51 protein-coding genes (2 of these 51 only partly in view) are annotated in these 56,645 nt (G+C 66.0%); 25 read left to right on the plus strand and 26 right to left on the minus strand.

Annotation, left to right across the window (positions count from 1 at the left end; translation table 11 throughout):
* The 7 genes from AC4OR5_RS06865 to psdR all read right to left on the minus strand — a co-directional run.
* Positions 1-74, minus strand: partial view of an ABC transporter ATP-binding protein gene (locus AC4OR5_RS06865; protein WP_003094451.1) — the 5' end (the start) only. Its footprint begins 901 nt before the window's first position; the window shows 74 of its 975 coding nt (coding positions 1-74); the start codon lies at positions 72-74; its stop codon lies off the left edge, out of view.
* Between the two features lie 52 nt (positions 75-126).
* Complete coding sequence (locus AC4OR5_RS06870) at positions 127-1,038, minus strand: ABC transporter permease subunit (protein WP_003105451.1); 912 nt, start codon at positions 1,036-1,038, stop codon at positions 127-129.
* 11 nt (positions 1,039-1,049) lie between these two features.
* A complete protein-coding gene (locus tag AC4OR5_RS06875) occupies positions 1,050-2,060 on the minus strand; it encodes an ABC transporter permease subunit (RefSeq protein WP_003105448.1) in 1,011 nt (336 codons plus the stop codon).
* 67 nt (positions 2,061-2,127) lie between these two features.
* Entirely contained in the window at positions 2,128-3,729 is a 1,602-nt protein-coding gene (locus AC4OR5_RS06880; protein WP_058161092.1) for an ABC transporter substrate-binding protein, read from the minus strand.
* A 49-nt stretch (positions 3,730-3,778) separates the two neighbouring features.
* Positions 3,779-5,233 (minus strand): OprD family outer membrane porin, encoded by a 1,455-nt coding sequence (locus AC4OR5_RS06885; RefSeq protein ID WP_079992456.1) that lies wholly within the window; start codon positions 5,231-5,233, stop codon positions 3,779-3,781.
* A 224-nt stretch (positions 5,234-5,457) separates the two neighbouring features.
* On the minus strand, positions 5,458-7,059 hold the full coding sequence (locus tag AC4OR5_RS06890) for an ABC transporter substrate-binding protein (protein WP_058161095.1): 1,602 nt from the start codon (positions 7,057-7,059) through the stop codon (positions 5,458-5,460).
* 265 nt (positions 7,060-7,324) lie between these two features.
* On the minus strand, positions 7,325-7,888 hold the full coding sequence (gene psdR, locus AC4OR5_RS06895) for a transcriptional regulator PsdR (RefSeq protein ID WP_003094433.1): 564 nt from the start codon (positions 7,886-7,888) through the stop codon (positions 7,325-7,327).
* 168 nt (positions 7,889-8,056) lie between these two features.
* On the opposite strand from psdR, the gene mdpA reads away from it, so the two are divergent.
* Positions 8,057-9,274 carry a metallopeptidase MdpA gene (mdpA, locus tag AC4OR5_RS06900; protein ID WP_023875900.1) on the plus strand — a complete coding sequence of 406 codons (1,218 nt, stop codon included), beginning with the start codon at positions 8,057-8,059 and terminating at the stop codon, positions 9,272-9,274.
* Between the two features lie 67 nt (positions 9,275-9,341).
* Here the strand turns inward: mdpA and AC4OR5_RS06905 are convergent, their stop codons facing one another.
* From AC4OR5_RS06905 to AC4OR5_RS06915, 3 genes are all read right to left on the minus strand, one after another.
* Complete coding sequence (locus AC4OR5_RS06905) at positions 9,342-10,940, minus strand: ABC transporter substrate-binding protein (protein ID WP_023098049.1); 1,599 nt, start codon at positions 10,938-10,940, stop codon at positions 9,342-9,344.
* 93 nt (positions 10,941-11,033) lie between these two features.
* On the minus strand, positions 11,034-12,647 hold the full coding sequence (locus AC4OR5_RS06910) for an ABC transporter substrate-binding protein (RefSeq protein WP_024947241.1): 1,614 nt from the start codon (positions 12,645-12,647) through the stop codon (positions 11,034-11,036).
* Positions 12,648-12,899: 252 nt separating this feature from the next.
* Positions 12,900-13,610 carry an SIMPL domain-containing protein gene (locus AC4OR5_RS06915; RefSeq protein ID WP_003094423.1) on the minus strand — a complete coding sequence of 237 codons (711 nt, stop codon included), beginning with the start codon at positions 13,608-13,610 and terminating at the stop codon, positions 12,900-12,902.
* Positions 13,611-13,886: 276 nt separating this feature from the next.
* Here AC4OR5_RS06915 and AC4OR5_RS06920 point away from each other — a divergent pair, with 276 nt between their 5' ends.
* The 8 genes from AC4OR5_RS06920 (at position 13,887) to AC4OR5_RS06955 (ending at position 26,174) form a co-directional block, all read left to right on the plus strand.
* The gene (locus AC4OR5_RS06920; RefSeq protein WP_003094421.1) at positions 13,887-15,155 is read left to right on the plus strand and encodes an ATP-binding protein; all 1,269 of its coding nucleotides are present in this window, start codon (positions 13,887-13,889) and stop codon (positions 15,153-15,155) included.
* A gap of 25 nt (positions 15,156-15,180) precedes the next feature.
* Positions 15,181-15,741, plus strand: coding sequence for a response regulator transcription factor (locus AC4OR5_RS06925; protein WP_003094419.1), 561 nt, complete (start codon positions 15,181-15,183; stop codon positions 15,739-15,741).
* Positions 15,742-15,902: 161 nt separating this feature from the next.
* Complete coding sequence (locus AC4OR5_RS06930) at positions 15,903-16,712, plus strand: YfaP family protein (protein WP_003094417.1); 810 nt, start codon at positions 15,903-15,905, stop codon at positions 16,710-16,712.
* A 38-nt stretch (positions 16,713-16,750) separates the two neighbouring features.
* On the plus strand, positions 16,751-18,520 hold the full coding sequence (locus AC4OR5_RS06935) for a DUF2138 domain-containing protein (protein ID WP_004352865.1): 1,770 nt from the start codon (positions 16,751-16,753) through the stop codon (positions 18,518-18,520).
* Positions 18,517-19,155 carry a DUF1175 domain-containing protein gene (locus AC4OR5_RS06940; RefSeq protein WP_003141328.1) on the plus strand — a complete coding sequence of 213 codons (639 nt, stop codon included), beginning with the start codon at positions 18,517-18,519 and terminating at the stop codon, positions 19,153-19,155. Before AC4OR5_RS06935 ends, AC4OR5_RS06940 begins: the two co-directional genes overlap by 4 nt.
* A 26-nt stretch (positions 19,156-19,181) precedes the next feature.
* Positions 19,182-23,732, plus strand: a complete 4,551-nt coding sequence (gene magD / locus AC4OR5_RS06945; protein ID WP_058161097.1) for an alpha-2-macroglobulin MagD — start codon at positions 19,182-19,184, stop codon at positions 23,730-23,732.
* Positions 23,729-25,378: a YfaQ family protein gene (locus AC4OR5_RS06950; protein WP_079992457.1), complete on the plus strand. Its 1,650-nt coding sequence runs from the start codon at positions 23,729-23,731 to the stop codon at positions 25,376-25,378. Before magD ends, AC4OR5_RS06950 begins: the two co-directional genes overlap by 4 nt.
* A 4-nt stretch (positions 25,379-25,382) precedes the next feature.
* Positions 25,383-26,174, plus strand: coding sequence for a YfaP family protein (locus AC4OR5_RS06955; RefSeq protein WP_003112868.1), 792 nt, complete (start codon positions 25,383-25,385; stop codon positions 26,172-26,174).
* 114 nt (positions 26,175-26,288) lie between these two features.
* On the opposite strand, the gene AC4OR5_RS06960 is transcribed toward AC4OR5_RS06955, so the two are convergent.
* The 5 genes from AC4OR5_RS06960 to gatC all read right to left on the minus strand — a co-directional run bounded on the left by AC4OR5_RS06960 (position 26,289) and on the right by gatC (position 30,452).
* The gene (locus AC4OR5_RS06960; RefSeq protein ID WP_003094405.1) at positions 26,289-26,675 is read right to left on the minus strand and encodes a carboxymuconolactone decarboxylase family protein; all 387 of its coding nucleotides are present in this window, start codon (positions 26,673-26,675) and stop codon (positions 26,289-26,291) included.
* A gap of 31 nt (positions 26,676-26,706) precedes the next feature.
* The gene (locus AC4OR5_RS06965; protein WP_058161100.1) at positions 26,707-27,084 is read right to left on the minus strand and encodes a septal ring lytic transglycosylase RlpA family protein; all 378 of its coding nucleotides are present in this window, start codon (positions 27,082-27,084) and stop codon (positions 26,707-26,709) included.
* A 58-nt stretch (positions 27,085-27,142) separates the two neighbouring features.
* Positions 27,143-28,603: an Asp-tRNA(Asn)/Glu-tRNA(Gln) amidotransferase subunit GatB gene (gatB, locus tag AC4OR5_RS06970; RefSeq protein ID WP_071536084.1), complete on the minus strand. Its 1,461-nt coding sequence runs from the start codon at positions 28,601-28,603 to the stop codon at positions 27,143-27,145.
* A gap of 91 nt (positions 28,604-28,694) precedes the next feature.
* Entirely contained in the window at positions 28,695-30,149 is a 1,455-nt protein-coding gene (gene gatA / locus AC4OR5_RS06975; protein WP_003094399.1) for an Asp-tRNA(Asn)/Glu-tRNA(Gln) amidotransferase subunit GatA, read from the minus strand.
* A gap of 15 nt (positions 30,150-30,164) precedes the next feature.
* Positions 30,165-30,452 carry an Asp-tRNA(Asn)/Glu-tRNA(Gln) amidotransferase subunit GatC gene (gene gatC / locus AC4OR5_RS06980; RefSeq protein WP_003094397.1) on the minus strand — a complete coding sequence of 96 codons (288 nt, stop codon included), beginning with the start codon at positions 30,450-30,452 and terminating at the stop codon, positions 30,165-30,167.
* Between the two features lie 239 nt (positions 30,453-30,691).
* Here gatC and mreB point away from each other — a divergent pair, with 239 nt between their 5' ends.
* The 8 genes from mreB (at position 30,692) to tldD (ending at position 41,669) form a co-directional block, all read left to right on the plus strand.
* Positions 30,692-31,729, plus strand: coding sequence for a rod shape-determining protein MreB (gene mreB, locus AC4OR5_RS06985; protein WP_003094393.1), 1,038 nt, complete (start codon positions 30,692-30,694; stop codon positions 31,727-31,729).
* 31 nt (positions 31,730-31,760) lie between these two features.
* Positions 31,761-32,801, plus strand: a complete 1,041-nt coding sequence (gene mreC / locus AC4OR5_RS06990; RefSeq protein ID WP_071533941.1) for a rod shape-determining protein MreC — start codon at positions 31,761-31,763, stop codon at positions 32,799-32,801.
* Positions 32,801-33,295, plus strand: a complete 495-nt coding sequence (gene mreD / locus AC4OR5_RS06995) for a rod shape-determining protein MreD (protein WP_003094389.1) — start codon at positions 32,801-32,803, stop codon at positions 33,293-33,295. The genes mreC and mreD overlap by 1 nt, the downstream gene beginning before the upstream one ends.
* 89 nt (positions 33,296-33,384) lie before the next feature.
* Positions 33,385-33,990 (plus strand): Maf family protein, encoded by a 606-nt coding sequence (locus AC4OR5_RS07000; protein WP_023107821.1) that lies wholly within the window; start codon positions 33,385-33,387, stop codon positions 33,988-33,990.
* Between the two features lie 33 nt (positions 33,991-34,023).
* A complete protein-coding gene (gene rng / locus AC4OR5_RS07005) occupies positions 34,024-35,481 on the plus strand; it encodes a ribonuclease G (protein ID WP_003094386.1) in 1,458 nt (485 codons plus the stop codon).
* Positions 35,482-35,495: 14 nt separating this feature from the next.
* On the plus strand, positions 35,496-39,326 hold the full coding sequence (locus AC4OR5_RS07010; protein ID WP_058161158.1) for a YhdP family protein: 3,831 nt from the start codon (positions 35,496-35,498) through the stop codon (positions 39,324-39,326).
* A gap of 49 nt (positions 39,327-39,375) precedes the next feature.
* Positions 39,376-40,224 (plus strand): carbon-nitrogen hydrolase family protein, encoded by an 849-nt coding sequence (locus AC4OR5_RS07015; RefSeq protein WP_003141315.1) that lies wholly within the window; start codon positions 39,376-39,378, stop codon positions 40,222-40,224.
* A 2-nt stretch (positions 40,225-40,226) separates the two neighbouring features.
* Positions 40,227-41,669: a metalloprotease TldD gene (tldD, locus tag AC4OR5_RS07020; RefSeq protein WP_003134783.1), complete on the plus strand. Its 1,443-nt coding sequence runs from the start codon at positions 40,227-40,229 to the stop codon at positions 41,667-41,669.
* 30 nt (positions 41,670-41,699) lie between these two features.
* Here tldD and yjgA read toward each other — a convergent pair whose 3' ends face one another.
* Positions 41,700-42,224: a ribosome biogenesis factor YjgA gene (gene yjgA, locus AC4OR5_RS07025; protein WP_003094378.1), complete on the minus strand. Its 525-nt coding sequence runs from the start codon at positions 42,222-42,224 to the stop codon at positions 41,700-41,702.
* Positions 42,225-42,322: 98 nt separating this feature from the next.
* On the opposite strand from yjgA, the gene pmbA reads away from it, so the two are divergent.
* The 6 genes from pmbA (at position 42,323) to AC4OR5_RS07055 (ending at position 47,636) form a co-directional block, all read left to right on the plus strand.
* On the plus strand, positions 42,323-43,672 hold the full coding sequence (gene pmbA, locus AC4OR5_RS07030; protein ID WP_003110024.1) for a metalloprotease PmbA: 1,350 nt from the start codon (positions 42,323-42,325) through the stop codon (positions 43,670-43,672).
* Positions 43,673-43,819: 147 nt separating this feature from the next.
* On the plus strand, positions 43,820-44,215 hold the full coding sequence (locus AC4OR5_RS07035) for a hypothetical protein (protein ID WP_003094374.1): 396 nt from the start codon (positions 43,820-43,822) through the stop codon (positions 44,213-44,215).
* A complete protein-coding gene (fumC, locus tag AC4OR5_RS07040; protein ID WP_058161102.1) occupies positions 44,208-45,584 on the plus strand; it encodes a class II fumarate hydratase FumC in 1,377 nt (458 codons plus the stop codon). The genes AC4OR5_RS07035 and fumC overlap by 8 nt, the downstream gene beginning before the upstream one ends.
* Positions 45,585-45,611: 27 nt before the next feature.
* Complete coding sequence (locus AC4OR5_RS07045; protein ID WP_034026605.1) at positions 45,612-46,061, plus strand: DUF2753 family protein; 450 nt, start codon at positions 45,612-45,614, stop codon at positions 46,059-46,061.
* 12 nt (positions 46,062-46,073) lie between these two features.
* Entirely contained in the window at positions 46,074-46,685 is a 612-nt protein-coding gene (locus AC4OR5_RS07050) for a superoxide dismutase (RefSeq protein WP_003098862.1), read from the plus strand.
* An 18-nt stretch (positions 46,686-46,703) separates the two neighbouring features.
* On the plus strand, positions 46,704-47,636 hold the full coding sequence (locus AC4OR5_RS07055) for a ZIP family metal transporter (protein WP_003120918.1): 933 nt from the start codon (positions 46,704-46,706) through the stop codon (positions 47,634-47,636).
* Between the two features lie 96 nt (positions 47,637-47,732).
* Here the strand turns inward: AC4OR5_RS07055 and AC4OR5_RS07060 are convergent, their stop codons facing one another.
* The 10 genes from AC4OR5_RS07060 to kdsD form a co-directional block, all read right to left on the minus strand.
* On the minus strand, positions 47,733-48,005 hold the full coding sequence (locus tag AC4OR5_RS07060) for an HPr family phosphocarrier protein (protein ID WP_003094362.1): 273 nt from the start codon (positions 48,003-48,005) through the stop codon (positions 47,733-47,735).
* A gap of 29 nt (positions 48,006-48,034) precedes the next feature.
* Positions 48,035-48,895 (minus strand): RNase adapter RapZ, encoded by an 861-nt coding sequence (gene rapZ, locus AC4OR5_RS07065; protein ID WP_003094361.1) that lies wholly within the window; start codon positions 48,893-48,895, stop codon positions 48,035-48,037.
* Position 48,896: 1 nt separating this feature from the next.
* On the minus strand, positions 48,897-49,361 hold the full coding sequence (ptsN, locus tag AC4OR5_RS07070) for a PTS IIA-like nitrogen regulatory protein PtsN (RefSeq protein WP_003098853.1): 465 nt from the start codon (positions 49,359-49,361) through the stop codon (positions 48,897-48,899).
* 13 nt (positions 49,362-49,374) lie between these two features.
* The gene (gene hpf / locus AC4OR5_RS07075) at positions 49,375-49,683 is read right to left on the minus strand and encodes a ribosome hibernation-promoting factor, HPF/YfiA family (protein WP_003094359.1); all 309 of its coding nucleotides are present in this window, start codon (positions 49,681-49,683) and stop codon (positions 49,375-49,377) included.
* Positions 49,684-49,760: 77 nt separating this feature from the next.
* Positions 49,761-51,254, minus strand: a complete 1,494-nt coding sequence (locus tag AC4OR5_RS07080; protein ID WP_023130255.1) for an RNA polymerase factor sigma-54 — start codon at positions 51,252-51,254, stop codon at positions 49,761-49,763.
* A gap of 225 nt (positions 51,255-51,479) precedes the next feature.
* Positions 51,480-52,205 (minus strand): LPS export ABC transporter ATP-binding protein, encoded by a 726-nt coding sequence (gene lptB, locus AC4OR5_RS07085; protein WP_003094355.1) that lies wholly within the window; start codon positions 52,203-52,205, stop codon positions 51,480-51,482.
* Positions 52,205-52,732 (minus strand): lipopolysaccharide transport periplasmic protein LptA, encoded by a 528-nt coding sequence (gene lptA, locus AC4OR5_RS07090; protein WP_003120916.1) that lies wholly within the window; start codon positions 52,730-52,732, stop codon positions 52,205-52,207. The genes lptB and lptA overlap by 1 nt, the downstream gene beginning before the upstream one ends.
* Positions 52,719-53,291, minus strand: coding sequence for an LPS export ABC transporter periplasmic protein LptC (gene lptC / locus AC4OR5_RS07095; protein WP_003094353.1), 573 nt, complete (start codon positions 53,289-53,291; stop codon positions 52,719-52,721). The genes lptA and lptC overlap by 14 nt, the downstream gene beginning before the upstream one ends.
* An 8-nt stretch (positions 53,292-53,299) precedes the next feature.
* A complete protein-coding gene (locus AC4OR5_RS07100; protein WP_003094350.1) occupies positions 53,300-53,839 on the minus strand; it encodes a KdsC family phosphatase in 540 nt (179 codons plus the stop codon).
* Positions 53,839-54,819, minus strand: a complete 981-nt coding sequence (kdsD, locus tag AC4OR5_RS07105; RefSeq protein ID WP_003094347.1) for an arabinose-5-phosphate isomerase KdsD — start codon at positions 54,817-54,819, stop codon at positions 53,839-53,841. The genes AC4OR5_RS07100 and kdsD overlap by 1 nt, the downstream gene beginning before the upstream one ends.
* Positions 54,820-55,232: 413 nt before the next feature.
* Between kdsD and AC4OR5_RS07110 the strand changes: the two genes are divergently transcribed.
* Both AC4OR5_RS07110 and mlaE read left to right on the plus strand, forming a co-directional pair.
* On the plus strand, positions 55,233-56,042 hold the full coding sequence (locus AC4OR5_RS07110; protein WP_003094343.1) for an ATP-binding cassette domain-containing protein: 810 nt from the start codon (positions 55,233-55,235) through the stop codon (positions 56,040-56,042).
* A protein-coding gene (gene mlaE, locus AC4OR5_RS07115; RefSeq protein WP_003094341.1) for a lipid asymmetry maintenance ABC transporter permease subunit MlaE crosses the window boundary here: on the plus strand, positions 56,042-56,645 show its 5' portion. The gene runs 194 nt beyond the window's last position; 604 of the gene's 798 nt are visible here — the first part of the coding sequence; it begins with the start codon at positions 56,042-56,044; its stop codon lies off the right edge, out of view. The genes AC4OR5_RS07110 and mlaE overlap by 1 nt, the downstream gene beginning before the upstream one ends.

Below are 56,645 nucleotides of genomic sequence, written 5' to 3' on the forward strand. Positions count from 1 at the left end.
AGGCCGTCGACCACGGGCACGGCGGTGGTGTCGCCGAAGCGTACGCTGAGGTTCTTGATATCGAGGAGGCTCATGCGGCGGTCTCCTGTGGCGCGGATACGGATGCGCTGTTCATGGTTGTGCTCCTCATGCCGCGTTCTTCAGTTTCGGATCGAGGGCGTCGCGCAGGCCGTCGCCCATCAGGTTGATCGCCAGTACGCTGAGCAGGATGGTCAGGCCGGGCAGGCTGACCACCCACCAGGCGCGCTCGATGTAGTCGCGGGCGGAGGCGAGCATGGTGCCCCACTCGGGGGTCGGCGGTTGCACGCCGAGGCCGAGGAAGCCGAGGGCGGCGGCGTCGAGGATCGCCGAAGAGAAGCTCAGGGTGGCCTGGACGATCAGCGGCGCCATGCAGTTCGGCAGCACGCAGACGAACATCAGTCGCAGGGTGCCAGCGCCGGCCAGGCGCGAGGCGGTGACGTAGTCGCGGTTTAGCTCGGTCATCACCGCGGCGCGGGTCAGGCGTACGTAGGCCGGCAGCGAGACGATGGCGATGGCGATCACGGTGTTGATCAGGCCCGGGCCGAGGATCGCCACGATGGCCACCGCCAGCAGCAGCGACGGCAGCGCCAGCATGATGTCCATCAGGCGCATGATCAGCGGCCCGGCACGGTTCGGCGAGAAGCCGGCGAGCAGGCCGAGGAGGATGCCGGGGATCAGCGAGATCACCACCGAGGACAGGCCGATCAGCAGCGACAGGCGGGCGCCGTGGATCAGCCGCGAGAGCAGGTCGCGGCCCAGCTCGTCGGTGCCGAGCAGGAAGCGCGCCTGGCCGCCTTCCAGCCAGGATGGCGGGGTCAGCAGGAAGTCGCGGAACTGCTCGCTCGGATCGTAGGGGGCGACCCAGGGGGCGAACAGCGCGCAGAACACGATCAGCAGCATGAACAGCAGGCCGCCGAGGGCGCCCTTGTTGTGCGCGAAGGCCTGCCAGAATTCCTTCAGCGGGGACGGGTAGACCAGGCTCGGGTCGCTGGCGGGAGCGTTGTGCATGGCGTTCATCGGCTGGCTCCTCAGCGTTGGTGGCGAATGCGCGGGTTGGCCAGGCCGTAGAGGATGTCCACGACGAAATTGACCAGGATGACCAGGGTGGCGACCAGCAGGATGCCGTTCTGCACCACCGGGTAGTCGCGACGGCTGATGGCGTCGATCAGCCACTTGCCGATGCCCGGCCAGGAGAAGATGGTTTCGGTCAGCACCGCGCCGGCGAGCAGCGTGCCGACCTGCAGGCCGAATACCGTCAGCACCGGAATCAGCGCGTTGCGCAGGGCGTGCACGAAGACCACCCGGGCCGGCGACAGGCCCTTGGCGCGGGCGGTGCGCACATAGTCTTCGCGCAGCACCTCGAGCATCGCCGAGCGGGTCATGCGGGCGATCACCGCCAGCGGGATGGTGCCCAGCACGATGGCCGGCAGGATCAGGTGGCGCACGGCATCGAGGAACGAGCCCTGTTCGTCGGAAAGCAGGGTGTCGATCAGCATGAAGCCGGTCTTCGGCTCGATGTCGTAGAGCAGGTCGAGACGGCCGGACACCGGCGTCCAGCCCAGCGACACGGAGAACAGCATGATCAGGATCAGGCCCCACCAGAAGATCGGCATCGAATAGCCGGCGAGGGACACCGTCATCACCCCGTGGTCGAACAACGAACCGCGTTTCAGGGCGGCAATCACCCCGGCCAGCAGGCCGAAGGTGCCGGCGAAGAGCATGGCGGCCAGGGACAGTTCCAGGGTCGCCGGGAACAGGGTGAGGAATTCGTGCCAGACGCCTTCGCGGGTGGTCAGCGATTCGCCGAGATTGCCCTGTGCCAGATTGCCCACGTAGTCCAGGTACTGCTGGTACAAGGGCTTGTCCAGGCCCAGGCGGTGCAGGGCCTCGGCATGCATCTGCGGATCGACGCGACGTTCGCCCATCATCACTTCCACCGGGTCGCCGGGAATCAGGCGGATCAGCGCGAAGGTGAGCAGCGTCACGCCGAAGAAGGTGGGGATCAGCAACCCCAATCGTCGTGCAATGAAACTAAGCATGTTGGCGGGTAACTCCTCATCGCGGACCGTGCGCCCCGCTGGCGGCAGGGCTGTGGTCCTTGTTCTTCTACGGCTTCACCGAGGTGGTGGCGAAGTTGTTGTTGCTCAACGGATTGATCACGTAGCCCTGCACCGTGTTCCGCCGGACGTTGAACAGCTTCGGGTAGGCCAGCGGTATCCATGGGGCCTGTTCGTGGAATACCACCTGGGCCTGCTCGTACAGTTTCGCCCGCTCGGCCGGATCGCTCACCTCGCGGGCCTTGCGCATCAGCGCCTCGAAGTCCTTGTCGCACCAGCGCGCCTGGTTTTCACCCGACTCGGCGGCGGCGCAGCTCAGGTTCGGGCTGAGGAAGTTGTCCGGGTCGCCGTTGTCGCCGGCCCAGCCAAGCAGCGACAGGTCGTGCTCGCCGGCCTTCGAACGCTTGAGCAGCTCGCCCCATTCCAGGGAACGGATGGTCAGCTGAATGCCGGCCTTGGCCAGGTCTGCTTGCAGCATCTGTGCCGCCAGGGCGGGGTTGGGGATGGTAGGCGAGGTGCCGTTGCGAATGAACAGGGTGATCCTGAGATTTTCCGCACCGGCTTCCTTGAGCAGCGCCCTGGCGCGTTCGGGATCGTGCGGCCAGTCCTGGATCGAATGGTTGTAGCCGAGCAGGGTCGGGGGATAGGGACCGACCGCCGGACTGGCCGCGCCGGGGCCGAACACCGCGTCGAGCATGGCCTTCTTGTCCAGAGCGAGGTTGATCGCCTGGCGCACGCGCGGGTCGTCGAGCGGCTTGTGCTGGGTGTTGATGGCAATGTAGGTGGTCAGCAGGGCATCGATCTCGTCCACCGCCAGGTTCGGGTCCTGCTTCAGGCGCGGCACGTCCTCCGGTTTCGGGTACAGCGAGACCTGGCACTCGCCGGCACGGACCTTCTGCATGCGCACGTTGGGATCGAGGGTAATGGCGAACACCAGGTTGTCGATCGGCGGCTTGCCGGCGTAGTAGTCCGGGTTCGCCGTGTAGCGGACCTGGGCGTCCTTGGCGTAGCGCTTGAAGACGAACGGCCCGGTGCCGATCGGCTGGTTGTTCAGCTGGCCCAGCTTGCCGGCGGCGAGCAACTGGTCGCCGTACTCGGCGGAATAGATGGACGCGAAGGGCATCGCCATATCGCGCAGGAACGGCGCTTCGGGACGGTTGAGGACGAAGCGCACGGTGAGCTCGTCGACCTTTTCCACCGACTTGATCAGCTCGCCCATGCCCATCGCGTCGAAGTAGGCGTAGCCGCGCAGCGCCGAGGCATGCCAGGGATGCTTCGGATCGAGGGCGCGCTGGAAGGTCCACAGCACATCATCGGCATTCAGGCTCCGGGTCGGCTTGAAGTAGTCGGTGGTATGGAATTTCACGCCGGGGCGCAGGTGGAAGGTATAGCTCAGTCCGTCGGCACTGACGTCCCAGCGCTCGGCCAGCCCCGGGATCACCTCGGTGGTGCCGGGGCGGAAGGCGAGCAGGCGGTTGAACACGGTTTCCGCGGAGGCGTCGGCGGTCACCGCGCCGGTGTACTGGACGATGTCGAAGCCTTCCGGGCTGGCCTCGGTGCAGACCACCAGGTTCTTCGCCTGGGCCGCGCCGGCGGCGCATAGCGCCAGGGCCAGGGCCAGGGGCAGGTGTCGGAGCAACGGATGGAGCATGGGGTCCTCCTCGTGGGCCCCGTCGCCGGGGCCGCCGGTTGTCGCAGGTTTACAGCAGGTTGAAGGGGAAGGTGCTGACCAGGCGCAGTTCGTTGACGCTGCCGTCGACCTGGTTCTGGCTGGCCTTGTGCATCATGTAGGTGAGCTTGAAGGTGCTGTCCTTGATCGGCCCGTTCTGCACCTTGTAGGCCGCCATCAGGCCCAGCTCGTGGTGCTTCTCGCCGTCCTGGGCGCGCACCTCGGCGTAGTTGCCGTAGGCACCGTTGCGATCGCCGTCGTAGTGGGTGCCGTCGATGTCCCAGCCCTTCACGTACCACACGCCGGTGCTCAGGCCGGGGACCCCGTAGTAGCTCCAGTCGGTCTCGTAGCGGACCTGCGCGGACTTCTCGTTGGGGCTGTTGTAGTCGGCCAGCATCGAGTTGGCCAGGAAGATCGCCGAGGTCTCGTGCACGTAGTCGAAGTATTCGTTGCCGTCGACCTGCTGGTAGGCCAGGGTCAGGGCGTGGGCGCGATGGCCGAGGGTGAAGGCCAGGCTCCAGGTGTCGTTGTCGATGTAGCCGGCCTCGCGCGCGCCGGTGTCGCCGGTGTGGTAGCCGTTGAAGGCGGTGCGCAGGGCGATGCCGTTCTCGAGGTCGCCGATGTCGTGGGTCACGCCCAGGTAGTACTGGTTCCAGACGTCCTGGAAATGCGAGCCATAGAGGGAGATCTCCAGCCCGTCGAGCGGCTTGTAGTTGCCGCCCAGGTAGTTCAGGCGGTCGCCCTTGACCTGGCGGGTGCCGTACTCGGTGGTCATGTCCTCGTCGCCGGAACCGGTTCGCGGGCTGACCTTGCGGAAGCTGCCGGCCTGCAGGCTGAGGTTGTCCAGCTCCTCGCTGGTCACGGCGAAGCCGGTGAAGCTGGAGGGCAGGGCACGGTTGTCGATATAGCTGAACACCGGAGTGTTGACCAGGAAGCGACCGGCCTTGAATTCGGTGTTCGAGGCGCGCAGGCGGATATTGGCGACGCCCAGCTTGGACCATTCGCCGATCGCCTCGCCATCGCTGTTCGCCAGGGTCCGGTTGCCGCCGCCGCCGATGCGGCCCTTGCCGCGCTCCAGGGCGATCTCGTTGAAGGCTGCGACGTCGAAGCCGAAGCCGATGCTGCCCTGGGTGTAGCCCGAGCTGTACTTGAGCACCGTGCCCTGGACCCAGGCGTTGCGCTGGTGGATGCGCTGGGAGCCGCCGCCGGCCTTGGGAATGCGGAAGGTGAAGCTGTCCTTCATGTTTTCCCGGGAATAGAAGTTGCGAGTGGTCAGGATCAGGCTCTGCCCCTCGAACAGCCCGCTGGCGCCGGCCTGGCCCTTGATCGGTTTCTCCACGCTGGGGATGCTCTGCACCTGGGCGGCGTAGCTGGGATTGTCCGGGGTCGGCGGGGTTTCCTGCTCGTCCGCCGCCCAGCCTGGCGCGGCCGATGCCATCAAGGCCAGTCCCAGCGTCGCGCCGGTCACTCGTTGGTATCTCATCACCTGATTGCTCCCTTTATTGTTGTCATGGCACCTGTTTTACCCACCAGGTTTGCGCCGGTTTCGCCCGCGCCTGGGCGCGGCGGTCGAATACGGCGAGGCGAGCGCTCCTGGCGGAACGCGCGCAGCGCCGTTCTGGAACACGGGCAGGAAAAGCAAAGAAATGAAGTACGGGTCGTGCCGTTCTTCTGCGCCCCGGTCGTTTCACGACCGGGGCGGCGTCGGCATCAGGGCTGGTTGGTTACGCCATAGAAGGCGTTCCGCGAGAAGGGGCTGATCTTGAAGTCATGCACCGACTTGTTCATCGGCTGGTACACGGTGGAGTGGGCGATCGGGGTGATCGGCACCTGCTCCTTGAGGATGTGCTGGGCCTGCTTGTACAGCTCGCTGCGCTTGTCCTGGTCGGAGACCCACTTGGCAGCCTTGACCAGCTTGTCGTAGGCCGCGTCGCACCATTTCGATACGTTGTTGCCGTTGATCGAGTCGCAGCCGTAGAGGGTCGCCAGCCAGTTGTCCGGATCGCCGTTGTCGCCGGTCCAGCCGAACAGCATGGCGTCATGCTCGCCGGCATGGGCGCGCTTGATGTACTCGCCCCATTCGTAGCTGACGATCCTGGCCTTGATGCCGATCTTCGCCCAGTCGGCCTGGATCATCTCCGCCATCAGCTTGGCGTTGGGGTTGTAGGGACGCTGCACCGGCATCGCCCACAGGGTGATCTCGGTGCCCTCGGCGACGCCGGCCTTCTTCAGCAGTTCCCGGGCCTTGGCCGGATCGAACGGGGCGTCCTTGATGGTTTCGTCATAGGACCACTGGGTCGGCGGCATGCCGTTCACCGCCAGTTGCCCGGCACCCTGGTAGACGGCGTCGATGATGGCCTGCTTGTTCACCGCCATGTCCAGCGCCTGGCGTACTTCGAGCTGGTCGAACGGCTTGTGGGTGACGTTGTAGGCGATGTAGCCGAGGTTGAAGCCTGGCTGCGAGGGCACCTTCAGGTTCGCCGCTTCCTGCAGGGCCTTGAGATCGGCGGGGCGTGGGTTGAGGGTGATCTGGCACTCGCCGGCCTTGAGCTTCTGCGCGCGCACCGCGGCGTCGGTGTTGATCGAGAAGATCAGGTTGTCGATCTTCACGTCTTCGGGTTTCCAGTAGTCCTTGTTGCCCTTGAAGCGGATCTGCGCATCCTTCTGGTAGCGGCTCAGGATGAAAGGCCCGGTGCCGATCGGCTTCTGGTTGATCTGCTGTGGCTTGCCGGCCTCGAGCAACTGCCCGGCGTACTCGGCGGACTGGATCGAGGCGACGTCCATCGCCAGGTTCTGGATGAAGGCGGCGTCGACCTCGTTGAGGGTGAACTTCACCCTGTGCTCGTCGAGCTTCTCGACCCTGGCGATGTTCTTGTCCAGGCCCATGTCGGTGAAGTAGGGAAACTCGGTGGGGTAGGCCTTGCGGAACGGATGATTCTTGTCGAGCATGCGCTGGAAGGTGAACAGCACATCGTCGGCGTTGAATTCGCGGGTCGGCTTGAAGTAGTCGGTGCTGTGGAACTTCACACCCTTGCGCAGGTGGAAGGTGTAGGTCTTGCCGTCGTCGCCGATGTCCCAGCTTTCCGCCAGGGCCGGGATCGCCCGGGTGCCGCCGCGCTCGAACTGGACGAGGCGGTTGAACAGGGTGACCGAGGTCGCGTCGTAGTCGGTGCCGGTGGTGTACTGGGCGGGATCGAAGCCGGCCGGGCTGCCCTCCGAGCAGAACACCAGGTTGCTGGCGGCGTGGGAGAACGGGGAACCGAGGATCAGACCGGCTGCCAGCCAGGCCCGAAGGGGAAGGATCTTACGCATGCAAACCTCATTTTTTCTTTTTCTAAGGGCATCGTCTGAGGATCGGCCTTATGGGCCATGGCAACTCTCGCCTTTCCATGGATGGCGGGTGACAGCCATGGACCCTGTGCGGCGACAGCGATCGTCCGTTTGTTGTTGGTCGACGATTCGCTGATGCCGAAATTAAGTCATGCTGAAATTGTGGTCAACGAAAATTAAGCACGACTAACATTTCTCTTGCGAAAACGTTTGCCTGACAGGAGGGGAAGGTACGCTGCGGACTGGCTCAGGGCGTCGGATGGTCGTCGAACAGGCCCATGGTGGTGATGGTCAGGACCTCCGCCACATCGCTGCCGACGTTGGCCAGGCAATGGGTCTTGGTCGCGTCGAAGTGCACCGAGTCGCCGGCGCCGAGGGGGTACTGGCGACCCTCGATGGTGTAGACGATCTGCCCGGACAGGACGTAGGAGAACTCGGCGCCCTCATGGGAGATCAGCTCCGACTGGTAGCCCACCGGCATGTTCATCTTGACCGCATTGATCAGGTTGCCGGGGAAGGAGCTGGACAGGCGTTCGTAGGCCAGCGGCTGGCCCTCGATGGTGTAGCGTACCCGCTCGCCTTCGTGGGAGTCGGGCTGGGGTTGTGCCGGTTGGTCGAACAGGGCATTGAGCGGGATATTCAGCGACTTGGCGATGTTGGCCAGGGAAGAGATCGATACACCGGTGAGGTTGCGCTCCGCCTGGGAGAGGAAGCTCGCGGTGAGACCGGATTCGCTGGCGACTTGGTGCAGGGTCTTCTTGGCGGCGCGGCGATAGCGACGCAGGCGTTCGCCGATGCGGTCTACGGTCATTGGGGAGACTCTTGTTGAAAGGCGCAGTATACCCAGCGCGGGGCGTCAATAAAGTCTGACAGATGAACTACCCGAACCCCTATTTTTTAAGTGTGACTGAAAATTTGTTTTGACCTGAATTTAAGCTCGACTTAAATTTCAGCCCGGTCCAGACGAGGAGAACAACAAATGACCGTGGGTGTTGGCGGGAGTACCCCTGCGCAGGCGCTGGAGCGTCTGCGGAACATGATGGACGGCGCGCAGCCGATCGGCCTGGCGTCTTACCGTGCGCGAATCGCCGCGGCCCAGGCGTGGATGGGCGAGCATGGCATCGCCGCGGCGTACCTGCATGCAGGCAGCAACCTGCGTTACTTCAGCGGCGTGCAATGGCACCCCAGTGAACGCCTGGTGGGTGCGCTGCTGCCCGCCGAGGGCGCCCTCGAATACCTTGCGCCGGCCTTCGAGGAAGGGACGGTGCGCGACTTCCAGGTGGTCGACGGCGCCATCCACACCTGGGAGGAACACCAGGATCCCTACCGCCTGCTGCTCGATCGCCTGGAGGCGCTCGGCGTGGGTGAGCGCAGCCCGGTCGCACTGTGTCCGAGCCTGCCGTTCGGCATGTTCGAGCGCTTGCGCCAACTGGCGCCGGGCAGGAACTTCGTCAGCGCCGCACCGCTGATCGACCAGGGACGGATGCGCAAGTCGGCCGAGGAGCTGGCGCTGATGCAGCGGGCCAAGGACATGACCCTGGAAGTGCAGAAGGCCGCGGCGAGCATTCTCCGTGAAGGCATCAGCACCACCGAAGTCGCCGAGTTCATCCACCAGGCGCACCGCAAGGTGGGCGCGCCCGGTTCGACCTTCTGCATCGTCCTGTTCGGTGCCGCCAGTGCCTTCCCGCATGGGGTGAAGCATGCGCAGGTGCTGAAGGATGGCGACATGGTGCTGATCGATACCGGCTGCCAGGTGCACGGCTACCAGTCGGATATCACCCGTAGCTATGTGTTCGGCACGCCCAGCGCACGCCAGCGCGAATTCTGGGGGATGGAGCGCGACGCCCAACTGGCGGCCTTCGAGGCCGCGCGTCTGGGCCAGCCCTGCGAGGCGGTGGACGCCGCCGCGCGGCGTTCGCTGGAGGCCAACGGCCTGGGGCCGGACTACCGCCTGCCTGGCCTGCCGCACCGCACCGGGCATGGCATCGGCATGGACGTCCACGAAGGCCCGTACCTGGTGCGTGGCGATCGCACGCCGCTGGATGTCGGCATGTGCTTCAGCAACGAACCGATGATCTGCGTGCCCGGCGAGTTCGGCATTCGCCTGGAGGATCACTTCTACATGACGGAGGAAGGACCGCGCTGGTTCACCCAACCGAGCCCGTCCATCGACGATCCCTTCGGCCTCGGCGGCTGAGCCGGCCGAACGATAACGCCGCACGCGGGAAGGCAAGGGCCAGGGCTTCCCGCGTGCGGCGCAGCGATCAGTCCAGCTTCACCCGCGAAAAGTCCCGCGCCGACATCGGGCTCATGCGGTAGCCGCTGACGTTCTTGCGTTGCGCGTCGAACATCAACGGATGCGCCAGCGGCAACCAGGGCATCTGCTCGTGGAAGATCCGCTGCGCTTCCTTGTACAACGCTACCCGTTGGCTCTCGTCGTTGCTCATGCGCGCCTTGCGGATGGCTTCGTCGAAGCCCTTGTCGCACCAGCGCGCGCGATTTTCCCCGGACTCCACCGAGGCGCAGCCGAGGTTGTGGGTGAGGAAGTTGTCCGGGTCGCCGTTATCGCCGATCCAGCTGTAGAGCATCATGTCGTGTTCGCCGGCCTTGGTACGCTTGACCATCTCGCCCCACTCGAACTGGCGGATGTTCACCCGGATGCCGATGGCGGCCAGGTCGGACTGGATCAGTTGCGCCACTCGCGCCGGGTTGCCGCCGGGGCCGCTGCCAGTGCTGATGTAGAGGTTCAGGGGTGTGTCCGGGGCGACGCCGGCTTCCTTCAGCAGGGCCTTGGCCCGTTCGGGGTCGTAGGGCCAGTCGCGGATGCTGTCGTCGTAGCCGAGCAGCATCGGCGGGTAGGGGCCGATGGCCGGGCGGGCCTGGTCGCCGAAGACGATCTTCAGGTAGGACGACTTGTTGAAGCCCATGGCGATCGCCCGGCGCACGCGCGGGTCGTCGAACGGTTCGTGCCGGGTGTTGATCGCGGCGTGTGAGGTGATCATCGCCGCTTCTTCCAGCACCGTCAGTTGCGGGTCCTGGCGCAACGCGGCGACGTCTTCCGGCTTGGGCGTCAGGGCGATCTGGCATTCGTTGCGACGCAGGCGCTGCACGCGCACGTTGGGATCGAGGGTGATCGCCAGCACCAGGTGGTCGATGGCCGGCTTGCCCTTCCAGTAGTCGGGGTTGGCCGCGTAGCGCACCTGGGCATCCTTGCGGTAGCGGGTGAAGACGAACGGGCCGGTGCCGATCGGCTTGCTGTTGAGTTCGTCGCCCTTGTCCCTGGCGATCAGTTGGCCGGCATATTCGGCGGAGAGGATCGAGCCGAACGGCATGGCCAGGTCGGCGAGGAACGGCGCCTCCGGGTGCTTGAGGACGAAGCGCACCTGGTGCTCGTCGATCTTCTCGATGCGCTCGATGATGTCGCGCAGTTGCATGGCGTCGGCGTAGGGGTAGCCGCTGGGCGAAAGGTCGTGGGCGGGGTGCTGCGGATCGAGCATGCGCTGGAAGCTGAACAGCACGTCGTCGGCGTTGAATTCGCGGCTTGGCTTGAAGTACTCGGTGCTGTGGAATTTCACGCCCTGGCGCAGGCGGAAGGTGTAGACGAGGCCGTCAGCGGAGACGTCCCAGCTTTCCGCCAGGGCCGGGATCACCGTGGCGCTGCCCGGAGCGAACGCGGCCAGCGCGTTGTACAGCGGATGGGCTGAGGCGTCGAAGGTGTAGCCGGAGGTATAGCGGGCCGGATCGAACCCTTCCGGCGCCGCTTCGGTGCACACCGCCAGGGTCTTCGGCTGGGCCTGGATGGCGGCGCTGGCGGCGAAGGCGAGTAGCAGCAGGCTGTAGCGCAGGGCAGAGCGTGGTCGCATGGATGACTCCTCTGGAGCGGGACGGCCGGGTCGGCCGCCCTGGGGAGAGGCGCCGCCTCGCTCGTGGCGGGGCGGCGCGGCTGGCAGGCGAAGCTACTTGCCGACGCTGACCTCGTAGAACGAGTTCAGGCCGAAGGGACTGATCCTGAAGTCGTGTACCGTCTTGCGCATCGGCTGGTACACGGTGGAGTGGGCGATCGGGGTGATCGGCACTTGTTCCTTGAGGATGTGCTGGGCCTGCTTGTACAGCTCGGTGCGCTTGCCCTGGTCGGTGGTGCGCTTGGCATCCTTGACCAGCTTGTCGTAGCCGGCGTCGCACCATTTGGAGAAGTTGTTGCCGTCCACCGCGTCGCAGCCGTAGAGGGTGCCGAGCCAGTTGTCCGGGTCGCCGTTGTCGCCGCTCCAGCCGATCAGCATGGCGTCATGCTCGCCGCCCTTGGCGCGCTTGATGTATTCGCCCCATTCGTAGGTGACGATCTTCGCCTTGATACCGATCTTCGCCCAATCGTTCTGCAGCATTTCCGCCATCAGCTTGGCGTTGGGGTTGTAGGGGCGTTGTACCGGCATGGCCCACAGGGTGATCTCGGTGCCTTCGGCGACCCCGGACTTCTTCAGCAGCTCCCTGGCCTTGGCCGGATCGTAGGGCGCGTCCTTGATGGTCTCGTCGTAGGACCACTGGGTCGGTGGCATGCCGTTGCTCGCCAACTGGCCGGCGCCCTGGTAGACGGCGTCGATGATGGCCTTCTTGTTCACCGCCATGTCCAGCGCCTGGCGTACTTCCAGCTTGTCGAACGGCTTGTGGGTGACGTTGTAGGCGATGTAGCCGAGGTTGAAGCCGGCCTGCGACGGCAGGTTCAGGTTCGGGTCCTTCTTCAGCGCGTCGAGGTCGGCGGGGCGCGGGTTGAGGGTGATCTGGCACTCGCCGGCCTTGAGCTTCTGCGCGCGCACCGAGGCGTCGGTGTTGATGGCGAAGATCAGGTTGTCGACCTTCACCTCGTCCGGCTTCCAGTAGTCCTTGTTGCCCTTGAAACGGATCTGCGCATCCTTCTGGTAGCGGCTGAACACGAACGGGCCGGTACCGATCGGCTTCTGGTTGATATCGCTGGCCTTGCCCTGCTTGAGCAGTTGCGCGGCGTATTCGGCGGACTGGATCGATGGGAAGGGCATCGCCAGGTTCTGGATGAAGGCCGCGTCGACCTCGTTGAGGGTGAATTTCACCGTGTGCTCGTCGAGCTTCTCGATCCTGGCGATGTTCTTGTCCAGGCCCATGTCGGTGAAGTAGGGAAACTCGGTGGGGTAGGCCTTGCGGAACGGATGATCCTTGTCGAGCATGCGTTCGAAGGTGAACAGCACGTCGTCGGCATTGAATTCGCGGGTCGGCTTGAAGTAGTCGGTGCTGTGGAACTTCACGCCCTTGCGCAGGTGGAAGGTATAGGTCTTGCCGTCGTCGCTGACGTCCCAGCTTTCCGCAAGGCCGGGAAGGACCTTGGTGCCGCCGCGCTCGAACTGGGTCAGGCGGTTGAAGACGGTTTCCGCCGCGGCGTCGAAATCGGTACCGGTGGTGTACTGGGCGGGATCGAAGCCGGCCGGGCTGCCTTCCGAGCAGAAGATCAGGTTGCTGGCGAAGGCCTGGGGAACGGCGGCGACCAGCGCTGCGCCGAGCAGCGAGGGCATGATCGCGGAGCGGATGACGGCGTTTCTACGCATGGAGTGACCTCTGGTTATTTTGATTGTCTGCGAGGGACAGCCTCGTGAGCTGTCTTGCGCGAAGCTATGCAGGGCGTGTGCCGGCCGCAAGCGTCGAGGTCGCTTCAGTGTAGATGTTGTTATCCGATTGAAAGGGAATGTCGCATTTTCGAATTTGCGCAAACGCGACGCAGGCCGCGTTTGCTGCGCGAGAGACAGTGGAAACGCAAGAGGCAGCCCGGAGGCTGCCTCTTGTGGTGCGCGCCGACCGGATCAGGGCATCTGCACCTCGATCACACCGTCGGCGTTGACCGTGACCTGGCTGGTCCCGGCCTCGATCTCCGGCGCCTGGGCGCCGCCGAAGCTGGCGTCGGCCTTCATCGCCGCCATCCGCATCACCGGATACGGGCGCGGCGCGCCGGCGCTGTTCACGCTCAGGCTGACCAGCTTATAGCCCTTGCCGCCGAGCGCCTCGGTGAGCAACTGGGCGCGCTCCTTGAACGCGTCCACGGCGCCTTTCATCAATTGGTCCTCGTTCTTCTTGCGGGTCGCATCGGCGATGCTGAAGTCCATGCCGCCCATTTTCAGCTTGCCCAGCAGGTCGGCGGAAAGCTGGCCGAGGGCGGCGAAGTCGGAGCTTTCCAGGCGCAGCTCGGCGCGCTCGCGCCAGCCGGTGATCTTCTGGCCCTTGTCGTCGTAGACCGGATAGCTGTTGCGACTGCCCAGGCTGATGGTCACGCCCTTGACCTTGCGCGCGTCGGCGACGGCGGCGTTGAGGACGCTGGTGGTCTCGGCGGCGAGCTTGGCCGGATCGCTGCCCTGGTTTTCGCTGTAGAGGGTGACCTGCATCAGGTCGTGGGCCACCTGCTGGCTGACTTCGGCGTGCAGCGAGACCTGGTTGTAGCGCGGCGCTTCCTCGGCGACGGCCGAGAGGCTGGCGGCGCAGAGGGTGACGGCGGCGGCCAGGCGGGAAATCGCAGACATTGGGCAACTCCTTGTACTAAGGCTGAATTCACACTGTAGAGCATCGTTCCGGCAGGCGCGGCAAACACGCCTATACGCCAGTCTTGGACCATGAGACGAAGGCTTTCCCCGGAACGGGTTAGGCGATTTCGGAAAAAACGTGAAATTTACTGATCTGAGCCCTGACAGCGCTCGGCGAAACAGGGCAGGATGGCGACCTGCGAGGTTTCTGAGTCACTTTGCCGCAGAGTTGCCGACAGCGTCTTGGCTATACTCGCGCTTATTCCGGAAGAAAACATGCGCGCACCGGTTTTCCTGCTCTCCGCCAGTCGCCAGAACCTTGGCCGTCTGCTCCTCATCCGTATTCTCGTGCTGGCCGCGCAGGCCGGCTCGGTGGGTTTCGCCTGGCTCTCCGATCTGTTGCCGCTGCCGTGGCTGGCGCTCGGCCTGACCCTTGGCCTGTCCGCCTGCCTGATCCTGTTCACCGCGCTGCGCCTGCGCGCGCCGTGGCCGGTGACCGACCAGGAGTACGCGGTACAACTGGCCTGCGACCTGATCATCCACAGCACCTTGCTGTATTACTCGGGCGGCTCGACCAACCCCTTCGTTTCCTATTACCTGGTACCGCTGACCATCGCCGCTGCGACCCTGCCCTGGATCTACTCCATGGTGCTCTCCGGCCTGGCCCTGACCGGCTACACCCTGCTGCTGATCTGGTACCACCCGCTGCACCTGCAGGCGGTTCAGCACGAGGCGATGCTGATCAACCTGCACCTGTTCGGCATGTGGCTGAACTTCGCCCTGTCGGCGGCCTTCATCACTTTCTTCGTGGTGAAGATGTCCGAGGCGCTGCGCTGGCAGGCGCACATGCAGGCCGAGCGGCGCGAGGAAAGCATGCGCGACCAGCAGTTGCTCGCGGTGGCCACCCAGGCGGCCGGTGCCGCGCACGAACTGGGTACGCCGCTGGCGACCATGAGCGTGCTGCTCAACGAACTGCGCCAGGAGCGCCCGCAGGACCCGACCCTGCAGGAAGACCTGGCATTGCTCCAGGAACAGGTCAAGCAGTGCAAGCACACCCTCCAGCAACTGGTACGGGCGGCCGAGGCCGACCGTCGCCAGGCGATCGAAGAGCAAAGCGCCGCGGAATGGCTGGAATCGGTGCTGCGCCGCTGGCACCTGATGCGTCCGGAGGCTTCCTACCGCTACCAGTGCCTGGGCCTCGGCTCCGCGCCGCGCCTGACCCCGCCGACCGACCTCAGCCAGGCTCTGCTGAACCTGCTGAACAATGCGGCGGACGCCTGTCCCGACGACCTCGACATCCGCCTGGACTGGGACAGCAGCAGTATCTGCCTGAGTATCCGCGACCACGGCGTCGGGGTGCCCCTGGCGATCGCCGAACAGATCGGCAAACCGTTCTTCACCACCAAGGGCAAGGGCTTCGGCCTCGGCCTGTTTCTCAGTCAGGCCAGCGTGACCCGCGCTGGTGGAACGGTGAAGTTGTATAACCACGAAGATGGCGGCACTCTGACCGAACTGCGCTTGCCGCGCAGCTACGGAATGGCTTGAGTGATCCGTCTGAGAGGCCCTGCCTATGTCTGAAGAGCTGCTCTTCGAAGGGGAAGAACATCCCCACCTCCTGCTGGTGGACGACGATCCCACCTTTACCCGGGTCCTGGCCCGGGCCATGAGCCGTCGCGGCCTGCGGGTCAGCACCGCCGGCTCCGCCGAGGAAGGCCTGGCGCTGGCCCAGCAGGATACGCCGGACTATGCCGTGCTCGACCTGAAGATGGAAGGCGACTCCGGCCTGGTGCTGCTGCCGAAGCTGCTGGAGCTGCACGCGGACATGCGGGTGGTGATCCTCACCGGCTATTCCAGCATCGCCACCGCGGTGGAGGCGATCAAGCGCGGCGCCTGCAACTACCTGTGCAAGCCGGCGGATGCCGATGACGTGCTGGCCGCGCTGCTCTCCGAGCACGCCGACCTGGACACCCTGGTGCCGGAAAACCCGATGTCGGTGGATCGCCTGCAATGGGAGCACATCCAGCGCGTGCTCGCCGAGCACGAGGGCAACATCTCCGCCACCGCCCGTGCCCTGGGCATGCATCGACGGACCTTGCAGCGCAAGCTGCAGAAGCGGCCGGTACGGCGCTGAAGCGTAAATGACAACGGGGCGCCGCATGGCGCCCCCTGTGCTTTCCGCTTTCCGTCGAATCGCGGTGGATTTCGCAGATTCCGCCGGTCGCCGGGGATATCCAGCGGACAGCGCAATCGTTAAGATGCAGCTTTCATGAATCGCACGACCAGGGATTGATCATGCGTATCTTCGGTTCGAGTGCCGGCTGCCTGTCGGTGCTGTTCGGACTGGCCTTCGGGCTGCCTGCACTAGCCGAGCCTTCGGTGGACCTGGATGGTCCGACGGCAGGCTGGCGCTATTCCGGCCTGCTCGAACAGCCCGATGCCCCGCGTGTCGCCTATCCGACTCCGCCCATCGATCGCGGCGGCCAGCGCGGCCGCAGCCTGATCGAAGGACACCTGCGCGAACTGGTCGGCACCGAGCGCGCCCAGCGCCTGGTGGTCAACGGCAATCCTCTCCCTCTCTATACCGACGGCGCCGGGCGCTTCGTCCGCCCCTATGCGTTCGGCCACGGCTCCAACGGGGTCCAGGTCGGCAGCGCCGACGGCAAGATCCTCAAGCGCGTGCAGTTCTACGAGGCCAATCGCTCCCAACTGCCGCCGCGCGTGCGCGTGGTGCTGGGTTGGGACGATCCGAAGGCCGAGCTTGACCTGCATATCGTCACCCCCGATGGCCAGCACGCCTACTGGGCGCATCCGCGCCTGAGCAACAGCGGCGGCCTCGATCCGGACGGCGTCGACGGGCCCGGCCCGGAGATGTTCACCATGGGCGCGCCGCTGCACGGCACCTACCTGATCTACGTGAACTACTGGGGCAACCTCAACAACCAGGGCTACAACTTCCAGGCCGGCAGCAACGTACAGGACGTGATCACCGCGCAGGTCAACCTGGTGTTCAACGAAAACAGCGTCGACGAGAAGCACGAGACCTTCGTCGTGCCCCTGCGCACCATCGGCGACCTGGTGCTGGTCAAGACCTTTACCTACTGAAGCATCCCCTCGTACGGATGACACGGGATTAGCGAACCATGAGCGAGAACAACACCCCCAGCCCTGCCAACGGAACCCCTGCGCCCGCCGCTGCGCGCACCCGAAGCGCCCTGTGGCCGGTGCTGGGGATCGTCGCCGCGCTGGCCGCCGGCGGTGTGCTGGCCTGGCAGATGGGCTGGCTGGAGCGGCTCGGCGGAGGGCGCCCGGCCGAAGAGGACCTCGGCCAGCCGATCGGCGCCCAGGCTCCCGCGGACGCCGACGCGCCGCGTGCCTACCGTGACCTGCGCAAGCCCGACGCGCTGATCGAGAGCGTGTCGCTGAGCCGCCTGCCGAAGGAAATCCTCGAGGTGCCGTTGCTGCGCGATACCCTGACCGAGGACTTCGTTTTCTATTACGAGAACAATGGCGACCGCCTTGGCCTGACCGGTACGTTGCGGCGGATCATCTACGAGCACGACCTGACCCTGAAGGACAGCCTGGTCGAGGAACTGCTCGACCAACCGGCCCAGGTCGCCCTCTGGCGCGGCGCCGACGGCCGCCTGCGCGACTTCGTGGTGGTGCTCAAGCGCGGCGGCCTGGCGCGAGTGCTCGAGCCGCTGGCCCATATCGCCGCCGACGACCAGCAGTTGCGCAAGGTCGGCGAGCTGGCGGGAACCTCGGTCTATCGCCTGCGCTACGGCAACGACAAGGCGATGCTGTTCCTGTCCAAGGGCGACCGGCTGTTGTTGCTGTCGAACCCACGGATGCTCTTCGACGATGGTGGCGAAAGCGACGACAGCCCGCTGAACGCTCCGGCCAGCGAAGACCTGGAGGCACTGCTCGACGGCGACGAACTGTTCCCCGAGCGCTTCGGCCTGCCGGGCCGCGGCGAGCTGCGCCAGCGCATCACCCTCAATGCCAGCGTCCTGGCCATGGGCTACCAGCGCTTCATCCCGAGCTTCGCCGGGGTGCGCTTCGAGAAGGGCGAGCAGGGCTGGAGCAGCTACCTGGCGCTGAACGAGGTGGAACGCCAGCCGCCGCTGGACTTCGCCCCGGTCTGGCAGGCCATGCCGATGGGCGCCAGCGCCTGCGTGGCGCTGCCGGTCACCCCCGGCCTGTACGGGGTGATGCTGGAGCGACTGGGGGCCGAGCAGAAGATGGCCCAGGCCTTCTCCGAGCATCTCAGCGGCGCCGCCGGTCTCTGCTGGTACGCCAGTTCGCGGCTGCATTCGCCGCTGCTGGTGGGCCAGTTGAGCGCGCCGGCCAGTGCCGAACTCGACGACGAGCTGGGCAAGCTGTTCGGCCGTGTGATCGGCGCGAAGGAAGCCAAGGTCGAGGGTGGCAGCTTCCCGGTGGAAGACCGGGTGGATGGCCAGACCCGCCGCTGGACCCGCCAGGTCAGCTCGAACTTCGGCGCCTATCCGGCCAGCCAGGCGGACAACCCGGACAGCATCAGCGGCCGCGCGTTCTTCCGCATCGGCATGGCGCGCCATGGCCAGACCCTGCTGTTCTCCCTCGACGACCAGTTGCTCGGCAAGGCCCTGGACACCCTCGACAAGCGCTATCCGCCGCTCGCCGAGGTGTTGCCGAAGGATGCGCTGGTACCGGCCTACCTGGCGCCGCAGCCGCTCTCCGAACTGCTGCAACGGGAAACCCTCGACAGCCTGCCGCAGGACATGGAGCCGGTATTCCGCAATGCCGCCGACACCTACCTGATGCCGCGCCTGAAAACCCTCGCCGGCAAGGGCAGCTACGCCCTTGGCCTGCCTGCCGGAAGCCAGGCCAACGCACCGTGGCAATGGCTGCCGCTGGAATGGCGGTCGCTGTGAGACGCCTGACTGCCTTCGGCCTGGCGCTGCTCCTGCTGGCCAGCGGCGTTGCCCGCGGCGAGCCCCCGGTAGCGCTCGACCCGCAGCAATCGCAGGTATTCCGCGCCTGGTTCGTGCGCATCGCCCAGGAACAGTTGCGCCAAGGGCCGAGTCCGCGCTGGCACCAGCAGGACTGCGCCGGCCTGGTGCGCTTCGCCGCCAACGAGGCGCTGAAAGTCCACGATGGCAAGTGGCTGCGCGCCAACGGCCTGTCCAACCGCTACCTGCCCCCGGAGCTGGCGCTCAGTCCCGAGCAACGGCGCCTGGCGCAGAACTGGCAGCAGGGTGGCGGCCAGGTCGGGCCCTACGTGAATGCGATCAAGCTGGTGCAGTTCAACAGTCGGCTGGTCGGCCGCGACCTCAACCAGGCGCGCCCCGGCGACCTGATGTTCTACGACCAGGGCGACGACCAGCACCTGATGATCTGGATGGGCCGCTCCATCGCCTATCACACCGGCAGCAGCACCCCGACCGACAACGGCATGCGCTCGGTCAGCCTGCAACAACTCATGACATGGAAGGACACCCGATGGATCCCCGACGAATCCAACCCCAACTTTATCGGCATCTATCGGCTGGCTTTCCTCTCTCAATGAATCGCGTCCCAGTGAAGACCACAGCAATGAGCAACCTGCGCCGTTTCAGCCGTAGCCTGGCGGTCGCCGCCCTGGTCCTGCTGCCGTTCGCCGCCGTCCAGGCGGAAGACACGGTGGAGCCGAGCGGCTACACGCCGATGGCCGGAGAATCCTTCTTCCTGCTCGCCGACAGCAGCTTCGCCACCGACGAGGAAGCGCGGGTCCGTCTCGAAGCGCCCGGCCGCGACTACCGGCGCTACCGCATGGAGCCCTATGGCGGGGTCGACGTGCGCCTGTACCGGATCGAACAGCCGCTGGAGTTCCTCAAGCGGCAGAAGAACCTGCACCGGGTCCTGGCCGAGGGACAGTTCAAGGGCGAAGGCCTGTCGAACACCCTGGCCTATCTCTGGGACAACTGGTATCGCAAGTCGCGCCGGGTGATGCAGCGCGCCTTCTCCTACGAGTCGCGGCAACAGGTCACCGAGGCGGTGCCCGAGCTGAAGATGGGCAACGCCATGACCGCGCCGACGCCCTACGACGCGCAGCCGCAATACGCGCCGATTCCCGGCCTGCCGCTGGTCAGCCAGTTCCGCTATCCGCTGTGGGACGCCAAGCCCATCGAGCCGCCGCAGGACGTCAAGCTGGCCGGTTCCTCCAGCGAGTTCATCAACGTCGTGCCGGGCAATGTCTACATCCCGCTGGGCAAGCTGAAGCCGGGCCTCTACCTGGTCGAGGCGCTGGTCGGCAAGTACCGCGCCACCACCGTGGTGTTCGTCTCCAACAGCGTGGCGGTGAGCAAGGTCGCCGGCGACGAGCTGCTGGTCTGGACCGCACGCAAGCACGAAGGCACCCCGGTGCCCGACACCAAGGTGCTGTGGACCGACGGCCTGGGCGTGATGAGCAGCGGCAATACCGACGCCGACGGCCTGCTGCGGCTCAAGCACGCCAGTCCGGAGCGCTCCTACGTGATCGGCGAGGACCGCGAGGGTGGGGTCTTCGTCTCCGAGAACTTCTATTACGACAGCGAGATCTACGACACCAAGATCTACGCCTTCACCGACCGCCCGCTGTACCGGCCGGGCGACTGGGTCTCGTTGAAGATGGTCGGCCGCGAGTTCAAGGACGCCCGTCAATCCCAGGCCGCCGCCAGCGCGCCGGTGCGCCTGAGCGTGATCGACGCCAGCGGCACGGTATTGCAAAGCCTGGACCTCCGCTTCGACGCGAAGAGCGGCGCCAATGGCCGCTTCCAACTGCCGGAGAACGCCGTCGCCGGCGGCTACGAGTTGCGCTTCGACTACCGCGGGCAGACCTACAGCAGCGCCTTCCGCGTCGCCGAATACATCAAGCCGCACTTCGAAGTCTCCCTCGACCTGGCCAAGCCGGACTTCAAGACCGCCGAGCCGGTGAAGGGCGAGATCGTCCTGCTCTATCCGGACGGCAAGCCGGTGGCCAACGCGCGCCTGCAACTGAGCCTGCGCGCCCAGCAGTTGTCGATGGTGGACAACGAACTGCAGTATCTCGGCCAGTTCCCGGTGGAACTGAGCAGCACCGAACTGACCACCGACGGCAAGGGCCGCGCCGCCATCGAATTGCCGCCGGCCGAGAAACCCAGTCGCTACATGCTGACCATCTTCGCCAGCGACGGCGCCGCCTACCGGGTCAAGACCAGCAAGGAGATCCTCATCGAGCGCGGTGCCGCGCGCTACCGCCTGAGCGCGCCGCAGCGCTTCAGCGCCGCCGGCGAGAAGGTCGAGTTCAGCTATGCCAGCGAACAGCCGACCCCGCTCAAGCCGAGCAGCTACCAGTGGATCCGCCTGGAGGACCGCGCCACCGACAGCGGTCCGGTCGCCGACGGCCGCTTCGCGCTGGCCTTCGAGCGCCCCGGTACCTATTCCGTGGAGCTGCGCGACGACAAGGGCCAGCTCCTTGGCGCTACCGGCCACTCGGTGAGCGGCGAGGGCGTGAAGTCGGTGCCGGGCACCGTCGAGGTGGTGTTCGACAAGCCCGAGTACCGCACCGGCGAGGAAGCCTCCGCACTGATCACCTTCCCCGAGCCGGTGGAGGATGCACTGTTGTCCCTGGAGCGCGACAAGGTCGAGGCCACCGCCCTGCTGTCCAAGGGCGCCGACTGGTTGCGCCTGGAAAAGCTCAATCCGACCCAGTACCGCGTGCGGATCCCGGTGCGCGAGGAGTTCTCGCCGAACCTGACCTTCTCGGTGCTCTACACCAAGGGCGGCGACTACAGCTTCCAGAACGCCGGGATCAAGGTCGGCATGCCCCAGGTGGAGATCGACATCGCCACCGACAAGGAGCGCTACGAACCGGGCGAGACGGTGACCGTGACCCTGGCCACGCGCTTCGCCGGCAAACCGGTTTCCAGCCACCTGACCGTCAGCGTGGTGGATGAGATGGTCTATGCCCTGCAGGCGGAGATCGCCCCCGGCATCGACCAGTTCTTCTACCATCCGCGGCGCAACAACGTGCGCACCAGCGCCAGCCTGGCCTTCATCAGCTACGACGTGGCGTTGCCCGGCAGCACCAGTGCACCCGGACGGGCGAACCGCAGCGAGCGCGGCGTCAAGGTACTGGAGCGGCCGCGCCGCGAGGACGTCGACACCGCCGCCTGGCAGCCGGAGCTGGTCACCGACGCCCAGGGCAAGGCCAGCTTCAGCTTCCGCATGCCCGACTCGCTGACCCGCTGGCGGATCACCGCACGGGCCATCGACGACAACGGCCAGGTCGGCCAGAAGAAGCAGTTCCTTCGCTCGGAGAAGCCGCTGTACCTGAAATGGAGCGGGCCGACCCGCTTCCGCCAGGGTGACCAGCCCGACCTCGGCCTGTTCGTCTTCAACCATGGCGAACAGCCGGTCAAGGCCGAGCTGCTCAGCGGGCCGCCTGGCAGCCAGCGCAGCCAGCCCCTGGAGCTGGCCAAGGGAGTCAACTACATTCCGCTGGCGCAACAGCCGCTCAGCGATGGCGACTGGAGCGCCGAGCTGCGCCAGGACGGGCAGGTCCGCGACCGCCTGGCGGTGCGCTTCAACCTGCTGGCCGACGGCTGGCAGGTGGAGCAGGCGCAGAACCTCAGCCTGGCGGCGGCGAGCAACCCGCTGCAACTGCCGGCGGACGCCCGCGACGTACGCCTGCGCCTGGCCGATGGCCCGGCCGCGGCCTACCTGGGCAATCTCGATGATCTGCTGGAGTATCCCTACGGCGGCGTCGAGCAGACCGCCAGCCAACTGCTGCCGCTGAGCATCGCCTATCCGGCGCTGGCCGGCGGCGAGCCGCGGATTCGCGACCGCCTGCGCCTGATCATGCAGAACAGTCGCCTGCGCCTGGTGCAGATGGCCGGCCCGGACGCCTGGTTCGCCTGGTGGGGCGGCGACGTCGATGGCGACGCTTTCCTCACCGCCTACGCCTACTACGCCGATTGGTACGCCAGCCGCGCACTGGAGATCCAACTGCCGGCCGAACACTGGCAGCGCATCCTCGAGCCCTACGCCAAGCAGGCGACGCAGACCCCGCTGCTGCAGCGCGCGCTGATCCTGGCTTTCGCCCGCGACATGCAGTTGCCGGTGAACACCCTGCTCGGCGGCCTGCTCAACGATCTGGCCAACGCCGGCGAAGGGCAGGCGCGCGCGGAGCCGCTGGAGGCCGACGACGGCCTGGTGCTGGGCGACCCGGACTCGGCCGTCGGCCTGGCCGCGGCGCGAGTGCTGGCGGTGGACCTGGCACGGCAACTGCGGGTTGCGGTGCCCGCGCCGCTGGCCGCCCAGGCCGAGACGGCGACGCAGCGCCTGCGTGAGGCCGGCTTGCCGTTCACCGATGCCTTGCTGGCCTCTCGCTCGGCCGTGGACGGCCAGCAGGCCAGCGCTCTGCTGCAACGCCTGGCGCCGGCGCAATCGACCCTGGAACGCGCCCTGGCCCTGACCTGGCTGCAGGGCGCCCTGGCCCAGGCGCCGCAGGGCAAGCTGCCGCAGCCGCCGAAGGACTGGCAGGCGCAGCGCGGCGCCACCGGCGAAACCTACTGGCAATGGCGCGGCCGCGGCATTCCGAGCTGGGTCGACCTGGACGAGGCGCCGGCCCGGCCGTTGCCGGTTGCGCTCAGCTACCGCAGCGCCCAGGCGCCGAGCGGGCAACTGCCGGTGCAGATCAGCCGTCGCCTGCTGCGCCTGGTGCCCGGCGAGGGGGCGTTCGAGTTCAAGGTCGAGGAGGTCGGCGACAAGCCGCTTTCCAGCGACGAACTGTATCTCGACGAAGTGACCCTGACCGTTCCGGAAGACACCGCTCTACGCTACGGCATGCTGGAACTGCCGCTGCCGCCCGGTGCGGATGTCGAGCGCACCACCTGGGGCATCAAGATCAGCGGCCTGGCCGGCGACGAGGCGACCACCCTGGAGCGCGCGCGCAACGAACCGGGCGAGCTGTTCTACGGAGTGCCGGTGGACAGCCTGAGTGGCGAGCAGCGTTTCCGTCACCTGGTGCGTTTCTCCCAGAAAGGCAGCTTCAACCTGCCACCGGCCCGCTACCTGCGTCTCTACGCGCCGGAACAGCAGGCCCTGGAAGCCAAGCCGGCGCTGGCCAAGGTCAAGGTCGAGTGATTGCGTTGCGCGCCTGGCTGGTCCTGCTGTGCGCCGTGCCGTTGCTGCTTCGCGCAGCGGAGGCGCCGGTCCAGCTGGCCTGGCGCACGACCCAGGGCTACGAACTGGTGAGCCTGGATCACCAGCGGGTGCTCGAGCGCCGGCCGTTGCCGGCCGATTTGCAGGCTCCGCTGGGCAGCCTGTGGAAACTGTTCGTCTTCGCCTGGCTGAGCGACACCGGCCAGGCCGAGCCGCCCTATGCCTGCCAGGGGCGCAGCCGTGAGGAGGTCTACTGCTGCGAGAATGGCCAGACGATCGGTCGTGACCGCGCCCTGGTGCGCTCCTGCGGGCTGTATTTCGAGCCGCAGCGCCTCGCCTTGCGGCCGGAGGCCTGGCGCGGCTACTGGCAGGCGCGCCAGGCACCGGCCTGGTTGCTCGATCTGGAACGGCTGCAACCGCAGACGCGGGTGCCGGTTAAGGAGCTTCTGGAACAGTTGCAGCGACTACCGGCCCAGGGCGAGGCGCGGCGGGTACTGCTCGACGTGGCGTTGCAGGCCGGCGACGGCCATGCCGTGGCCAGCCTTGGCGGCCGCCTGCGGGTGAAGACCTGGAGCTGGCTCGACGACCATGACCCGCAGGCGCGCCAGGGCGGTTTCGCTGGCTGGCTGGTCGATGGAACGCCGCTCTGGCTCGGCGGCCCGGGAACCAGCAAGGTGATCCTGGACCGCTACGCCGAGGTGCTCGGGCGCTTCCTGCCGAGTCCGTGGCCGGCCGATCCGGGCCGTTGCGTGGAAGTGAACCTGTTCAGCCGCTATCCACTGCGCTCGGTCAGCGATCCTGCCGGCCACCCGGCCGCCGAAGGCCTGCTGCATGGTCCGCAGCAAGTGCTCTTCACCAACGGCAATCGCCTGGATATCGCCAGCGCCGGCGACCTGTTCCTGCAGCGGGTGGATGGCGTGCCGCGCCTGGTCGCGCGGGTTTCGCGCGAAGAGTACGTGGCGCGGGTGCTGGAGCGCGAAGCCTCGGCGCAGCCGAAGGAAGCCGCTCGCGCGCTGGCGGTGACCATTCGCACCTATCTGTTGCAAAACGCCGCGCCGCGCGGCGAATGCCTGGCCATCGATGACAGCAGCCAGCGCCAGCGCGTGGCGCCGCGCCCGGCCAGCGCGCAGACGCGGCGGATCGCCGCCTGGAGCGCCGACCTGGTGCTGGCCGGGGCGACCGTCAACTATCACTCCGACCAGCCTGGCCCGGCGCGTCTGTCCTGGAAGCACGCGGTGGAGCAAGCCGGGCAGGGACTGGGCTACGACAGCATCCTCGCCCAGGCTTTCCCGCGCAGCAGCCTGAGCCGCTGGGACAACCCGGTGGCCGCCTGCCAGCCGTTGCCGGCCGCCGAAGACTGGCTGCGCAAGCAGCGCCGGCAGTGGCGCGAGCGCCTCGACCGCGAGCCCGGCTACGAGGAGATTCCGAGTTTTTCCGTGTGCCGCCTGGCTTCCGGGCGGCCCTATGTCGATCGCGAGCGCGAACGCATCTTCGTCCGCGGCCTGTATTCCCTACAGGAACGCCTGGACCTCACCCACGAATACCTGCACCTGGCCTTCCGCGCCCATCCCAGCGGCCAGGACGAAAACTATGTCGAAAGCCTGGCCCGGTGCCTGCTACTGGAATGACTCCATGAACCGAATGTCCCTTGCCGCCCTGCTCAGTTGCCTTCCCCTCGTCGCCTGGGCGGACAACCCCGTGAAACTGGATACGCCGGTCTCCGGCTGGCGTGCCGGCGACGGTTCCGCCGCCAATTACCGGCAGGTGGTGAACTACCCGGCGTCCTCGGTCAACGTCGCCGCCGACCAGGCGACCACCGCGCGCATTCGCGGCGCGATCGAGAGCCAGCCCAAGGACCGCCCGGCGACGCTGGTGGTGAACGGTGTGAGCATGCCGCTGAAGGTGGACGCCGATGGCAGCTTCGACCGCCCGTTCGCCTTCCCGTCCGGCAGCAACAGCGTCGAGGTGCGCAACGCCGCCGGGCAGTCGCGACGGGTCCAGTTCTATCACGGTGGCGGCGGCGGGGAAGTGCCGGCCAAGCTGCGCGTGCTGCTGTCCTGGGACAGCGACAACACCGACCTCGACCTGCACCTGGTGACCCCGGACGGCGACCATGTCTGGTATGGCAATCGTTCGCTGGCCAACGGCGCGACCCTGGATGTCGACGTCACCACCGGCTACGGCCCGGAAATCATCGCCACGCCGACGCCACAGAAGGGGCCCTACCTGGTCTACGTCAACTACTTCGGCGGTGGCTACGGCAGCAGCGAGGATGGCGCCGAACAGGCCGCCCAGGACCTGACCACGGCGCGCATCACCCTGGTCACCGAAGAGGGCACGCCGAACGAGAAACAGGAAACCTTCCTGGTGCCGATGCGCAAGCCTGGCGAGCTGACGCTGGTGAAGCGCTTCAGTTATCCGTAGGCGCCTGCGCTGGCGGATAACGCCTCTGGCGTTATTCGCCGTCGTTCAGGCATCGGCGTTACCAACCGCGTGGCCTGACGGCGGCGCTCATGCCGCTGCGAATGGCTCCTGGGCTCAGGCGGGCTGTTCGCCCTGCCAGGTATCGATCGCTTCCTGGGCCGCACGGAACGCATCGATCGCCGCCGGCACCCCGGCATAGACCGCGCAGTGCAGCAGTGCCTCGCGGATTTCCTCCACCGTGCAGCCGTTGTTCAGCGCGCCGCGCACGTGCCCCTTGAGTTCCTGCGGGCATTTCAGGGCGGTCAGGGCGGCCAGGGTGATCAGGCTGCGGGTCTTGCGCGGCAGCGCCTCGCGGGCCCAGACCGAGCCCCAGGCATGCTCGTTGACGAAGTCCTGCAATGGCTGGGTGAAGGCGGTGGCGTTGCCCATGGCGCGCTCGACGAAGGCGTCGCCCATGACTTCACGTCGGATCTCCAGGCCGGTCTTGCCTTGTTCGCTCATCGGAAGGTTCCTGTCGTGGGTAGAAGGTGGCTCAATCCAGCGACTCTATCCGAACCGGCGCCACGCCGCTGCGGATCATACCCAGGCCTTCGGCGGCCTTGCGCGATACATCGATGATCCGCCCGCGGCGGAACGGCCCGCGATCGTTGATCCGCACCACCACGCTGCGGCGGTTGTCGAGGTTGGTTACCCGCACGCGGGTACCGAACGGCAACGTGCGGTGGGCAGCGGTCATTGCGTTGGGGTTGTAGCGCTCGCCGCTGGCGGTACGCAGGCCTGCGTGGCGGCTGCCATAGTAGGAGGCTTCGCCGGTATTCGCGGAACCGCTGCCGGCGAGGCTGGAGCAGCCGGCGAGGAACAGGGGCAGGACGGCGAGGGCGAGGCGCGCGGCGGCGGATGGGTTGGGCATGGACAACAGCTCCTGGCGGACAAGAAGACGCCGGGCGAACCCGGCGTCTGGCTTTGACTCACGCTTCGAGCTTTTTCTTCAGCAACTCGTTCACCTGCTGCGGGTTGGCCTTGCCTTTCGAGGCCTTCATCGCCTGGCCGACGAAGAAGCCGAACATCTTGCCGCGCTTGGCCTCGTCGGCGGCGCGGTACTGCTCGACCTGCTCGGCGTTGGCCGCCAGCACCTCGTCGAGCATCTTCTCGATGGCGCCACTGTCGGTGACCTGCTTCAGGCCCTTGGCCTCGATGATCTGGTCGGCGGAACCCTCGCCGTTGGCCATGGCTTCGAAGACCATCTTGGCGATCTTGCCGGAGATGGTGTTGTCCTTGATGCGCAGGATCATGCCGCCCAGTTGCTCGGCGGACACCGGAGACTGCTCGATCTCCAGGCCGTCCTTGTTGAGCAGGCTGCCCAGCTCGACCATCACCCAGTTGGCCGCCAGCTTGGCGTCGCCGCAGATACCCTGGACCTTCTCGAAGTAGTCGGCCATCTCGCGGCTGGCGGACAGCACGCTGGCATCGTAGGCGGACAGGCCGTACTGGCTCTCGAAGCGTTCGCGCTTCTGCACCGGCAGTTCCGGCAGTTGCTCGCGCAGCTTCGCCAGGTACTCGGGTTCGATGACCACCGGCAGCAGGTCGGGACAGGGGAAGTAACGGTAGTCGTTGGCTTCTTCCTTGCCGCGCATGGAGCGGGTCTCGTCCTTGTTCGGGTCGTACAGGCGGGTTTCCTGGACCACCTTGCCGCCGTCCTCGATCAGCTCGATCTGGCGCTGGATCTCGTGGTTGATCGCCTTCTCGATGAAGCGGAAGGAGTTGACGTTCTTGATCTCGGCGCGGGTGCCGAATTCGGCCTGGCCCTTCGGTCGCACCGAGACGTTGCAGTCGCAGCGCAGCGAGCCCTCGGCCATGTTGCCGTCGCAGATGCCCAGGTAGCGCACCAGGGCGTGGATCGCCTTGACGTAGGCCACGGCTTCCTTGGCGCTGCGGATGTCCGGCTCGGAAACGATCTCCAGCAGCGGTGTTCCGGCGCGGTTCAGGTCGATGCCGCTCATGCCCTGGAAGTCTTCGTGCAGGCTCTTGCCGGCGTCCTCCTCCAGGTGCGCGCGGGTGATGCCGATGCGCTTGGTGGTGCCGTCTTCCAGGGTGATGTCGAGGTGGCCCTTGCCGACGATGGGATGGTCCATCTGGCTGGTCTGGTAGCCCTTCGGCAGGTCAGGGTAGAAGTAGTTCTTGCGGGCGAACACGTTCTGCCGGTCGATCCGTGCGTCGATCGCCAGGCCGAACAGGCAGGCCATGCGTACGGCCTCCTCGTTGAGCACCGGCAGGGTGCCCGGCATGGCCAGGTCGACCAGGCTGGCCTGGGTATTCGGCGCGGCGCCGAAGGCGGTCGAGCTGCCGGAGAAGATCTTCGATTGGGTGGCGAGCTGTGCGTGGATTTCCAGCCCGATCACGGTTTCCCATTGCATGTGGTGTTCCTCAATCCTTCTGTGCCTGCGCAGTCCCGCTGCCGACCCTGCGGGTCGCCCTCTCCGCGCCGGGAGAGGGGAGGGGACTGCGTGGCGTTGCCATGGCTTAGAAGCCGGCCGGGGTGCGGGTGTGCCAGTCGCTGACCTGCTGGTACTGGTGCGCGACGTTGAGCAGGCGACCTTCCTGGAAGTAGGGCGCGAGCAACTGGACACCCACCGGCAGGCCGTCGACGAAGCCGGCGGGCATGGACAGCCCCGGCAGGCCGGCGAGGTTGGCGGTGATGGTGTAGATGTCTTCCAGGTACTGGGAAACCGGGTCGTCGTTCTTCTCGCCGATCTTCCAGGCCGGGTTCGGCGTGGTCGGGCCGAGGATCACGTCCACTTCGGCAAAGGCGCTGACGAAGTCGTTCTTGATCAGCCGGCGAATCTTCTGAGCCTGCAGGTAATAGGCATCGTAGTAGCCGGCCGACAGTGCGTAGGTGCCGACCATGATGCGGTTCTTCACTTCGCTGCCGAAGCCTTCCGCGCGCGAGCGCTTGTACAGGTCTTCCAGGTTCTGCGGGGCGTCGCAACGATAGCCATAGCGCACGCCGTCGAAGCGCGACAGGTTGGAGGACGCCTCGGCCGGCGCGATCACGTAGTAGGCCGGGATGGCGTGCTGCATGTTCGGCAGGGAAATGTCCTTCACCGTGGCGCCGAGCGTCTTCAGCTCCTCGACCACGGCCAGCACCGCGTCGGCGATGCGGCTGTCGAGGCCGGCGCCGAAGTATTCCCGCGGCAGGCCGATGCGCAGGCCGCTCAGCGGCTTCTGCAGGGCGGCCAGGTAGTCGTCCACCGGCTGTTCGACGCTGGTCGAGTCCTTCGGATCGAATCCGGCCATCACCCCCAGCATCAGCGCGCAGTCCTCGGCGGTGCGCGCCAGCGGGCCGCCCTGGTCGAGGCTGGAGGCGTAGGCGATCATGCCCCAGCGGGAAACCCGGCCGTAGGTCGGCTTGATCCCGGTGAGGTTGGTCAGCGCCGCCGGCTGGCGGATCGAGCCGCCGGTATCGGTGCCGGTGGCGGCCGGCAGCAGGCGCGCGGCGACTGCCGCGGCGGAGCCGCCGGAGGAGCCGCCAGGCACACGGTCGAGGCTCCAGGGGTTGTTCACCGCGCCGTAGTGGCTGGACTGGTTCGACGAGCCCATGGCGAATTCGTCCATGTTCAGCTTGCCGAGGGTAACGGCGCCGGCGGCGGCGAGCTTCTCGACCACGGTGGCGTCGTAGGGCGAGACGAAGTTGTCGAGCATCTTCGAACCGCAGCTGGTGCGTACGCCCTGGGTGCAGAACAGGTCCTTGTGGGCGATCGGCGCGCCGAGCAGGGCGCCGTTCTCGCCGTTGGCGCGCCGTTCGTCGGCTGCCTTGGCCTGGGCGATGGCCAGGTCGTCGGTGATGCTGATGAAGCTGTTGAGCTGGGGATCCAGCTGCCGGATGCGACCGAGCAGGGTGCGGGTCAGCTCTTCGGCGGAAAATTGCTTGTCGGCGAGGGCGCGGGCGATCTCGGCGAGGGTCAATTGATGCAGCATGTGTCCGCGTCCTTATTACTCGATGACTTTCGGAACCAGGTACAGACCTTCTTCCACGGCGGGGGCGATGGTCTGGTAGGCGTCGCGGTGATCGGTCTCGGTGACCGCGTCCGGACGCAGGCGCTGGGTGGCTTCCAGCGGGTGGGCAAGCGGTTCGACGCCGCTGGTGTCGACCGCCTGCATCTGGTCGATCAGGCCGAGGATGTTGTTCAGGGTCTCGGTGGTGCGCGGAAGATCGGCCTCGCTCAGGCCCAGGCGGGCGAGATGGGCGATTTTTTCCACGTCGGAGCGTTCAAGCGCCATCGGGAGTCTCCAGCAAAAGCGGCCTTGGAAGGGCGGCGGGGCGCCATGCGTTATATAAGGCAGGGAACGGATGCCGCGGTCGGCGGTCTAATTCCGCCTGGACGGGCCTTGTGGGGCCGGGAAAAGCCTGCAATTTAGCATATTGCCCGCCTTGCCCAAAATCCCCGTCGTTGTTAGAGTTTGCCGCACTTTTTTACCCGCGTATTTTTCACCCACGCTTCGCCTAGGGTTTCTTTCCCATGTTCAAAAAATTGCGTGGCATGTTTTCCAGCGATCTGTCGATCGACCTGGGTACTGCCAATACCCTTATTTATGTGCGCGAGCGCGGCATCGTCCTGAACGAACCGTCCGTGGTCGCCATTCGCAGCCATGGCAGCCAGAAGAGCGTCGTCGCCGTGGGCACCGAGGCCAAGCGCATGCTCGGCCGTACCCCGGGCAACATCGCCGCCATCCGTCCGATGAAAGACGGCGTGATCGCGGATTTCAGCGTCTGCGAGAAGATGCTGCAGTACTTCATCAACAAGGTCCACGAAAACAGCTTCCTGCAGCCCAGCCCGCGCGTGCTGATCTGCGTACCGTGCAAGTCCACCCAGGTTGAGCGCCGGGCCATCCGCGAATCGGCCCTGGGCGCCGGCGCCCGCGAGGTGTTCCTGATCGAAGAGCCGATGGCTGCCGCCATCGGCGCCGGCCTGCCGGTCGAGGAGGCCCGCGGCTCGATGGTCGTAGACATCGGCGGCGGCACTACCGAGATCGCCCTGATTTCCCTCAACGGCGTGGTCTACGCCGAATCCGTCCGCGTCGGCGGCGACCGCTTCGACGAAGCCATCGTCACCTACGTGCGCCGCAACTACGGCAGCCTGATCGGCGAATCCACCGCCGAGCGCATCAAGCAGGAGATCGGCACCGCCTTCCCGGGCGGCGACGTTCGCGAAGTCGACGTCCGCGGCCGCAACCTGGCCGAAGGCGTACCGCGCAGCTTCACCCTGAACTCCAACGAGGTCCTCGAGGCCCTGCAGGAGTCCCTGGCGACCATCGTCCAGGCGGTCAAGAGCGCCCTCGAGCAATCGCCGCCGGAGCTGGCCTCGGATATCGCCGAGCGCGGCCTGGTGCTGACCGGCGGTGGCGCGCTGCTGCGCGACCTGGACAAGCTGCTGGCACAGGAAACCGGCCTGCCGGTGATCGTCGCCGAGGAGCCGCTCACCTGCGTGGCTCGCGGCGGTGGCCGTGCGCTGGAGATGATGGACCGCCACTCCATGGACCTGCTCTCCACCGAGTAAGGTGGCGAGCATCGTCGCCTAGGAGCGGATCATCAAACCGCTATTCTCCAAAGGCCCGTCGCTGGGCGTTCGCCTGTTGGTGCTGGCCGTGCTGTCGGTCAGCCTGATGGTGGTGGACGCCCGGTTCGACTATCTGGAGCCCGTCCGCAGCAAGCTGGGGATGGTGCTCACGCCTTTCTACGGCCTGGCGGAAATGCCGGTGCGCGCCTGGGAAGGTGTGCGCGACCAGTTCAGCAGCCGTAGCGAGCTGATCGCCGAGAACGAACGCCTCAAGGCCGAGTCCCTGCTGATGCAGCGCCGGGTGCAGAAACTCGCCGCGCTCACCGAGCAGAACGTGCGCCTGCGCGAGCTGCTCAATTCCGCCGCGCTGGTCGACGACAAGGTACTGGTCAGCGAGCTGATCGGCGTCGATCCGAACCCCTTCACCCAACGCATCATGATCGACAAGGGCGAGAACGACGGCGTCTTCGTCGGCCAGCCGGTGCTCGATGCCAGCGGCCTGATGGGCCAGGTGGTCGAGGTGATGCCCTATACCGCGCGGGTCCTGCTGCTCACCGACACCACCCACAGTATCCCGGTGCAGGTCAATCGCAACGGCCTGCGCGCCATCGCCGTCGGTACCGGCAATCCCGAGCGCCTGGAATTGCGCTACGTCGCCGACACCGCCGACATCAAGGAAGGCGACCTACTGGTCAGCTCCGGCCTGGGGCAACGCTTCCCCGCCGGCTATCCGGTGGCCACGGTCAAGGAAGTGATCCACGATTCCGGCCAGCCATTCGCCGTGGTGCGCGCGGTGCCGACCGCGAAGATGAACCGTAGCCGCTACGTGCTGCTGGTGTTCAGCGACAGCCGCACCCCGGAACAGCGCGCCAACGACGCCGCCGAGGCCCAGGAAGAGGCGGACAAGAAAGCCGCCGCCGGCGCCCAGGCGCCCCAGCCTGCCGCGCAACCGGCCGCCGCGCCGTCGCCGGCCACCCCGGCAGCCCAGGGTGCTGCGCAGCAGCCCGCCGCCGCGCCCGCGCCAGCTCCCACGCAGCCTGCCGCTCCGGCGGCCAACGGGGGACGCCGCTGATGGCTCGCGCGACTCAAGGTTCGAACAATGTCTGGGTGATCTGGCTGAGCCTGCTGGTCGGGCTGGTGCTGGCCGTAGCGCCGATGCCTACCTTCACCGAGATCGGCCGCCCGCTGTGGCTGGCGATGCTGCTGACCTACTGGGTGTTGCTGCTGCCCGAGCGCGTCGGGATGGTCACCGCCTGGCTGCTCGGCCTGGCCCAGGACGTGCTCTACGGCAACCTGCTCGGGCAGAACGCGCTGATCCTCGGCCTGATCACCTTCCTCGTGCTGTCCCTGCACCAGCGCCTGCGCATGTTCCCGGCCTGGCAGCAGTGCCTGGTGCTGGTGGTGGTCTACGGCCTGGCGCAGCTGCTCCAGCTCTGGCTCAACGCCCTGACCGGCAATCGCCCGCCGACCCTGACCTTCCTGCTCCCGGCCCTGGTCAGCGCGCTGCTCTGGCCCTGGGTGTACGCCCTGCTGCAGTTCGTCCGCCTGCGTCTCAACGTGAGGTAGGTCCGCTTCGCAGCTATGCTGCGGCGGATATCGTCATTCTTCGAAACGGGTGATCGGCGCATCGCCCGACGCGTTTCCCGGGAGCCTCCATGCCGTCGCTGTATCTCGCCTCCGCCTCGCCCCGTCGCCGTGAACTGCTGACCCAGATCGGTGTGCCGCTGTCCGTGCTCGCCACCGCTATCGACGAGTCCCCCTTGCCGAACGAAGCGCCCGCCGCCTACGTCGAGCGCCTGGCGCGCGGCAAGGCGGCCGCCGGGCTGGCTATGCTGGAAGGGCGCGGCGAGGACGGTTGTGTCCTGGGCGCGGATACTTCGGTGGTGATCGACGGGCGAATTCTCGGCAAGCCCGTGGACCAGGCCGAGGGGCTGGCCATGCTGGCTGCGCTGTCCGGGCGCGAACACCAGGTTCTCACCGCCGTGGCCCTGGCCGCCACTGGTGGCGTCGAGGCGCGGGTGGTGGAGTGCCGGGTGCGCTTCCGCCAGGTCGCTCCGGAAGAAGCGCTGCGCTACTGGCAGAGCGGCGAGCCGGCGGACAAGGCGGGCGGATATGCGATCCAGGGCCTCGGGGCGATATTCGTCAGTCGCATCGAAGGCAGTTACAGTGCGGTGGTCGGGCTGCCTTTGTGTGAAACTGCGGAACTGTTGAGGGAATTCGGCATCCCTTGCTGGCAGCCCGTGGGTGGCAACCCGCCGTAACGCCTAACGCGCCGAAATAAGGACAGTGGACGCATGAGCGAAGAGATCCTGATCAATATCACGCCGATGGAGTCGCGCGTGGCGGTGGTGGAAAACGGCGTCCTGCAGGAAGTGCATGTCGAACGCACCCAGCGGCGCGGCATCGTCGGCAATATCTACAAGGGGCGGGTGGTACGGGTACTGCCGGGGATGCAGGCGGCGTTCGTCGACATCGGCCTGGAACGTGCGGCGTTCATCCATGCCGCCGAGATATCCAATCGCGAAGGCAGCGCCGTGGAAAGCATCAGTGCCCTGGTCCATGAGGGGCAGGCGCTGGTGGTGCAGGTGACCAAGGATCCGATCGGCACCAAGGGCGCACGGCTGACCACCCACCTGTCGATTCCTTCGCGCTATCTGGTGTACATGCCGCGCACCAGTCATGTCGGGATATCCCTGCGGATCGAGGACGAAGTCGAGCGCGAGCGCCTGAAGAAGGTGGTGGCCGACTGCGTGGCGGCGGAAGGCATCGAGGGGCAGGGCGGCTTCATCCTGCGCACCGCCGCGGAAGGCGCGGGCGAGGACGAGATTCTCGCCGACATCCGCTACCTTCGCCGGCTATGGGACCAGATCGCCGCGCAGATCCAGACCGTCGGCGCGCCTTCGGTGATCTACGAAGACCTGTCCCTGGCGATCCGTACCCTGCGCGACCTGGTGAACCCGCGGATCGAGAAGATCCGCATCGACTCGCGAGAGAACTTCCAGAAGATCACTTCCTTCGTCGAAGAATTGATGCCGGAGATTTCCGATCGCCTCGAACATTACCCGGGCGAGCGACCGATCTTCGATCTTTACGGCGTCGAGGACGAAATCCAGAAAGCCCTGGAGCGCAAGGTGCTGCTGAAGTCCGGCGGCTACCTGATCGTCGATCCGACCGAGGCGATGACCACCATCGACGTGAACACCGGCGCCTTCGTCGGCCATCGCAACCTCGAGGAAACCATCTTCAAGACCAACCTCGAGGCGGCCACCGCGATCGCCCGCCAACTGCGCCTGCGCAACCTGGGCGGGATCATCATCATCGACTTCATCGACATGGAGGACGAGGAGCATCGCCGGCAGGTCCTGCGCACCCTGGAGAAGCAACTGGAGCGCGACCACGCGAAGACCAACATCATCGGCATCACCGAGTTGGGCCTGGTGCAGATGACCCGCAAGCGCACCCGCGAAAGCCTGGTGCAGATCCTCTGCGAGCCGTGCCCCTGCTGCCAGGGACGCGGCATGCTGAAGACTGCGGAAACCACCTGCTACGAGATTTTCCGCGAGATTCTCCGCGAGGCGCGTGCCTACCAGGCCGACTCCTACCTGGTGCTGGCCAACCAGAAGGTGGTGGACCGGCTGCTCGACGAGGAGTCGGGTAACGTCGCCGATCTCGAGGCGTTCATCGGCCGCACCATCAAGTTCCAGGTCGAGGCGATGTACTCGCAGGAGCAATATGACGTGGTCCTGCTCTGAGGCGTATGGCTGAAATGGCGGATGTGGGAAGCCTCGGAACGCGACTGCTACGGATCGTCCTGGGTCTGTGCGCCCTGGTACTGGTGCTGCTGGCGCTGTACGTCAGCCTTGGCCGGCAACTGGTGCCGCTGGTGGCCGAATACCGTCAGCAACTGGAGGACGAAGCTGGCAAGCAGCTCGGCATACCGGTGCGGATTGCCGAGCTGACGGGCTCCTGGCGCGGCTTCGAGCCTCTGGTGGTGGCGCGCGACATCCAGGTCGGTGACGGCGAACAGAGTCTGCGCCTGGCGCGGGTGCGGCTGGCGCCGGACCTGCTCGGCAGCCTGCTGGCGCGCCAGGTGCGGATCGGCAGCCTGGAGCTGGAGGGACTCAAGCTGACCCTGCGCGAAGGCGAGGATGGCCAGTGGAGCCTGGATGGCCTGCCGCACAGCGACAAGCCCAGCGATCCCCGGAAACTCCTGCAATTCCTGCTGCAGACCCAACGCATCTCGCTGCTGGACAGCCAACTGGAGGTGGCACCGCGGGGAAGCGCAGCGCTGTCGCTCAGCGCGGTCGGCGCGACCCTGCGCAGTTCATCGGTCGGTGGGCAGAGTCTCGATGCCCGCCTGCAACTGCCGGATGGCCAACCCCTGGCGCTGCACGCCGAAGGGCGGATCGACAGCGAGGACTGGCCGCGCAGCAGCGCCAGGGTCTATCTCAGCCTGCCGCAGAGCGACTGGGCGCAATGGTTGCCGGCCGGTCTGACCCAGGAATGGAAGATCGTTCGGGCCAAGGCCGGCGGCGACTTCTGGTTCGACTGGCGCGACGGCAAGGCGCAACGGCTGGTGGCACGGCTGCTGGCGCCGCAGTTGAAGGCGTCGTATGCCGCGCGCAAGCCGGTGGAAATCAACGACCTGGGCATGAACCTGTTCTTCGATCGCGAAGCGCAGGGCTGGAAGGTTCGGGTCGGCGACCTGGCGGCGAATTTCGGCGAGCAGCGCTGGGGCGAGGTGGAGCTGCTGTTGCGTCGCGACCAGCAGAACAACGAGCCACACTGGAAGCTGCAGGCCGACCGCGTCGACCTGACGCCCCTGGTGCCGGCGATAGAAGCGTTGGCGCCGCTGCCGGACGCGGCGGCGGAGTGGGTGGCGGGCCTGAAGCCGAAGGGCATCCTGCACAACCTGAACGCCGATTTCTGGCCGCAGCGGGAGGTGCCCGAGCGGGTCAGCTACGCGACCAACCTGGAAAAGGTCGGTATCTCGGCGTTCCATGAGGTCCCGGCAGTGGAAAATGTCAGTGGCACCTTGACCGGCACCCTGGCTGGAGGCCAGCTCGACGCATCGGCGCAGGATTTCATGCTGCACCTGGCCAAGGTGTTTCCCGAGCCGTGGCGCTACCGCGAGGCTCGCACGCGGATGTTCTGGAGCCTGGACGACCGCGCCTTCACCCTCGGCAGCCACCTGATGCGGGTCGAGGGCGAGGAGGGCCGCCTGGCCGGCGACATGCTGATCCGCCTGATGCGCGATCCCGGCGCTGAAGACTACATGGACCTCCAGGTCGGCCTCAGCGACGGCGACGCGCGCTTCACCGCCAAGTACCTGCCGACCCAGTTGCCGGGAATGAACAAAAGCCTGGCGAACTGGTTGAAGACGGCGATCCGCAGTGGCCATGTCGAGCAGGGCTACTTCCAGTGGCAGGGCTCGCTGAACCGCGGCGCGGCGGCCGAAGCCCACGTCATGAACCTCTACTTCAAGGTTCGCGACGGCGAGCTGGCCTACCAGCCCGGCTGGCCCGCCCTGAGCAAAACGGTCGGCGAGGTGTTCGTCGAGGATTCCGGAGTCCGCGTGCTGGCCTCCAGCGGGAATCTGCTGAATTCCCGGGTCAGCGACGTCAAGGTCGACATACCTCTCGGCCGGCCGGGACAGACGCCGCACCTGTATGTGGATGGCGCCGTCGACAGTAACCTGAAGGACGGCATCAAGCTGCTCCAGGAAGCGCCGATCCCGACCCGCAAGATCTTCGCCGGCTGGGAGGGCGACGGGCCCTTGCAGGGCCACCTGAAGCTGGATATTCCACTGGACCACGACGAGGCCGGCAAGACCGGGGTGGTCGTGGATTTCTCCACCATGGGCGCGACCCTGAAGATGCCCAGTCCGAAGCTGGATATGAGCGAAGTGAAGGGCGACTTCCGTTTCGACCTGGCCAAGGGCCTGAGCGCCCCGGCGGTGCAGGCCCGGGTGCTGGGCAGCGAGGTACGCGGGCGGGTCGTCGCCGAGGGGCGCGGCGATGCGCGCACGCGCTTGCTGCTCAACGGCCAGGTGGCGGTCAAGTCGCTGAGCGACTGGCTCGGCGCTGGCCAGCGTCCGTTGCCGGTCTCGGGACGCCTGCCGTTCCAGCTCAACCTGCTGCTGGATGGCAAGGACAGCCAGTTGCAGATCGATTCGGATCTCAAGGGCGCCGTCGTCGACCTGCCGGCGCCGTTCGGCAAGACGGCCGCCCAGGCGCGGCCGACCCAATGGAGGATGACCCTGGATGGCGCCGAACGGCGTTACTGGGCGCGTTACGACGGCCTCGCCAGCCTGGCCTATGCGGCCCCGGCGGACAAGCCGCTGAACGGACGCGGCGCCCTGCGCCTGGGCGGTGACCCGGCGCTGCTGCCCTCGGCACAGGGGCTGCGGGTGCGCGGGCGTCTGGCGGAACTGGACTGGGACGCCTGGCAGGCCACCCTGAAGCGCTACGGCAATGGCGACCAGGCTGCCAGTAGCGCTGCGGGCCTGCTGCGCGGCGCCGACCTGCGCATCGACAGCTTCAAGGGCTTCGGCCAGGAGCTGAAGAACCTGACCGTCGACCTGGCCCGCCAGGAGCGGGCCTGGCAACTGGTGCTGGTCAGCGACCTCGCATCGGGGCGTCTGGTCTTGCCGGATGCCAGGGGCGCGCCGATCGTGGTCGATCTGGACCGCCTGAACCTGCCGAAGTCGACCCTTCCCGACGAGAACAAGGTGGAGGATTCGGACCCGCTGGCCGCCGTCGATCCGCGCAGCCTGCCGGCGGTAGACGTGAAGATCGGCCAGGTCGCCCTCGGCGGCCAGCCGCTGGGCGCCTGGAGCCTGAAGGTACGGCCGGGCAGCAACGGCGTGGCGTTCAACGACCTGGACCTCGACCTGCGTGGCCTGCACGTCAATGGCAGCCTGCGCTGGGACGGCAGTCCGGGCAATACCCGCAGCACCTACCAGGGACGGATCGAGGGCAAGAACCTGGCGGATGTGCTCAAGGCCTGGAATTTCGCGCCGAGCGCCACCAGCGAACGTTTCCGCATGGATATCAACGGCCAGTGGCCGGGATCGCCGGCCTACATGGCTCTGAAGCGCTTCAGCGGCAGCATGGATGCATCGCTGCGCAAGGGGCAGTTCGTCGAGGTCGAAGGCAGCGCCCAGGCGCTGCGAGTGTTCGGCCTGCTCAATTTCAACGCGATCAACCGCCGGCTGCGCCTGGACTTCTCGGACATCCTCGGCAAGGGACTGAGCTATGACCGGGTGAAGGGGGTTCTCTCCGCCACCGACGGCGTCTACATCACCCGCGAGCCGCTGAAGCTGGAAGGGCCGTCGAGCAACCTGGAGTTGAACGGTACCCTGGACCTGGCTCACGATCGGGTCGACGCCAAGCTGCTGGTGACCTTGCCATTGACCAACAACCTGACCCTGGCGGCACTGATAGTCGGCGGTCCGGCGGTCGGTGGCGCGGTCTTCGTCGTCGACAAGCTGCTCGGCGACCGGGTCTCGCGCTTCGCCAGCGTGCAATACAGCGTCAAGGGCCCCTGGCAGGATCCGAAGATCAGCTTCGACAAGCCATTCGAGAAGCCCCGCTGAGCGGCGCCCGGTGCCGCGACGCGGCGCTTTCGTCCGCGAGGAGGAAATCATGTCCATTGCCGTGATCCAGATGGTCAGCCAGGACGACGTGACGGCCAACCTGGCCGCCGCCCGTCGCCTGCTGGAACAGGCCGCCGAGGGTGGGGCGCGGCTCGCCGTGTTGCCGGAAAACTTCGCCGCCATGGGCCGGCGCGACCTGGCCGAACTGGGGCGCGCCGAGGCGCGGGGGAACGGGCCGATCCTGTCGTGGTTGAATTCCGCCGCTCGCGACCTCAGGTTGTGGATAGTCGCTGGAACGCTGCCGCTGCCGCCGGATGGGCAACCCGAGGCGAAGGCGAATGCCTGTTCGCTGCTGATCGACGAGCATGGAGAACGGGTTGCCCGCTACGACAAGCTGCACCTGTTCGATGTGGACGTAGCCGATGCGCGGGGCCGCTATCGTGAATCCGACGACTATGCTTTCGGTCAGAAGATCGTGGTGGCGGATACGCCGGTCGGTCGCCTCGGCCTGACGGTCTGCTACGACCTGCGTTTTCCGGAACTCTATACCGCGCTGCGCGAGGCCGGCGCAGAGCTGATCACGGCGCCGTCGGCGTTCACCGCGGTGACTGGCGCGGCGCACTGGCAGGTGCTGGTCCGCGCCCGCGCCATCGAGACCCAGTGCTACCTGCTGGCGGCCGGACAGGGTGGCGTCCACCCACGGGGCCGGGAGACGTTCGGCCATTCGGCCATCGTCGATCCCTGGGGCCGGGTCCTGGCCGAGCGGCCGCAGGGCGAAGCGGTGCTGCTGGCGGCGCGCGACGCCGCAGAACAGGCGGATATCCGCCGGCGCATGCCGGTGGTGGCGCACAGACGATTTTTCCCGCCGGCCGAACCGCGGCCGGCGCGTACGGAGTGAATATGAGCGAGTTGTTGTCATCCGTCAGCCAGCAGTTGCTGGCCCCCGGTGGTCTGGAGCTGGACAGCCTGCCCGGCATTCTTCATGAACTGAACGGCCCGGGCATCGATGCCGCCGACCTGTATTTCCAGAGCCAGGTCTCCGAGTCGTGGATGCTCGAGGACGGCATCGTCAAGGAAGGCAGCTTCAATCTCGACCAGGGCGTCGGGGTACGCGCGCAGTCGGGCGAGAAGACCGGCTTCGCCTATAGCAATGCGATCACCGCCGAGGCGTTGAAACAGGCCGCGGTGGCGGCCCGTTCGATTTCCCGTGCGGGACAGAACGGCAGTGTGCAGGCGTTCAAGGCCGTGGTGCCGGCTCGCCTGTACGCCGGCGAGAACCCGCTGGACGTGCTCAGCCGTGCCGAGAAGGTCGAGTTGCTGAAGCAGATCGACGCCGCTACCCGTGCGCTCGATCCCCGCATCCAGCAGGTCACGGTGAGCATGGCCGGCGTCTGGGAGCAGATCCTGGTAGCGGCCAGCGACGGTTCGCTGGCCGCCGACATTCGTCCGCTGGTGCGTTTCAACGTCAGCGTGATCGTCGAACAGAACGGCCGACGCGAACGCGGCGGCCACGGCGGCGGCGGTCGCACCGACTATCGCTATTTCCTCCAGGAAGATCGTGCCATGGGCTACGCCCGCGAGGCCCTGCGTCAGGCGCTGGTCAACCTCGAGGCGATTCCCGCGCCGGCCGGCACCCTGCCGGTGGTGATGGGCGCGGGTTGGTCCGGGGTCCTGCTCCACGAAGCGGTCGGCCACGGCCTGGAGGGCGACTTCAACCGCAAGGGCAGCTCCGCCTACAGCGGCCGGATCGGCGAAAAGGTCGCCTCGAGCCTGTGCACCATCGTCGACGACGGCACCCTGGCCGGGCGTCGCGGCTCGCTGAGCGTGGATGACGAAGGCACGCCGAGCAACTGCAACGTGCTGATCGAGAACGGCGTGCTCAAGGGCTACATGCAGGACAAGCTCAACGCCCGCCTGATGGGCGTGGCGCGCACCGGTAACGGCCGCCGCGAGTCCTACGCGCACCTGCCGATGCCACGCATGACCAACACCTACATGCTGGCCGGCGAGAGCGATCCGCAGGAAATCATCGCCTCGGTGGAGAAGGGTATCTACTGCGCCAACCTCGGCGGTGGCCAGGTCGATATCACCAGCGGCAAGTTCGTGTTCTCCACCAGCGAGGCCTACCTGATCGAGAACGGCAGGATCACCACCCCGGTGAAAGGCGCCACTCTGATCGGCAACGGTCCGGAAGCGATGAGCCGGGTATCCATGGTCGGCAACGACCTGGCCCTGGACAGTGGCGTGGGAACCTGCGGGAAGGACGGTCAGTCGGTGCCGGTCGGCGTCGGCCAGCCGACCCTGAAGATCGATGCGATCACCGTCGGCGGCACCGGCGCCTGAGGCATGGCCCGGGCGCCGGCGCGGCGAAACCTAGCGCAGGCCGCGCTTGGTTTCGTCCAGTTCGCGGATGTACTTGAACACTTTGCGTGCGGCGGCCGGCGGTTTGTTGTGCGCGGCCTCGTGCTGGGCGTGGCGGACCAGCCCGCGCAGGTGCTGGCGATCGCACTCGGGGAACTCCCCGACGAAGGCGTCGAGCGCTGCGTCGCCGCCGGCGATCAACTGGTCGCGCCAACGTTCGAGGGCATGGAAACGTTCGTTGTACTGGCGGGTGGAGGAGTCCACCTGGTCGATGAGGGCGACGATGGCGTCCACGTCCTGGTCGCGCATCAGTTTGCCGATGTACTGGATATGCCGTTTGCGGGCGATGTGCGCCTTGTGCTTCGGCGCCTCGAGCAGCGCCTTGCGTAGCGGGTCGGTGAGCGGCAGGCGCTCCAGCAACTGCGGTTGCAGGGTGGTCAGGCGCTCGCCGAGGTCCTGCAGGGCATGCAGCTCGCGTTTGATCTGCGACTTGCTCTTCTCTTCGAATTGCGAGTCGTCGTCGTGAAATTCAGCCATGGTGGTGGTCCAGTGGAAAACGCCGCCATGATAACGAGTCAGGGGCCGCTTGTCCGGCCCGGCCGCGTGGGCGGCCACGTCAACAGGAGAGTCAACAGATGAGTCTACATGCCGCGGCAGTCGGTCCCTCCGTGCTTCCGGACCTTCGCGAGCAGGTCGAGCAGATCATCGCCGAGGCTCGCCGCCAGGGCGCCAGTGCCTGCGAAGTGGCGGTGTCGCTGGAGCAGGGCCTGTCCACCAGCGTGCGCCAGGGCGAGGTGGAAACCGTCGAGTTCAACCGTGACCAAGGTTTCGGCATCACCCTCTACGCAGGCCAGCGCAAGGGCTCGGCGAGCACCTCGGCGACCGGCGAGGCGGCCATCCGCGAGACGGTGGCGGCGGCGCTGGCGATCGCCCGCCATACCTCCGAGGACGAATGCGCCGGTCTCGCCGATGCCGCGTTGATGGCCCGCGAGTTGCCCGAGCTGGACCTCTATCATCCATGGAGCCTGAGTCCCGAGCAGGCCGTGGAACGTGCCCTGGCTTGCGAGGCAGCGGCGTTCGCCGCCGACAAGCGGGTGACCAAGGCCGACGGCACCACCCTGAATACCCACCAGGGCTGCCGGGTATACGGTAATAGCCACGGTTTCATCGGTGGTTACGCCAGCACCCGGCACAGCCTCAGCTGCGTGATGATCGCCGAGGGCGAAGGACAGATGCAGCGTGACTATTGGTATGACGTCAACCGCCGTGGCGAGGCCTTGGCCAGCGCCGAGTCGATCGGCCGGCGCGCCGCCGAGCGCGCCGCCAGCCGACTGGGCGCGCGGCCGGTGCAGACCGCCGAAGTGCCGGTGCTGTTCGCTCCGGAAATCGCTGTTGGCCTGTTCGGCCATTTCCTCGGGGCGATCTCAGGCGGCAGCCTGTATCGCAAGTCATCCTTCCTCGAAGGCGCGCTGGGCCAGCGCCTGTTTCCCGAGTGGTTGAGCATCGACGAGCGGCCGCACCTGGTCGGCGCGCTCGGCAGCGCCAGCTTCGATAGCGACGGCCTGGCGACCTACGCCAAGCCATTCGTCGAGAACGGCGAGCTGGTGTCCTATGTCCTGGGCACCTATTCCGGGCGCAAGCTCGGTCTGCCGAGCACGGCCAACGCCGGCGGCGTGCATAACCTGTTCGTCAGCCATGGCGACGAGGACCAGGCCGCTCTCATACGCCGGATGGGGCGTGGCCTGCTGGTCACCGAGTTGATGGGGCAGGGCGTCAACCTGGTGACCGGCGATTATTCCCGCGGCGCCGCCGGCTACTGGGTCGAGAACGGCGAGATCCAGTTCCCGGTCCAGGAAGTCACCATCGCCGCCAACCTGCGCGACCTGTTCCGCCGTATCGTCGCGGTCGGCAAGGACATCGAACGGCGCGGCAACCTGCATACCGGTTCTGTACTGGTCGAGTCGATGATGGTGGCCGGGCGCTGAGGCCGGGTTTCCCTCTGTAGAACGCCAGCGCTCGTCGCTGGCGTTTTCGTTTCCGCCTGTTCGATTGTCCGCCTCTATGGGGACCATGCTTGTCTTTTGCCAAGAAGAAAACAATAATCAATCTCATTATCGTCTGGTGAGGTTGCCATGTCCTTCGAGGCGCACGACCCGCAAGCATTGGATCACTGGTACTGGCTGGGCACGCAGATCCGCTGCGCGCTCGATCCCGACGAACCGCGCCTGCTCGACCAGTACCTCGGCGAGGCGCGCTATCTCGCCGGTTGGGAAGGTGTGGCCGCCTGGCCGCTGTTCGAGAAAGCCTACAACCTCCTGCTCGATACCGGTCGCGATCCGATATTGCCCTGGCACTGGCGCAGCCTCTGCCTCGACTACGCCTACCGGCCCCTCTGCGAACTTCAGCGATTGACCACCAACGGCAGCCAGCGGCGACGGCTGCGCCAGCTCTCCGTACGAATGGCCAGGCAGGACCTGGCGCCGTCGATGAGCTTCGATCACCCGCAACAAGGAAACCAAGATGACTGACACCCGCATCGAACGCGACAGCATGGGCGAACTGGCGGTCCCGGCGACCGCCCTCTATGGCGCCCAGACCCAGCGCGCGGTGAACAACTTCCCGGTCAGCGGCCAGCGCATGCCCCAGGCCTTCGTCCGCGCCCTGCTGCTGGCCAAGGCCGCGGCGGCGCGGGCGAACGTCTCCCTGCAGCAACTGGATGCACCGATGGGCGAGGCGATCGCCGAGACCTGCCTGGAGTTGCTGCAAGAGGATTTCATGCAGCATTTCCCGGTGGATGTGTTCCAGACCGGCTCCGGCACCAGTTCCAACATGAACGCCAACGAAGTGGTGGCGACCCTGGCCAGTCGCCGCCTGGGCGGCAAGGTCAATCCGAACGACCATGTGAACTGCGGGCAGAGCAGCAACGACATCATCCCCTCGACCATCCACATCAGTGCCGCCCTCGAGATCAGCGAACGCCTGCTGCCGGCGCTGCGCCACCTGGAGCAGACTATCCAGAGCAAGGCCGGCGAAGTGCATGCCTATGTGAAGACCGGCCGCACCCACCTGATGGATGCGATGCCGGTACGCATGAGCCAGGTGCTCGGTGGCTGGGCGCAGCAGGTGCGACAGGCCGGCGTGCACATCGAGAGCGTACTTCCTGCCTTGCAGCAGTTGGCACAGGGCGGCACCGCGGTGGGCACCGGGATCAACGCCCATCCGCGGTTCGCCGAACGTTTCAGCCAGGAGCTGAACGACCTGACCGGGTTGGCGTTCCGCCCCGGCGACGACTTCTTCGCCCTGATCGGTTCGCAGGACACGGCGGTCGCTGCGTCCGGCCAGTTGAAGACCCTGGCCGTGACCCTGATGAAGCTGGCCAACGACCTGCGCTGGATGAACTCCGGGCCGCTTGCCGGGCTCGGCGAGATCGAGCTGGAAGCGCTGCAACCAGGCTCCTCGATCATGCCCGGCAAGGTCAACCCGGTGATCCCGGAGGCCACCGCGATGGTCGCCGCCCAGGTGATCGGCAATGACGCCGCCATTGCCGTCGCCGGCCAATCGGGCAACTTCGAACTGAACGTGATGCTGCCGCTGGTGGCGGACAACCTGTTGCACAGCATCCAGTTGCTGGCCAACGTCAGCCGGCTGCTGGCGGACAAGGCCATCGCCAGCTTCAAGGTCAACCAGGGCAAGCTCAGCGAGGCGTTGGCGCGCAACCCGATCCTGGTCACTGCGCTGAACCCGATCATCGGCTACCAGAAGGCTGCGGAAATCGCCAAGCAGGCCTATCGCGAGGGACGGCCGATCATCGATGTGGCGCTGGAAAACACCGATCTGGACCGTGCGCGCCTGGAGGTGTTGCTGGATCCGGAAAAACTCACGGCTGGCGGCCTCTGAGGCCGCCCCACCACTGGAGGTACCGCCATGCGTCATTGGCAACGAACGATCGAACAGGGCAACCGCTGTTTCGTCACCGGCGCATTGATCGATGCGCGTGAGCACTACCTCCATGCCCTGGCCCTGGCCCAGGTGCTGCTGGAACGCTGGGGCGACGTCGACGAGGCGGTGATGGCGTTCGTCATTTCCCATCACAACCTGGCCGACTTGCACCTGCAACTGGAGCAACCGGAGGAAACCGCCGAATACCTCTGCGCCTGCCACGAGCGCCTGTTGCGGGTCAGCGCCGACCAGAAGCTGCCGCTGGCCCTGCGCCAGGCGGCCCAGCATCACAGCCGGCGCACCTATGTCGAACTGCTGTCGTTCATCGGCGAACACGGTGCCTATCCGCGCACCGAACGCCTGCTCAAGGGACCGCCGAACGCGGAGGTCCGACCCGAGTTCCTCGCTCCGCCCCCCTCACTTCGCTATCACTGACGGAGAGTTTCCATGCCCCACGCCTTGCCGCCCTTGCCCTACGCCTACGATGCCCTGGAACCGCACATCGATGCGCTGACCATGGAGATCCACCACAGCAAGCACCACCAGACCTATGTGAACAACCTGAACGCCGCGCTGGAAGGCACGCCCTATGCCGAGCAGCCGGTGGAAAGCCTGCTGCGGCAACTGGCTGGTCTGCCGGAGAAGCTGCGCACCCCGGTTGTCAACAATGGCGGTGGGCATGCCAACCACTCGCTGTTCTGGACCGTGATGTCGCCCCAGGGCGGTGGCCGTCCCGATGGCGACCTGGGGCGGGCCATCGATGAGCAGCTCGGGGGCTTCGAGGCGTTCAAGGATGCGTTCACCAAGGCCGCGCTGACCCGCTTCGGCAGCGGCTGGGCCTGGCTCAGCGTGACTCCCCAGGGCAGCTTGCTGGTGGAGAGCAGCGGCAACCAGGACAGCCCGCTGATGAACGGCAATACGCCGATCCTCGGCCTGGACGTATGGGAGCACGCCTATTACCTGAAGTACCAGAACCGCCGCCCGGAATACATCGGCGCTTTCTACAACGTGATCGACTGGCGGGAGGTCGCGCGTCGCTATGCGCAAGCCCTGGCCTAATGCTACCCGTGATGCGAGATGGCTGGCCGGCAGCCTGGCGGTGCAGCGATGAAGGCATTGCTCCATGGCATCGCCGAAGGTAACGGGCGGACGCTGCGCAACCTGCTGGGCCTGCTGATCTTCATCGGCGGCGGCTACCTGCTCGGCCGCCACGCGCTGTTGCTGGCCGAACTCAACCTGCCGGCGCCCATCGTGCTGGCGTTGAAAGGCGGCCTGCTCTGCGCCTTCGGTACCGCTCTCGGGGCGATGCCGGTGCTGGTGGTGAAGACCATGCCGGCGCGCCTGTCGGATGCGCTGCTGGGCTTCGGTGCCGGCGTGATGCTCTCGGCGACGGCCTTCTCGTTGATCATGCCGGCGCTATCCGCGGCCGGCGACCTCGGCTACTCGAAGTTCGGCGCGGGGTTCCTGGTCAGCTTCGGCCTGGCGGTCGGCGTGATGGGGCTGTTCATCCTCGGCCGGCTGATGCCGGACGTCCATCCCGGTTGCGAGGGTGCGCCACTGTCCGGTGGCATTCCCCCGCGCATCCTGCTGTTCGTCACGGCCATCGTCCTGCACAACATCCCCGAAGGCATGGCGGTTGGCGTGTCGGCCGGTGCCGGCCTGGACGAGGCCAACGGCCTCGCCCTGGGCATCGCTCTGCAGGATGTGCCGGAAGGGCTGGTGGTGGCGCTGGTGCTGGCCGGAGTCGGTATGTCGCGTTTCAAGGCGATGCTGGTCGGTGCCGCGTCGGGCCTGGTCGAGCCGCTGTTCGCGGTGCTCTGCGCCTGGCTGGTCGGCCTCTCCGCGCTGCTCCTGCCCTGGGGGCTGGCCGCCGCCGCGGGAGCGATGCTCTTCGTGGTCACCCACGAGATCATTCCCGAGTCCCACCGCCAGGGACATGCCGCCGAGGCTACGCTGGGCCTGGTGTTCGGCTTCTGCCTGATGATGGTGCTGGATACCGCGTTGGGCTAGGGGACTCATCCGACCCGCGCTGAATTGACGCCGGCCGCAATCGCCGGAAAGGAAAAGCCGCCAGTTGGCGGCTTTTTCGTTGTCTCTGGGAAGAGGCTACTCGCCTTCGTCGAAACGGTTGTTGATCAGTTCGACCAGCGCGTTCAACGCCTCGTCTTCCTGTTCGCCTTCGGTATGCAGGTGCAGGTTGGTGCCCTTGCCGGCAGCCAGCATCATCACGGCCATGATGCTCTTGCCGTCGACGCAGCTTTCAGGATTGCGGCCGACCCGGACCTGGCAAGGGTAGCGCCCCGCGACGCCGACGAACTTGGCCGCCGCGCGGGCGTGCAGACCGAGCTTGTTGATGATGGTGATCTCGAGGGCGGGCATCTTGGGGAGTCTGTCCTTCTTGTTATGGGCTAGCTGCTGAGATCGCGGTGGCGAATCTGCACGTTCTTCAGGGAATCCCTGAGTGCAGCGCCAATCCGCTCGGCGAGGTAGACCGAACGATGGTGCCCGCCGGTACAGCCTATCGCAACTGTTACATATGAGCGGTTACTGGCGGCGAAGCGCGGCAGCCATTTGTTCAGGTAGCCGACGATGTCCTGGTACATTTCCTCGACGTCCGGCTGGGCGGCCAGATACTCGCGGACTTCCGGCTCCAGCCCCGAATGATCGCGCAACTCGGGCTTCCAGTAGGGGTTCGGCAGGCAGCGCACATCGAACACCAGGTCGGCGTCGACTGGCATGCCGCGCTTGAAGCCAAAGGATTCGACGAGGAACGCAGTGCCGGGTTCCGGCTTGTTCAACAGGCGCAGTTTGATGGTGTCGCGCAGCTGATAGAGGTTGAGGCTGGTGGTGTCCAGCTTCAGGTCGGCGAGGTCGGCGATCGGTCCGAGCAATTGGCTCTCGTCGCCAATCGCCTCCGCCAGCGAACGGGTGTCGGTGGTCAGCGGGTGGCGCCGGCGGGTTTCCGAGAATCGTTTGAGCAGCGTCTCGTCGTCGGCGTCGAGATACAGCACATCGCAGTTGATGTGGTTGTCCCGCACTTCCTGCAACAGTTCGGGGAAGCGCTGCAACTGGCTGGGCAGGTTGCGGGCGTCGATCGACACCGCCACCTGTGGCTGCAGTAGCTCCGTGTGCAACAGGGCGCGCTGCGCCAGGTCGGGAAGCAGGCTGGCGGGAAGGTTGTCGATGCAATAGAAACCGTTGTCTTCGAGGACGTTCAGGGCGGTGCTCTTGCCCGAGCCCGAGCGGCCGCTGACGATGATCAGGCGCATGTCATTGCCCGTTCTGTACGTCTACCACGATCTGATAAAGCGCCTCGGCAGTGGGAGCGCTGCGCAGGCGGTCGCGTACGTCGGCACGGTCGAGCATGGCGGCGATCTGCCGGAGCAGTTCGAGATGTTCTTCGGTCGCGGCCTCCGGTACCAGCAGGACGAAGAGCAGGTCGACCGGCGCGCCGTCCAGCGCGTCGAAGTCCACGGGAGCATCCAGGTGCAGCACGGCGCTGATGGGGCTCTGGCAGCCAGACAGGCGGCAGTGCGGAATGGCGATGCCATTGCCGAAGCCGGTGGAGCCGAGTTTTTCCCGGGCCACCAGGTTTTCGAAGATGGTCTGGGCGTCGAACTCCGGCAGCTCCCTGGCTACCAGGTTGGCGATTTGTTCGAGTACGCGTTTCTTGCTGCCACCCGGCACGTTCACGAGGGAACGGCCGGGGGTCAGGATTTGCTCAAGTCGGATCATAGGGGAGGGGAGATCAGCGGGCGCCTACGCCTTGCTGCCGTTCGAGATACTTCTCTTTGTGTTTGATCAGTTGACGGTCGAGTTTGTCGATCAGCAGGTCGATGGCCGCGTACATGTCCTCATGTTCCGCATTGGCTACGATCTCGCCACCGGCGATGCGCAGGGTAGCTTCGATCTTCTGCTTCAGTTTCTCGACCTCCATGATCACCTGAACATTGGTGATCTTGTCGAAATGGCGCTCCAGACGGCTCAGTTTCTCGCCGACATAGTCGCGCAGGGCGTCGGTCACATCCAGTTGATGGCCACTGATGTTGACTTGCATACCGCGTTCTCCTTGTTGCCCGTGTGTAAGTGGCAGGTTAGCAACCTGCCTCCGGAACACCTTGGCGTGGATCAACGTCACACCAGTCGCTTGCGCTCGCTCGAAGGGGCTATGCCCAGGGATTCGCGGTATTTGGCGACGGTGCGGCGAGCCACTTGAATGCCCTGTGCCTCCAGTAAACCAGCGATCTTGCTGTCGCTCAATGGCTTTTTCGCATTTTCCGCGGCCACCAGTTTCTTGATGATCGCGCGGATCGCGGTGGACGAGCATTCCCCGCCTTCAGCGGTACTGACGTGACTTGAAAAGAAATATTTCAGCTCGAAAATGCCACGCGGCGTATGCATGTATTTCTGCGTGGTGACCCGCGAAATGGTCGATTCGTGCATGCCCACCGCTTCGGCGATGTCATGCAGGACCAGCGGCTTCATGGCTTCTTCGCCGTAGTCGAGGAAACCGCGCTGGTGCTCGACGATCTGGGTGGCGACCTTCATCAGCGTTTCGTTGCGGCTCTGCAGGCTCTTGATGAACCAGCGGGCTTCCTGCAACTGGTTGCGCATGAAGGTATTGTCGGCGCTGCTATCGGCGCGGCGGACCATGCCGGCGTAGGTGGCGTTGACGCGCAGGCGCGGCATCGCCTCCTGGTTCAGCTCGACCAGCCAGCGCTCGTTGTCCTTGCGCACGATGACGTCGGGGACGATGTATTCGGCTTCGCTCGATTCGATCTGCGAACCGGGCCGGGGATGCAGGCACTGGATCAGCTCGATGACCTGGCGCAGTTCGTCTTCCTTGAGCTTCATGCGCCGCATCAATTGGCTGTAGTCGCGGCCGCCGAGCAGGTCGAGGTAGTCGGATACCAGGCGCAGCGCTTCGTTCAGCCAGGGCGTGGTGGACGGCAACTGGCGCAGTTGCAGCAGCAGGCACTCGCGCAGGTTGCGGGCGCCGATGCCGGCGGGTTCCAGTTGCTGGATGCGGCGCAGCACGACTTCCACTTCGTCGAGCTCGACGTCCAGTTCCGGATCGATGGCGGCGAGGATTTCTTCGAGGGACTCTTCGAGGTAGCCATCGTTGTTGATGCTATCGATGATGGTCACCGCGATCATCCGATCGGTGTCCGACATCGGTGCCAGGTTGACCTGCCACAGCAGGTGGCTGTGCAGGCTCTCGCCGCTGCTGGTGCGCGCGGTGAAGTCCCATTCGTCATCGTCATTGCTGGGCAGGCTGCTGGCGCTGGTCTGGTAGATGTCTTCCCAGGCGGTATCCACCGGCAACTCGCTGGGTATGCGTTCGCTCCACTGGTCGTCGTCGAGGCTTTCGACGCTGGGCGTGGTGCTTTCCTGGAGAGGGCTCTCCTGGGGCGCGCTGGCCGCCTGTTCGGCGCCATCGGCGAGGGGGTCGCTGTTGTCGAAATCGTCGCCGTCTTCCTGGCGTTCGAGCATGGGATTGGATTCCAGCGCTTCCTGGATTTCCTGCTGGAGGTCCAGGGTGGATAGCTGGAGGAGGCGTATGGCCTGTTGCAGCTGCGGCGTCATCGTCAGCTGCTGGCCCATCTTGAGGACTAGCGATGGTTTCATGGCTGAGGGCTTAGTACCTTATTCGCTGGTACCGGATGGCACCATCCACTACTACGGGTGCCGAGGTGGCGGCACCGCCAGGAAGCAAATTATATGCCTGAATTTTCGTACTTTGCCTAGGGTTGCTCTGAATAAATCATCCGCTCCAGGCGGCACTCGTGGTTGCGAAACCGCGGGCGAGCGGAACCGCTCCGGCGAGGCCGGAGGGCGCGCTAGGAGATTTCTTCAGAGGCGGAACTCGTGCCCCAGGTAGACTTCCTTGACCAGGTCGTTGGCGAGGATGCTCTCGGCATCCCCCTCCGCGATCAACTGCCCATCATTGACGATATACGCCGTTTCACAGATGTCCAGGGTCTCGCGGACGTTGTGGTCGGTGATGAGGATGCCGATACCCTTCGCCTTGAGGTGATGGATGATCTGCTTGATGTCGCCGACCGAGATCGGGTCCACGCCGGCGAAGGGCTCGTCGAGGAGGATGAATTTCGGCGCGCTGGCCAGGGCGCGGGCGATTTCCACCCGGCGTCGTTCGCCGCCGGACAGGCTCATGCCGAGGTTGTCGCGGATGTGGTGGATGTGGAATTCCTGCAGCAGGCCTTCCAGGGCTTCCTTGCGACCGTTGCGATCGAGGTCGCTGCGGGTCTCGAGGATCGCCATGATGTTGTCGGATACCGACAACTTGCGGAAGATCGAGGCTTCCTGCGGCAGGTAGCCGATGCCGGCCCGGGCGCGCCCGTGCATCGGCAGGTGGGTGACGTTCTGCTCGTCGATGCGGACCACGCCCTGGTCGGCCTGGACCAGGCCGACGATCATGTAGAAGCAGGTGGTCTTGCCGGCACCGTTCGGACCGAGCAGGCCGACGATCTGCCCGCTATCGATGGACATGCTGACGTCGCGGACGACTTGCCGGCCTTTATAGCTTTTGGCCAGGTGCTGGGCTTTGAGCGTTGCCATTACTGGGCCTTTTTCTTCGGCTGGATGACCATGTCGATGCGCGGGCGCGGGCTGGTCACCTGGGAGCCGGTGGCACGACCCGCGTTGACGATCTGGCGCTGGGTGTCATAGACGATCTTCTCGCCTTCGAAGGTGTTGCCTTCCTGGATCACCTTGGCCTGGTCGATCAGCACGACCCGGTTCTGCGTGACGAAGTACTGGATGGTCAGGCCATAGGCCTTGGTCACGTCCTTGTCCGGAGCGGGTTTCTGCTCATAGTAGGCAGGCTTGCCGACCGAGGTCACGACCTCGATGTCGCCGTTCTTGTCCTGCTTCAGGGTCACGGTGTTGCCGGTCAGCTTGGTGCTGCCCTGGGTCACCACGACGTCGCCGCGGTAGACCGCGACGCCCTGCTTGTCGTCCAGTTCGGCGCTGTCGGCCTGGACGCGGATCGGTTGTTCGCGGTCCGAAGGCAGGGCCAAGGCCATGGAGCTGCCGAGGGCGGCAGTCAGACCGAAAATAAGGGGGAGGGTATTAACGAACCTCATGCTGACCTCTTACGTTGGACAGCAGGTGCATCCGGCTGTCTTTCAGATACGCTTTCATTCCAACAGCCGTCGTCACTCCATTGGCCGCGTCGATTTTAACGGCTTGCTCGGTCTGTGCATAATTCTTGTCGGGGAATACGGTCAGCCGAGTGGTGGTCAGGATGCTTGGTTGGCCCTTGGCATCGGTACGTGCGACGCGCACGTCGTCGATGAGTTCGACCTCCTTGCCTTTCGGTCCGACTTCGGCGCGGGCGCTCTGGATGTGCCAGGGTTGCACGTTGCCACGGAAGAGCAGCAGGTCGGGGGTGGTGACGAAAGTGATGTCCGTGGCTTTCTGGTGCTCCAGCTTCACTGCGGTCATCTCGTAGTCGAGGCTGCCGTCCTCCTGGTACTGGAGGCTATGGGCATTCTCGGCATAGTAGTCGATGGTGTTGTCCTGGCCGGGGCGGGTCGGCTGTTCGTTGAACAGCTCGAGCCCGACGTTCCAGTAGTAGCCCGCGACGATCAGCAACAGGGCGATCAGGGCGAGCAGCAGTTTCTGGCGTAGTGTCTTCGGCATGGTCGGCTCTACAGATAGGCGCCCTGGGCGGCTTCGAGCGTACCCTGGGCGCGCATGATCAGTTCGCAGAACTCGCGGGCGGCGCCTTCGCCGCCGCGGGCCGCGGTGACGCCATGGGCATGCTGGCGCACGAACGGGTCGGCACTGGCTACCGCCATGCCCAGGCCGACGCGGCGGATCACCGGCAGATCGGGCAGGTCGTCGCCAAGGTAGGCGACTTGCTCATAGCCTAGTCCGAGTTCGCCGAGAAGTTCGTCGAGGACGGCGAGCTTGTCTTCCCGGCCCTGATAGAGGTGCTGGATGCCCAGGTTGCGCGCGCGCCGTTCGACCACCGGAGTGTCGCGGCCGGTGATGATGGCGGTGCGCACGCCGGAGGCGATGAGCATCTTGATGCCATGTCCGTCCAGGGTGTTGAAGGTCTTGAACTCGCTGCCGTCGACGAGGAAATACAGCTTGCCGTCGGTCAGCACGCCGTCGACGTCGAAGATCGCCAGGCGTATCCGGCGGGCCCGAACCGGGAGTTCCGCGGCCGAATGGGTATCGCTCATTACATCACTCCTGCGCGCAACAGGTCGTGCATGTTCAGGGCGCCGACCGGACGGTCGTCCGCGTCGACCACCACCAGTGCGCCGATCTTGTTGTCTTCCATGATCTTCAGGGCTTCCGCGGCGAGAATCTCGGCGCGGACGGTCTTGCCGTGGACGGTCATCACCTGGTCGATGGTGACCTGGCGGACGTCGATGCCCCGATCCAGGGCGCGACGCAGGTCGCCATCGGTGAAAATGCCGGCAAGCTTGCCGTGTTCGTCGAGCACTACGGTCATGCCCAGGCCCTTGCGGGTCATTTCCATCAGCGCGCCGGTCAGCGAGGTGCCGAGCAGCACCTGCGGCAGCCCTTCGCCGACGTGCATGACGTCTTCCACCTTCAGCAGCAGTCGGCGGCCCAGCGCACCGCCCGGGTGCGAGAAGGCGAAGTCTTCCGCGGTAAAGCCGCGGGCTTCGAGCAGGGCGATCGCCAGGGCGTCGCCGAGGACCAGGGTTACGGTGGTGGAGGAGGTCGGGGCCAGGTTCAGTGGACAGGCTTCCTGGCCGACACTGGCGTCCAGGTTCACTTCCGCAGCCTTGGCCAGGGGCGACTCGGGGTTGCCGGTCATGCTGATCAGGGTGATGCCCAGGCGCTTGATCAGAGGCAACAGGGTGACGATTTCGGCAGTCGAGCCGGAGTTGGACAGGGCGAGGACCACGTCGTCCTTGGTGATCATGCCCATGTCGCCGTGGCTGGCCTCGGCCGGATGCACGAAGAAGGAGGGGGTGCCGGTGCTGGCCAGGGTAGCGGCGATCTTCTTGCCGATGTGACCGGACTTGCCCATGCCGACGACGACGACCCGGCCCTTGCCGGCCAGCAGCAGTTCGCAGGCCTTGACGAAATCGTCGCCAATCCGCGCCAGCAGGCTGTCTACCGCGTCGCGCTCGAGGCCGATGGTGCGCTGGGCGGAATGGATGAAATCGAGGTTCTGGCTCATGTTCAACGAATGTGGCGCCTGGATTAAAGGCGGGATTATAACGGGAAAGCGTGTCCCGCTTACACCAGCCATGCTGTGAAGTCGGTCCGCATCCCCCGCGGCGCAATGTTGTATGGACTGCAATGCTCTGTTACGCCGCCGTTATCTGCACTCCGCGCTATGACTGCATAAATGTCGATATATTCGACGTCGACGCGATTTTTTTCTGTCCGTAGTGAACCTGAAGTGTGCGATATGTCCTAAAGGGCTGAGAGAACGCTCCGAACAAGCTGAATCCAAGCTGAACGGCACGGTGCCAGGCCTTGGGCCAGAACCCGCCGCAGTGCTATAGTCCGCGCCCATTCGACCCCTCCCGGATGCGTGCCTTTGCAACGGGGCAAGGCGTCCAGCATGGACGGGTCGCATCGCAAGGAGTCCTGATGAGCACCGATAGTGCCTACGCGGTCGAGTTGAAGGGCCTGACCTTCAAGCGCGGATCGCGGGCGATTTTCGACAACATCGATGTGCGTATCCCGCGCGGAAAGGTGACCGGCATCATGGGCCCGTCCGGTTGCGGCAAGACCACGTTGCTGCGGCTGATCGCCTCCCAGTTGCGTCCTTCGAAGGGGGAGGTCTGGGTCAACGGGCAGAACCTGCCGCAGCTTTCGCGCGGCGACCTGTTCGACATGCGCAAGCAGTTCGGCGTGCTGTTCCAGAGCGGGGCGCTGTTCACCGATCTCGACGTCTTCGAGAACGTCGCGTTTCCGCTGCGCGTGCATACCCAGCTGCCGGAAGAGATGATCCGCGACATCGTCCTGATGAAGCTTCAGGCCGTCGGCCTGCGCGGCGCCGTGGAACTGATGCCGGACGAGCTTTCCGGCGGCATGAAGCGCCGCGTCGCCCTGGCCCGGGCGATCGCCCTGGACCCGCAGATCCTGCTCTACGACGAGCCGTTCGTGGGGCAGGATCCGATCGCCATGGGCGTCCTGGTGCGCCTGATCCGCCTGCTCAACGATGCCCTCGGCATCACCAGCATCGTGGTTTCCCATGACCTGGCCGAGACCGCCAGCATCGCCGACTACATCTATATCGTCGGCGACGGCCGGGTACTTGGCCACGGGACGCCGGACGTCCTCAAGGAGACCGACGATCCTCGTATCCGCCAGTTCGTCAAGGGAATCCCGGATGGTCCCGTTCCGTTCCATTATCCGGCCCGCGACTACCGGGCCGACCTGCTGGGAGAGCGCTGATGCGTAGAGTCTCTCCCCTCGAACGTATCCGCCTGTTCGGCCGCGCCGGCCTGGACGTGGTCGCTGCGCTCGGCCGCTCGACCCTGTTCCTCGGCCACGCCCTGCTCGGCCGGCGCACGCCAGGCACCGGTTTGCACCTGCTGGTGAAGCAACTCTACTCGGTAGGCGTGCTGTCGCTGGCGATCATCGTCGTCTCGGGCCTGTTCATTGGCATGGTGCTGGCCCTGCAGGGCTACAACATCCTGATTTCCTATGGTTCCGAGCAGGCGGTCGGGCAGATGGTGGCCCTGACCCTGCTGCGCGAGCTGGGGCCGGTGGTGACCGGCCTGCTGTTCGCCGGCCGTGCCGGCTCTGCGCTTACCGCGGAAATCGGCAACATGAAGGCCACCGAACAGCTTTCCAGCCTGGAAATGATCGGTGTCGACCCGCTCAAGTACATCGTCGCGCCGCGCCTGTGGGCCGGTTTCATCTCCATGCCGCTGCTCGCCGCGATCTTCAGCGTGGTCGGCATCTGGGGCGGGGCGATGGTCGCGGTCGACTGGCTGGGCGTATACGAGGGGTCGTTCTGGGCGAACATGCAGAACAGCGTGCAGTTCACCGAGG

The sequence above is a fragment of the Pseudomonas sp. YA1 genome, from assembly GCF_058680555.1.

Coding starts and splice junctions, on each gene's coding strand:
- AC4OR5_RS06930 (WP_003094417.1), top strand. CDS start 15,903: ATGCGTATCTTCGGTTCGAGTGCCGGCTGCCTGTCGGTGCTGTTCGGA.
- mdpA (WP_023875900.1), top strand. CDS start 8,057: ATGACCGTGGGTGTTGGCGGGAGTACCCCTGCGCAGGCGCTGGAGCGT.
- ptsN (WP_003098853.1), bottom strand. CDS start 49,361: ATGATCCGACTTGAGCAAATCCTGACCCCCGGCCGTTCCCTCGTGAAC.
- AC4OR5_RS06910 (WP_024947241.1), bottom strand. CDS start 12,647: ATGCGTAGAAACGCCGTCATCCGCTCCGCGATCATGCCCTCGCTGCTC.
- lptB (WP_003094355.1), bottom strand. CDS start 52,205: ATGGCAACGCTCAAAGCCCAGCACCTGGCCAAAAGCTATAAAGGCCGG.
- AC4OR5_RS06875 (WP_003105448.1), bottom strand. CDS start 2,060: ATGCTTAGTTTCATTGCACGACGATTGGGGTTGCTGATCCCCACCTTC.
- rapZ (WP_003094361.1), bottom strand. CDS start 48,895: ATGCGCCTGATCATCGTCAGCGGCCGCTCGGGCTCGGGCAAGAGCACC.
- hpf (WP_003094359.1), bottom strand. CDS start 49,683: ATGCAAGTCAACATCAGTGGCCATCAACTGGATGTGACCGACGCCCTG.
- gatC (WP_003094397.1), bottom strand. CDS start 30,452: ATGGCGCTTGAACGCTCCGACGTGGAAAAAATCGCCCATCTCGCCCGC.
- AC4OR5_RS07010 (WP_058161158.1), top strand. CDS start 35,496: ATGGCGGATGTGGGAAGCCTCGGAACGCGACTGCTACGGATCGTCCTG.
- AC4OR5_RS07035 (WP_003094374.1), top strand. CDS start 43,820: ATGTCCTTCGAGGCGCACGACCCGCAAGCATTGGATCACTGGTACTGG.
- AC4OR5_RS06920 (WP_003094421.1), top strand. CDS start 13,887: ATGCGCGCACCGGTTTTCCTGCTCTCCGCCAGTCGCCAGAACCTTGGC.
- AC4OR5_RS07110 (WP_003094343.1), top strand. CDS start 55,233: ATGAGCACCGATAGTGCCTACGCGGTCGAGTTGAAGGGCCTGACCTTC.
- AC4OR5_RS06880 (WP_058161092.1), bottom strand. CDS start 3,729: ATGCTCCATCCGTTGCTCCGACACCTGCCCCTGGCCCTGGCCCTGGCG.
- tldD (WP_003134783.1), top strand. CDS start 40,227: ATGAGCGAGTTGTTGTCATCCGTCAGCCAGCAGTTGCTGGCCCCCGGT.
- mreB (WP_003094393.1), top strand. CDS start 30,692: ATGTTCAAAAAATTGCGTGGCATGTTTTCCAGCGATCTGTCGATCGAC.
- AC4OR5_RS07050 (WP_003098862.1), top strand. CDS start 46,074: ATGCCCCACGCCTTGCCGCCCTTGCCCTACGCCTACGATGCCCTGGAA.
- AC4OR5_RS07055 (WP_003120918.1), top strand. CDS start 46,704: ATGGCTGGCCGGCAGCCTGGCGGTGCAGCGATGAAGGCATTGCTCCAT.
- fumC (WP_058161102.1), top strand. CDS start 44,208: ATGACTGACACCCGCATCGAACGCGACAGCATGGGCGAACTGGCGGTC.
- AC4OR5_RS07000 (WP_023107821.1), top strand. CDS start 33,385: ATGCCGTCGCTGTATCTCGCCTCCGCCTCGCCCCGTCGCCGTGAACTG.
- AC4OR5_RS07100 (WP_003094350.1), bottom strand. CDS start 53,839: ATGAGCGATACCCATTCGGCCGCGGAACTCCCGGTTCGGGCCCGCCGG.
- AC4OR5_RS06935 (WP_004352865.1), top strand. CDS start 16,751: ATGAGCGAGAACAACACCCCCAGCCCTGCCAACGGAACCCCTGCGCCC.
- AC4OR5_RS06890 (WP_058161095.1), bottom strand. CDS start 7,059: ATGCGTAAGATCCTTCCCCTTCGGGCCTGGCTGGCAGCCGGTCTGATC.
- AC4OR5_RS07080 (WP_023130255.1), bottom strand. CDS start 51,254: ATGAAACCATCGCTAGTCCTCAAGATGGGCCAGCAGCTGACGATGACG.
- lptA (WP_003120916.1), bottom strand. CDS start 52,732: ATGAGGTTCGTTAATACCCTCCCCCTTATTTTCGGTCTGACTGCCGCC.
- lptC (WP_003094353.1), bottom strand. CDS start 53,291: ATGCCGAAGACACTACGCCAGAAACTGCTGCTCGCCCTGATCGCCCTG.
- AC4OR5_RS07060 (WP_003094362.1), bottom strand. CDS start 48,005: ATGCCCGCCCTCGAGATCACCATCATCAACAAGCTCGGTCTGCACGCC.
- AC4OR5_RS06955 (WP_003112868.1), top strand. CDS start 25,383: ATGAACCGAATGTCCCTTGCCGCCCTGCTCAGTTGCCTTCCCCTCGTC.
- AC4OR5_RS07045 (WP_034026605.1), top strand. CDS start 45,612: ATGCGTCATTGGCAACGAACGATCGAACAGGGCAACCGCTGTTTCGTC.
- AC4OR5_RS06925 (WP_003094419.1), top strand. CDS start 15,181: ATGTCTGAAGAGCTGCTCTTCGAAGGGGAAGAACATCCCCACCTCCTG.
- mreD (WP_003094389.1), top strand. CDS start 32,801: ATGGCTCGCGCGACTCAAGGTTCGAACAATGTCTGGGTGATCTGGCTG.
- rng (WP_003094386.1), top strand. CDS start 34,024: ATGAGCGAAGAGATCCTGATCAATATCACGCCGATGGAGTCGCGCGTG.
- psdR (WP_003094433.1), bottom strand. CDS start 7,888: ATGACCGTAGACCGCATCGGCGAACGCCTGCGTCGCTATCGCCGCGCC.
- AC4OR5_RS06960 (WP_003094405.1), bottom strand. CDS start 26,675: ATGAGCGAACAAGGCAAGACCGGCCTGGAGATCCGACGTGAAGTCATG.
- AC4OR5_RS06905 (WP_023098049.1), bottom strand. CDS start 10,940: ATGCGACCACGCTCTGCCCTGCGCTACAGCCTGCTGCTACTCGCCTTC.
- AC4OR5_RS06915 (WP_003094423.1), bottom strand. CDS start 13,610: ATGTCTGCGATTTCCCGCCTGGCCGCCGCCGTCACCCTCTGCGCCGCC.
- AC4OR5_RS07015 (WP_003141315.1), top strand. CDS start 39,376: ATGTCCATTGCCGTGATCCAGATGGTCAGCCAGGACGACGTGACGGCC.
- AC4OR5_RS06965 (WP_058161100.1), bottom strand. CDS start 27,084: ATGCCCAACCCATCCGCCGCCGCGCGCCTCGCCCTCGCCGTCCTGCCC.
- pmbA (WP_003110024.1), top strand. CDS start 42,323: ATGAGTCTACATGCCGCGGCAGTCGGTCCCTCCGTGCTTCCGGACCTT.
- AC4OR5_RS06870 (WP_003105451.1), bottom strand. CDS start 1,038: ATGAACGCCATGCACAACGCTCCCGCCAGCGACCCGAGCCTGGTCTAC.
- magD (WP_058161097.1), top strand. CDS start 19,182: ATGAGCAACCTGCGCCGTTTCAGCCGTAGCCTGGCGGTCGCCGCCCTG.
- yjgA (WP_003094378.1), bottom strand. CDS start 42,224: ATGGCTGAATTTCACGACGACGACTCGCAATTCGAAGAGAAGAGCAAG.
- gatA (WP_003094399.1), bottom strand. CDS start 30,149: ATGCTGCATCAATTGACCCTCGCCGAGATCGCCCGCGCCCTCGCCGAC.